The organism is Microbacterium sp. LWO12-1.2, assembly GCF_040675875.1.
GTDB lineage: Bacteria > Actinomycetota > Actinomycetes > Actinomycetales > Microbacteriaceae > Microbacterium.
Map to the genome: position 1 here is coordinate 1,463,628 of NZ_JBEGII010000001.1, position 55,401 is coordinate 1,519,028.

The following is a 55,401-nucleotide window of genomic DNA, read 5'->3' on the forward strand; positions in this document are numbered from 1 at the left end:
GCGTGGATGCGCAGGCCGCGCGTCCAGACCGTCTTCGCCTCCGCGCAACGCGCTCTCGAGAACCGCAGCGCGGTGCTGATCCTGGGCGCCAGGTACATCCCGGTCGGACGCGTGGCTGTGAACATGTCAGCCGGTGCCCTCGGGTTCGCCTGGCGTCGCTTCCTGCCGCTCAGTCTGATCGGCGGCCTCAGCTGGAGCATCTTCAGCCTGGCGATCGGGCTGCTCGCCGGATCGTGGATCAAGGGACAACCGTTGCTGAGCGCAGCGCTCGGTATCGCGATCGCCCTGCTCGTCGGACTGGTGATCGACCGGATCGCGGCCGCTCGGCGCCGCCGCGTCACCGCTCCTCAACTGGCAGGATGACAGACATGGCCCGTCGCCGACCGCGCGCAGCGCGCACCCCGTGGATCACGCGACGCACCGCTGCCCTCCTGGCACTGTGTGCGGCGACGATCGCGCTGTTCGCGACCCTCGTTCCTCTGCAGACGACGCTCTCGGGCACTCCGCTGGCGCTCTCCTTCATCCTGGGAGCCGCCGTCTGCGCCGCACCGCTGGTCTCGCTGACGCGGCCGCGGACGGCGCTCGTGATGTTCAGCGCCGCCGCCTTCCTCCTGCCCTTGACCGTCGATTCCGCTCGCGCGATCTCCACGCCCTGGCCGTGGTCGGTGTCCGCTCTGCTGACGTTCGTCCTGTTCGTCGGGGTCATGACGTTCATCCACGGTGCGCGGCTGGGGGCCTACACGCTCATCATCGGCGTGCTCTCCTCACTCATCGCCCCCTTGCTGCGCCCTGACATGGTGGCGACACCCGGCTCGTCCGCCAGCGCCACCGCAGTGCTGATCGTGACGTCGTCCGTCGCCGTGGCGATGTACCTCATCGCCACATTGGCCGCTGGCCGTCTCCGCCTCGGCGCGGAGCTGACGCGCGAGCGCGAGCACAGCGCTCTCGAGGAGTCCCGCCGCGCCCTCGTCGAGGAGCGCACGCGCATCGCGCGCGAACTGCACAACGTGGTCGCGCACAGCATGTCGGTGATCCAGGTGCAGGCATCGACAGCGCGCTATCGGCTCCCCGAGATCGGTGATGTGGCCGCATCCGAGTTCGACGACATCGCTGCCACGGCGCGCACGTCGCTTGCCGAGATGCGTCGGATGCTCGGTGTGCTGCGCACCGAGGACCAGACCGCAGAGCTCGCGCCGCAGCACGGGATCGACGACATCCCGACTCTCGTCGACAGCATCCGACGGGCAGGCGTCGATGTCGGGCTCGCGATCGAAGGCGGGCAGGCAGCCGCCTCTGCCGGTGCCGCCGTCCAGATCGCCGCCTACCGGATCGTGCAGGAGGCACTGAGCAATGCGGTCCGCCACTCCCCCGGCGCGCGCGTCACGGTGCGCGTGCATGCCGATCCGGGCGCGGTACGCATCCGCGTGCACAATGTCGCGGCGCCTGAGACGCCGAACGACCCGAGCGGCGGCTACGGTCTGCGCGGGATGCGCGAGCGCGCCGAGCTCCTCGGCGGCAGCCTTCGCGCGGGGCCCGACGATGACGGATCCTGGACCGTCGACGCCGTCCTTCCTCTGACATCGGATCCCTCGGGGTCCGTCCCCGAACATCCGAGCGCCGTGCTGCGCGCCACCGACAGGGAGACCACGTGACGATCAGCGTCCTCATCGCCGATGACCAGGCCATGGTGCGCGCGGGTTTCGCGGCGCTCCTCGACGCCCACGAGGGGATCCACGTCGTCGGCCAGGCCGCGACCGGCGCGGAGGCGGTGACGGTCTCGGCGCGCGTCGACCCCGACGTGATCCTGATGGATGTGCGGATGCCGGAACTCGACGGGATCGAGGCGACCCGCCGCATCCTCGGCCCCTCATACCCGGCAGCGCACGTGCCGCGGATCCTGATGCTCACGACCTTCGACATCGACGACTACGTCTACGACGCCCTCGCCGCCGGTGCGAGCGGCTTCCTGCTCAAGGACGCGCTGCCGGAGGAGCTCGTGCACGCGGTGCGCGTCGTCGCTGCAGGGGATGCGCTCCTGGCCCCGAGCGTCACCCGGCGGATGATCGAGCAGTTCGCGGGCCGGCGCCCCCAGGGAAGCCGATCGACCACGGCACTGGCCGACTTGACCGATCGCGAACGCGAGGTACTGGTGCTGATCGGGCGCGGCCGATCCAACACCGAGATCGCCGCCGATCTGTTCATCGCAGAGCAGACCGTGAAGACGCATGTCGGCAAGGTGCTCGCCAAGCTGCAGCTCCGCGATCGCGTGCACGCGGTCATCCTCGCCTACGACACGGGGCTGGTCGAACCGTCATCCTGACTCCCTCCGCGGTAGGGGGTCGAGACAGCACCCGAGGGTGATGTCTCGACCGTTACCGGCTCCATAGTCTCCGGGGACACCGTTCCCCAGGAGGACTCATGACCATCGCCCCGGCGCCGCTCACCGCCGCTCCGTCACAGCCGCCGCGGGGACTCCGCGACACCGGCATCGACTTCGTCCGCGCGCTCTGCGTGATCGGCGTCGTGCTCCTGCACGCGATCATGGTCGGTGTCACCGTGACCGACGCAGGCCCGATCTTCGCCAACGCGAGCGAGGGGTCCGGCTGGATCACGCCGCTCAGCTGGGCGCTGCAGGTCATGCCCCTGTTCTTCGTGATCGGAGGGTTCTCCGGCCTCATCGCCTACCGCCGCGTGCGCACACGCGGCGGTAGCGCGCGTTCGTTCGTCGCCGCGCGTCTGCATCGACTGCTCAGACCTGCCGTGGTCACGATCGGCGTGGTGGCACTCGCACTCGCGGTGCTCACCGTGCTGGGCGTCCCCGCCGATCTGCTCGCGGTCGCGGGTTTCCGGTACGGGCAGCCGCTCTGGTTCCTCGCCGTCTTCCTGATGTGCCAGGCCCTGCTCCCCGCCCTCACCGCCGCGCATGAGCGTGCACCTTTCCTCACGATCGGCCTGCTCGTCTCGGCCGCGATCGCCGTCGATGGTCTTCGCGCGATCGTCGGCGTCGATGCCCTGGGCTTCCTGAATCTCGCTTTCGTCTGGATGGCGCTCCAGCAGCTCGGCTTCTTCCTCGCCGACGGCCGGATCGATGCACTGTCGCGGCGCACACGCGCGGCCGCGGGACTCCTCGCGTTGGGGGTCCTCATCCTCACGTTCGTCACGGGCATGTACTCCCCTGACCTCATCGCGAACATCAACCCGCCGACGGCAGCCCTGCTCCTGGTCGGCGTCGTGCACACCAGTGCGCTGTCGCTCTCGCGTGAGCGTCTGGAGCGGATCAGCCGGCTCCCCGCCGCGGCGGCGTTCACCGCGTTCGTGACCCCGCGGACGATGAGCATCTACCTGTGGCACATGCCCGTGCTGCTCGTGATGGCCGGCCTCACCGCCGTGTTCGCATTGCAGGGCGGCTTCGCCCTCCCCGCGCTCGGCAGTCTGGACTGGTGGGCCGCACGACCGCTCTGGCTGGCTCTCGCGCTGACACTGACCGCCCTCGTCGCCGTGGTCACCACACGATTCGAGAGCCTTCCCGCGCCCGCCTGCTCCACGTCCTCACCCCGTGTGGCGGGAGCGGTGTTCCTGGGACTGCTGGGGGTCCTGATCCTGCTCGTCCTCGGCACCTCTCTCGCGACGGCGGCGATCGCGCTCGCCCTGATGCTGATGGCGCTGCGGCTGGCACGACCGCGCTCCTCGTCCGCGACGCCTCAGCGGGTCGTCACCTGATCGCTGCGCGGATGAACGCGTCAGCTGAGTCCGCGGGCGACCAGCGCATCGCTCACGTCGTCGGCGTGACGGAGTGCGCGAACGAGCAGCGGAACAGCCGCGCGAACCCCCAGGCGCACGCCGCGGGCGCGCTGCGCGTCACGCACTTGATCGGCGAACCCCGCGACCACCGGGATCATCGTGATGGTCAGCGAGAGGGTCATGGCCACGGTGTCCGGGTCGACTCCGAGCCGTCGCAAGGGGCGGAGCACCCGGTGCAGGGTTTCGAGAAGGGCTGCCATCCGCGTGGTCAGTGTCAGGAGGCTCGCGAGGAGCAGTAGAGCGATCACGCGCCCCGTGCTGATCCACGCCACGAGCGGCGAGATGAACACCGCGAGAGCAGCTCCGAGCACCACGACCAGCCAGCGGATGCGCCAGAGCTCGGTACCGATCACCCGCACGGTGAAGCCGGCCACCAGGTAGAGCGCACAGACGAGGAGCAGGACGGCCCCGATGCTCGCTGCGGTGTGCGGGACGATCGAGAGCAGCAGCGCTGTGACCGCCAACACCATCAGCTTGAGACCGGTGGGCGCGCAATGCACGACGCTGCGTCCAGGGCGATACAGCTGGATCATGCGCAGTCGCGGCGATAGGCGTCGATCACCTCGGAGGGCGCCCCCTGACGCACCAGCCGCCCTGCCTCGAACAGCAGCGCGACATCGCAGCGGGCGGCGAGCTCGAGGTCGTGCGTCACGAGCACGACCTGCGCCGGCTGAGCCAGGAGCAGATCCCCCACCCGCCGCGCGTTGGCGAGGTCGAGCAGCGTCGTGGGTTCGTCGGCCACCACGACGTCAGGTTCGGTGATCAGCACGGATGCCAGTGCGAGCATCTGCTTCTGCCCACCGGAGAGGCTCGATGCCGGAGCATCCGCGTGCGCGCCCAGCCCGTGCTCTGCCAAGGCCGCTGCGACCTTCGAGGCCGCCTCGTCCTTCGGCCGCCCGCGCAGAGACAGAGCGAGGTCCTCGGCGGGAGTGGGCATCAGGATCTGCGCCTCGGGATTGGTGAAGACGAACCCCACCCGCCGACGCACTTCGGAGCGGTCGCGCACGCTGTCGAGTCCATGCACGCGCACCTGACCGGTGGTCGGCGCCGTGAGCCCGTTGAGGAGGCGGGCGAATGTCGATTTCCCCGAACCGTTCGCCCCGATCACCGCGATACGGCGCGCGGCGAGATCGACGGACACGTCGGTGAGGATCGCGCGTCCGTCGATCTCGACACTCACCCGTTCGACCGACACCGACGTCTCCCGTTCGATCTCAGCCGGCATGGGCTGACGGCTGCGCGGCGAACGACCGCACCCCGAACGCCGGCGGGTAGGCACGACGCAGAGCGAGGGTGAGTGCCGTCGCGGCAGCCGCCTTGAGCAGATCACCGGGGAGGAACGCCAGGCTGGACAGCGCGGTCGGACCGAGATCCACCCCGAGCACGAGCGCCTGCACGGGGATGCCGAAGAGATAGACCACGACGATGCCGCCGATCACCGTGCCGAGCGCCGTGCGCCACCAGGTGATCCGCCCTCCGTGCACGATCAGACCGATCACGAGCGCTCCGGCGACCCACCCGAGCATGTAGCCGGCGGTGGGTCCGACGAAGACGCCGAGTCCACCCCGTCCGCCTGCCAGCACCGGAAGCCCGACGGCTGCCAGCACGAGCACGACGAGCACGGCCAGAGGCCCTCGCTTGGGCCCGAGCACGGCTCCGGCGAGCATCACGCCGAGAGTCTGCGCCGTGATCGGCACTCCGCCGGGGAGCGGCACGGTCACCATCCCGAATACGACGATGAGCGCCGCGAAGATGGCGATACGTCCCAGATCACGACCGATGTCGGTGCGGTTCTCTGCCATGGTTCTTCCTCTCGTCAAGCTTCCTGAACGGTGTTCACGTGAACGGCGTTCAGTATAGTGAGAGCATGAGCCCCTCGTACAACTCGACGAGGCACGACCGCGACGGCGTCGCCCGTGTCGCACTGGCGCTTCTCGACGAAGTCGGACTCGCCGATCTCTCGATGCGCCGTATCGCGGCGCGTCTCGACGTGCAGCCGAGCGCGCTCTACTGGCATTTCGCCAGCAAGCAGGCGCTCCTGGCCGAACTCGCTGACAGGATCACCGCCGGCACCCCGCACGAGGACGCCTCCGTGCTCGACACGGCGCGGGGCATCCGCGACGCCCTGTTCGCGTACCGGGATGGTGCAGAGCTCGTGCTGAGCACCTACGCCCTTCGCCTCGGCTCCTCCGCAGCCCAGACCGCCGTGCATGATGCCCTGGTCGCAGGCGGTGCCGACTCTCCGCAGGAGCGTGCCGCCGCGATCATGCACTTCATCCTCGGCCACGCCACGCTCGTGCAGCAGCGCATGCACGCCGACAGCTACGGCGCCGTGCTCTCTGGCGACGCGGCCAGCGCTGTGGACGATGTGACCGCCGGCCTCGACCGCGTATTCGATCTCGGCGTGACCGCACTCGCCGGCGCCCTCAGGAGCTCTGCTGCTCCGCTGCGTGACCCAATCTGAGTCCTGGAACGGACGCGAGGAACACCAGCGCGATGCAGAAGGCGAAGACCACGCCGAACGCACCGACGCCGCCACCGAGCGTCGCCACACCGAGACCCGCGATCGCGATCGCGACAGCCGAGCCCGTCGCATCTGAGATCGACAGCGCGGAGGAATTGAAGCCTTGATCGTCCGGCCCCGAGTACGCCAGCGTCAGCACGGTCAGGCGCGGGTACAGCAGCCCCATCCCGCCACCGCCGAGAGCCCATCCGAGAATCACGAGCAGCGGCGAGATCCCCCACAGCGATGTGATCAGAACGCAGACGATCGCCGCCATCAGCAGGCTCAGGCTGATCAGTGTGATGCGGCGGTTGCCGAGCCGTTCGCCGTAGCGCCCCTGCAGCGCGGAAGCACCCGCCCACGCGAACGCCGCGAGCATCAGAGCGATCCCTGCCCAGGTGGCCGTGAAGTCGAACCGCTTCATCAGCAGATACGGGATGTACGCCTCGGCGGCGAAGAACGCACCCGCCACCAGGCCACGCATCAGCACGACGCTCGGAAGCCCCCGACCGGCACGCAGGGTCCCCTTCGGCACGAGCGGAAGCAAGGCGATGGCGATCACCACGACCGCAGCGATCGCGACCGGCCACCCCACGGGCGGCACCATATCGGCGGAGAAGCCGATGAGAACCGCGAATACGGCCACCACGCCGGCCAGCAACAGGCGCATCGCCACGGCGCGCCGATCCTGTGGCACCCCGTGACCCAGGTCGACGCCCCGCAAGCGGGCAGCGATCGTGAGGAACGCGGCGGCGGTCAGCACTGCGACTCCGAGGAAGGCCCAGCGCCAGTCCAGGAACTCGGCGACGGCACCGGCGAGGAACGGTCCGATCATCGACGGGACCACCCACGCGGCCGCGAACGCCGCGAACACCCGTCCGTGCAGATGCGGCGGATAGAGTCGCGCGACGACGACGTAGAGCGCGACCGTCTGGCCTCCGGCACCGAGTCCCTGCACGAGACGCCCGGCGAGGAACTGATGCATCGTCACGGCGAACCCGGAGATGACCAGACCGATCAGGAACAGCGAGACCGCAAAGTAGAGAGCACCACGCGGCCCGCGCGCGTCCGACCAGACGCCGGCGGCGACCATGCCGATCACGCTGGTGGCCAGCGTGCCCGCGAAGGCCACGGCGTACAGAGACTGTCCGTCCAGCGCCTCGCTGACAATCGGCATCACGGTCGTGACGGCGAGCGACTCGATCGCGGCGAGGAAGATGAGCGCGACCGCGCCGAGAGTTACCCAACGGCGCTCACGGTCCCAGATCGACGCCTCGGCCTGCACCTCGGTCATCGCGCCACGAGAGCGGCGATGCGCTCGATGGCCTCGGTGATGATGTCGGGGCTGGTGCCGAAGTTGAGACGCACGTACCCCTTGCCTTCCTCGCCGAACGCCGGCCCGTATTGCAGGGCGACCTTGGATTCGCGCAGGATGCGCCGGGCAGGATTGTCGCCCCAGCCGAGTCCGGACAGATCGATCCACGCGAGGTAGCCGGCGTCCGGTATCCGGTAGCGCGCACCGGGAAGATGCTGCGCCAGAAGACGATCGAGCAGCACGCGGTTCTCATCGAGCGTATGCAGCAGCCCGTCGAGCCAGAGGTCGCTCTCCTCGGAGAACGCCGCCACAGCGGCCAGCAGCCCGAACTGTCCGGTGCGCCACTCCACCTCGACGGGCATCGCACGCACCACGGCGGTGGTCGCGTCGTCCGCCGTCACCATGAGCGCGCACTTGAGGCCGGCGAGGTTGAACGCCTTGCTGGCGCTGACGACGGCGTAGCCGACGCGCTGTGCAGCATCGTTCACCGAGAGGAACGGCGTGAAACCTGTCCCCGGTTGAGCGAGCGGAGCATGGATCTCGTCCGAGACCACGCTCGCTCCGAACTCGTCGGCCAGTTCAGCAATCGCCGCAAGAGTCGAACGGTCGTGAACGGTCCCGGTCGGGTTGTGCGGATTACAGAGCAGGATGGCCGTCGCGCCGCCGGTGAAGGCCGCGCGGATGCCGTCGAGGTCGAGCTCCCAGCCCGCCCCCGTGTCACGCAGAGAGACGCGTTCGATCGCCGCGCCCGCCTCCTCGACGAGGTCGTAGAACGGCGGATACACGGGTGGCGTCACCACGACCCGCTCCCCCGGTCGCGTCACGCGGCGCAGGATCTCGACGATCCCCATGCTGACATCAGCCGTGCTGCGGGTGCGCGACGGGTCGACCTGCCATCCGAAACGGCGCCGCGCGAACGACGCGTACGCCTCGGCGAGCGGGGTGCGAGACGCCACATAGCCCGTGTCACCGGTCTCGACGGCACGATGAAGCGCTTCCGTGATCGTGGGAGCAAGTGGGAAGTCGGTCTCGGCCACGAACAGCGGAAGCACGTCTGCGGGATATTCCCGCCACTTCTCACTGGTGCGCTCGCGCAGCTCGGCGAGAGGCAGAGCCGTGACGCGCAGCATCCTCAGATCGCGAAGCCGAGCGCGCGCATCATGTCGCGTCCGTCATCGGTGATCTTCTCTGGACCCCACGGCGGCATCCAGACCCAGTTGATCCGGAACCGGTCGACGACGCTGTCCAGCGCCTGCGCCGTCTGGTCCTCGAGCACGTCCGTCAGCGGGCAGCCCGCACTGGTCAGCGTCATGTGGATGACGAGAGCATCGTTCTCGTCATCCCAGGCGAGATCGTAGATGAGGCCGAGGTCGACGACATTGATCCCCAGTTCGGGGTCCATGACGTCTTTCAGAGCCTCTGTGACCTCGTCATACTTCTGGTCCGTGAGCGTCGCGGTCATGCAGTCAGCCTACGCCTCGAGCGGGGCTGCGGGGTCGAGGAAACGGTCGTATCCTTCGTCCTCGAGCCGATCGGCGAGCTCCGGGCCGCCCTCTTCCACGATCTTGCCGGCGACGACCACGTGCACGAAGTCGGGGCGGATGTAGCGGAGGATACGGGTGTAGTGGGTGATCAGCAGCACGCCGAGTCCCGTCGACTCCTTCGCGCGGTTGACACCCTCGGAGACGATCTTGAGCGCGTCGACGTCGAGACCCGAGTCGGTCTCATCGAGGATCGCGAACTTCGGCTTGAGCACCTCGAGCTGAAGGATCTCGTGGCGCTTCTTCTCGCCGCCGGAGAAGCCCTCGTTGACGTTGCGCTGCGCGAACTTCGGGTCCATGCGCAGGTTCGCCATGGCCGACTTGACATCCTTGGTCCAGCCACGGATGGCCGGCGCTTCGCCGTCGAGTGCCGTCTTCGCGGTACGCAGGAAGTTGGTGACGGTGACTCCGGGGATCTCGACCGGGTACTGCATCGCGAGGAAGAGTCCCGCGCGTGCCCGCTCGTCGACCGTCATCTCCAGCACGTCGGCGCCGTCGAACGTGATGGAACCGCTCGTCACGGTGTACTTGGGGTGGCCGGCGATCGTGTACGCCAGCGTCGACTTGCCTGAGCCGTTGGGGCCCATGATCGCATGGGTCTCACCCGTGTTCATGGTGAGGGTGATTCCGTTGAGGATCGGGGTGGTCCCCGACTCGGTCTCGACCGTCACGTACAGGTCGCGGATCTCGAGAACAGACATTCAGACTTCCTTAATCACGGTCGGGTCGATGAGCACGTCGTCGCCGTCGATCACGACGACGTAGACCGGGACGGGCTCATAAGCGGGGAGATTCTGGGGAACGCCGGTGAGCAGCGAGAACGCGGAGCCGTGGGCCCAGCACTCGACCGTGTCACCTTCGACGAAGCCCTCGGAGAGGGAGATCTCTCCATGGGTGCAGGTGTCGCCGATGGCGTGCACGACACCATCGCCGTCCTTGATGACGGTGATCGCCACTCCGCCCGGGTCGACACGCAGCGGCGTGTCCTGCTCGAGTTCGGAGAGGCCGCAGACGCGCTCGGCGGTCATGCATCCACCGCCGCGAGTTCGGTCTCGATCGCGTCGAGCAGCTCCGTCTCCAGAGCCGGGATGCCGAGTCGCTGCACGATGTCGGTGAGGAATCCGAGCACGACGAGGCGACGTGCCTCCTCTTCGCTGATGCCCCTGGCCTGCAGGTAGAACAGCTGCTCATCATCGAAACGACCGGTCGCGCTCGCGTGGCCGGCGCCGAGGATGTCACCCGTCTCGATCTCGAGGTTCGGGATCGAGTCAGCGCGCGCGCCCTCGGTGAGCACGAGGTTGCGGTTCGCCTCGTAGGAATCGGTGCCGGTGGCGTTCTGCCCGATGAGGACGTCGCCGATCCAGACGCTGTGCGCGCCCTGTCCTTGCAGCGCACCCTTGTAGAGCACGTCACCCTTGGTGCGCGGGCCCTTGTGGTGCAGGTAGACCTGGCTCTCGAGGTGCTGTCCGGCGTCCGCGTAGGACAGCCCGTACAGGTAGCCCTCGGAACCCGCGCCCGCGAGCTCGACGTTGGGGTTCACACGCACGACACCGCCGCCGAAGCTGACCACGAAGTGCTTGAGAGTCGCATCGGCGTCGACACGGGCCTGGTGGGCCGACGTGTGGACAGCGTCATCCTGCCACTGCTGGAGGCTGATGACGGTGAGCTTCGAACCGGGACGCGCGATGATCTCGAGGTTCTGCGTGTACTGGGCGCTGCCGGTGTGCTGCAGAACCACGGTCGCGACGCTGTGCTCGAGCGCCTCGATCACGATGTGGGCGTCGGCGCGGCGGTCGGCGCCGAGTCCCTCGACGGCGAGGAAGATCGGCTCTGCGACCTCTTCCTCGCGCGGGATGCGCACGTGCAGCGCCTCATGGGCCCCCTGCCACGCCACGGCGGCGGTGATGTCTTCCGCGAGGAAGACCTCTCCACGCGGGGCGGTCCCGACGGCAAGAGGTGCTGCGAAGTACCGCTCGCCCGACTGGATGTCGTAGCTCACACCGTCATTGGTCTCGGCGACCTCGAACAGCGAGGCGAGCTGAGCGACAGGAGTGTGCTTCCAGTTGACCTCACGCCCGGTGGGCGCTCCGAAGTCGGACGGCTCGAAGGAGTGCGGTCGCTCCGAGCGGGTCTGCACGGGCACGAAACCTGCGCTGGCCACCTGGGCCGCCGGGTCGACGTGGGCGCTCGTAAGGTGCGACGCCGTCGGCGTCGTCGTCTGGGCCGTCATCTAGCCGACACTTCCATTCATCGTCAGAGGGACGGTCATCCCACACTGCCTTCCATACCCATTTCGATGAGCTTGTTGAGCTCCATCGCATACTCCATCGGCAGTTCCCGCGCGATCGGCTCGATGAAGCCGCGCACGATCATCGCCATCGCCTCGTCCTCGGGCATGCCGCGGGACTGCAGGTAGAACAGCTGCTCCTCGCTGACCTTCGAGACCGTGGCCTCGTGGCCGAGCTGCACGTCGTCGACACGGATGTCGATCGCCGGGTACGTGTCGGAGCGGGACTTGGTGTCGACCAGCAGCGCATCGCAGCGCACGGTGTTCGCCGAGTGGTGTGCCGCTGCGTCGACGCGCACCTCGCCGCGGTAACCCGCACGTCCACCGCCACGGGCGATCGACTTCGAGATGATCGAGGACTGCGTGTACGGCGCCATGTGGATCATCTTCGCGCCGGCGTCCTGGTGCTGCCCTGGTCCGGCGAAGGCGACCGAGAGGGTCTCGCCCTTGGCATGCTCGCCCATCAGGTAGATCGACGGGTACTTCATCGTCACCTTGGAGCCGATGTTGCCGTCGACCCACTCCATCGTGGCGCCCTCATGGGCGACGGCACGCTTGGTGACGAGGTTGTAGACGTTGTTCGACCAGTTCTGGATCGTCGTGTAGCGCACGCGGGCGTTCTTCTTCACGATGATCTCGACCACGGCCGAGTGCAGGGAGTCCGACTTGTAGATCGGAGCCGTGCAGCCCTCGATGTAGTGGACGTAGCTGTCCTCATCGGCGATGATCAGGGTCCGCTCGAACTGGCCCATGTTCTCGGTGTTGATGCGGAAGTACGCCTGCAGCGGGATCTCGACGTGCACGCCCTTGGGGACATAGACGAACGATCCGCCCGACCAGACGGCCGTGTTGAGCGCGGCGAACTTGTTGTCGCCGGCGGGGATCACGGTGCCGAAGTACTCTTCGAAGATCTCCGGGTGCTCACGCAGAGCGGTGTCGGTGTCCATGAAGATGACACCCTGCTCCTCCAGGTCCTCGCGGATCTGGTGGTAGACGACCTCGGACTCGTACTGAGCAGCCACGCCGGCCACGAGGCGCTGACGCTCGGCCTCGGGGATGCCGAGGCGCTCGTAGGTCTCGCGGATCTCCGCGGGAAGGTCTTCCCACGACTGCGCCTGCTTCTCCGTCGAGCGCACGAAGTACTTGATGTTGTCGAAGTCGATCTCGCTGAGATCGGCACCCCACGTGGGCATCGGTTTGCGGCCGAAGAGCTGATAGCCCTTCAGGCGCGTCTTCAGCATCCACTCGGGTTCGTTCTTGAGTGCAGAGATGCCACGGACCACCTCTTCGGAGATCCCTCGCTTCGCAATGGCACCGGCCGCATCGGCGTCGTGCCACCCGAATTCGTACACCCCCAGGCTTTCCAGCTCTGGGCGGTCGATCAGCACATCCGACATCACACTCTCCTTATTGGGCCTCAACGGTGTCATCCGCCCCGACACACCGGATCCCCCGTCGAATCGGCGGGGAGCGGGTGCCGCTGGTGGGCCCTCATCACCGGCGCAGACATCGCGCCTAAACTGTTGACGATGCTTCAGCGCGGTAAGCGCTCATCACAACAATTCGATTCTACAGGTTCCGCCTGGTGGCCGGGCCGTGCTCGCGATGCCACCCGCGGTCCGGAGGACTAATGCCCGAGACGACGATCCCCTCCGCCACGAGTACCGAGGGGCAGGACACCGCAGCAGCGCGCCCCGCATTGTGGGGACGCGCACTCCGGGTTCTCGCGTGGCTGTCGTTCCTCAGCGAGACGATCATCATCGGAACCGGCGGAGCCGTGCGCCTCACCGGGTCCGGACTCGGATGCTCGGACTGGCCGCTCTGCACACCGGAATCACTCGTCCCGATCCTCGAGGTCCAGGGGATCCACGGACTCATCGAGTTCGGGAACCGCCTCATGACGGGCGTGGTCGGCATCATCGCCCTCGCCGTGGTGCTGCTCGTGCTCCACACCATCAGCGGTCGACGCTCGCTCATCCGGGCGCTCTGGTTCGCTGTCGGTGGGATCGTCGCCGCGGGCGTGGCGTTCGCGATCGCTGTCCCGCTCCACATCCCGGCCTCCCCGATCGCCCTGGGCGTGCTCCTTCTCGCGGTCATCGCCGCGGCGGTGCACTCGGTGCGCACGACCCCCGCACGTCGTGACCTGGTCCTGCTCGCCTGGATCACGCTGATCGGCGTAGTGGCGCAGGCCCTCGTCGGCGGCATCACGGTACTCACCGGCCTGAATCCGTTCATCGTCGGCTTCCACTACACCTCCTCGCTGCTCCTGGTGTGCGTCACCGCCGCCTTCCTGGTGCGGCTGTACGAGGCACCAGGCCCACGCGAACGCGCCGTGCCCACTTGGTTCACCATCCTCACCCACGTCACGGGCCTCGCGCTCGCGGTGACCATCGTCTTCGGCGTCCTCACGACCGGCTCCGGCCCGCACTCCGGTGATGCGGACGTGCTGCGTCACGGCTTCGACGCCACGATCCTCGCGCACGTGCACTCCTGGCCCGGGTACATCCTGGCCGCGCTGGTCCTCACGCTCACGATCGCGGCATGGGCGCTGCACCTTCCCCCGCGCCGTTGGCTGCTGGTCCTGGTGCTCGCGATCCTGGTACAGGTCGGCGTCGGCATCTGGCAGGCCAGGGAAGGTCTGCCGCCGCTCCTGGTCGGCATCCACATGGTGCTCGCCTCACTCTCGGCAGCGACCTACACCGTCGTCGTGCTGCACCTGAAGCGCCCGGTCTCCGAGAAGGACTGACCGGAAGCCACCTTCGGACGGCGCACAGTCGATCCATAGGCGGCGCATCGCGGACTCATCAGCGCGTAGGCGATGGTGGTCGACATGAACAAGTCACTGACACGCAGCATCGGCTTCTGGCTCCTTCTCGTCCTCTCCGTGGCTTCCGCGGCTGTGGGCGGGTGGATCATCTCCGGCCATATCGGCACGATGACGAGCACGCTGACCGACGGCACCGCGACCGGCGTCGAGGTCTACGTCGGTCAGTCCCTGGTGGTCGTGGGCGCCGCGCTGCTCGGCGCCGGCGTACTGGGAATCCTTCTCGCCGTCGCTCTCACCGCCGTGCGCGCACTCATCCCGACCGCCGCGCCGGTCGTCGTCGAACCGATCGATTGGACCGCCGAGCCCGACAGCACGATCGAAGAGACCCCCGCGGCATCCACGGAGGCATCGAGCATCGACGATGCTTCCGACGCCGCGCCGGCAGTCGGCACCGCCCCGGAGACAGCACCGACACGCTGACCCAGAAGCTCATACAGAGAAGGAGGGGGCGCCGGATGACGGCACCCCCTCCTTCTGCGTGTGCAGTTCGGATCAGAACGGGAGCAGCGGATCGACCGCGACAGCGACGAAGATCAGCGTGAGGTAGGTGATCGACGCGTGGAAGACGCGCATCGGACGCGGCTCTGTTCCGCGGACCGCCCGGTTGTAGAGACGGTGGGACTCGTAGATGAACCAGCCGCCGAAAACCAGCGCGGAGACCGTGTACACCAATCCCATGTTCGCGATCGGCACCAGCAGGAGCGAGCAGGCCACCGTGGCCCACGCGTACAGGATGACCTGAAGACCGACCTGAGAGGCGTTGCGGGTGACGCCGAGCATCGGCACGTCGACGTCTTCGTAGTCGTCGCGGTACTTCATCGACAGCGGCCAGTAGTGCGGCGGCGTCCACAGGAAGATCAGCAGGAACAGGATGAACGCCGGCCAGTCGAGAGACTCGGTGACCGCGGCCCATCCGATGAGCACCGGGAAGCACCCGGCGATCCCGCCCCACACGATGTTCTGCTCGGTGCGGCGCTTGAGGATCATCGTGTAGATGACGACGTAGAAGAAGATCGCGGCCGCGGAGAGCGTCGCGGCCAGCCAGTTGGTCGTGAACCACAGCCACACCGTCGACACGACGGCGAGCGTCCAGGAGAAGATCAGCGCGCCGCGCGGAGTGATCTCACCCGTCACGAGCGGACGGTTCTCGGTGCGGTGCATGTGCGCGTCGATGTCGCGGTCGAGATACATGTTGAACGACGCAGCAGATCCCGCGCTCAGCGATCCACCGATCACCGTGGCCAGGACCAGCCACATATCGGGCAGACCGCCCTGCGCGAGGAACATCACCGGCACGGTCGAGACCAGCAGGAGTTCCAGGACGCGGGGCTTCGTGAGGGCGACGTAGGCCTTCACCGTACGACCGAGGGACTGCGTCCCCACGGTCTGATCAGACATCGTCGAGATCTCGATCGCCTCCTCCACACGCGTCATGACAACCCTTCCAGTCTAGGGCACCCGACTCGCCGCTCGATCTCCGCGCCCATGCGCCCCCGACGTAAGACAGCGTCAGACGGAATGGGCACACCGCTATGCTGAAAACACTCGCGCCTGGCGCTGTGATCCCCTTCTTCCATGAGGCGGTTGCGCCTGGGCAGATGCGGATGCGCCAGGGAATAACGGCGCCCTTGAAACTGTCGGAAAGGGCATGGACGTGTCGGAATTGCAGTGGGAAGAAATCGATCGGCGCGCGGTGGACACCGCACGAATCCTGGCGGCGGACGCCGTGGAGAAGGTCGGTAACGGCCACCCCGGCACCGCCATGAGCCTCGCGCCGGCCGCGTACCTGCTGTACCAGCGGGTACTCCGTCACGACCCGACGGATACCGACTGGCTCGGCCGTGACCGCTTCATCCTCTCGGTGGGCCACTCCTCGCTCACCCAGTACGTCGAGCTCTACCTCGGCGGTTTCGGTCTCGAGCTCGACGACCTGAAGGCGCTGCGTACATGGGGATCGCTCACCCCCGGGCACCCGGAGTACGGCCACACCAAGGGTGTGGAGATCACCACCGGCCCGCTGGGCCAGGGACTCGCCTCCGCGGTGGGCTTCGCCTACGCCGCCCGCTACGAGCGCGGCCTGTTCGACCCCGAGGCGGCGGCAGGCACCAGCCCGTTCGACCACTTCGTCTACGTGATCGCCGGCGATGGCGACCTGCAGGAGGGCGTCACCAGCGAGGCGTCGTCGCTCGCGGGTCACCAGCAGCTGGGCAACCTCATCGCCATCTACGACTCCAACCAGATCTCGATCGAGGACGACACCAACGTCGCCTTCACCGAGGATGTCGCGAAGCGCTACGAGTCCTACGGCTGGCAGGTGCAGACCGTCGACTGGAAGAAGACCGGAGAGTACGTCGAAGACGTCGCCGAGCTGTACGCCGCGATCGAGGCCGCCAAGGGCGAGACCTCCCGGCCGTCGCTCATCATCCTCAAGACCATCATCGGCTGGCCTTCACCCGGCAAGCAGAACTCCGGCAAGATCCACGGATCCGCCCTCGGTGCGGACGAGCTCGCTGCGACGAAGAAGGTGCTCGGCTTCGACCCCGAGCAGCACTTCGCCGTCGCCGACGACGTGATCGCACACACCCGCGGCCTCGCCGCACGGGCTGCCGAGGCTCGCGCCGAGTGGCAGACCGCGTTCGACGCCTGGGCTGCAGCGAACCCCGAGCGCAAGGAACTGCTCGACCGCCTCGAGTCCGGTGAGCTGCCCAGCGACATCTCGTCGGCGCTCCCGGTGTTCGAGGCCGGGAAGGACGTCTCGACCCGCGCCGCATCGGGTCAGGTCATCAACGCTCTCGCCGCCCAGCTCCCCGAGTTGTGGGGCGGATCGGCCGACCTCGCCGAGTCGAACCTCACCACGATCAAGGGCGCCCCGTCCTTCATCCCGTCGGAGTGGTCCACGCACGAGTGGTCGGGCACCCCGTACGGCCGCGTGCTGCACTTCGGCATCCGCGAGCACGCCATGGGCGCCATCGTGAACGGCATCGTCCTGCACGGCAAGACCCGTGCATTCGGCGGCACCTTCCTGATCTTCAGCGACTACATGCGTCCGGCCGTCCGTCTCGCCGCGCTCATGAACGTGCCCAGCGTGTTCGTCTGGACGCACGACTCCGTCGCCCTCGGTGAGGACGGCCCGACGCACCAGCCGATCGAGCAGATCGCGACTCTGCGCGCCATCCCGAACCTCGCCGTCGTCCGCCCCGCTGACGCGAACGAGACCTCGGAGGCCTGGCTCGAGATCCTGCGCCGCCAGGAGGGTCCGGCCGGCATCGCCTTGACCCGTCAGAACATCCCGGTGTTCGAGCGCGGTGACGGCGCAGCCGAGGGCGAGACCTTCGCCGCCGCATCGAACGTCGCCAAGGGCGCGTACGTGCTCGCCGAGGCGGCAGGTGGCACGCCGGACGTGATCATCATCGCCACCGGCTCCGAGGTGCAGCTGGCAGTCGCCGCCCGTGCCGCACTGGCCGAGGAGGGCATCGGCGTCCGCGTCGTCTCCGCTCCCTCGCTGGAGTGGTTCGATGAGCAGGACGAGGCCTACCGTGAAAGCGTGCTCCCGGCTTCCGTCACCGCCCGCGTGTCGGTCGAGGCCGGTTCCGTGCTCTCGTGGCGCGGCATCGTCGGCGACCGCGGTCGTTCGGTCGGCATCGACCACTTCGGCGCCTCCGCCGACTACAAGACCCTGTTCGAGAAGTTCGGCATCACCACCGAGGCCGTCATCGCGGCCGCTCGCGAGACCATCGCAGCCAACAGCACCAAGGAGAACGCATGAGCACCCCCACCGCACAGCTCGCCGCCGCCGGCGTCAGCATCTGGCTCGACGACCTCTCCCGCACGCGCATCTCGTCGGGCAACCTCGCCGACCTGATCGCCTCGCGCAACGTCGTGGGAGTCACCACGAACCCGACGATCTTCGCGAACGCGATCACCGACAAGAACGACACGTCGTACGACGCCCAGGTCACCGAGCTCGCCGCGACCGGCGCGACCGCGGAAGAGGCGGTCTTCGCCGCCACCACGCAGGACGTCGCCGCCGCACTCGACGTGTTCCGCCCCGTATGGGAAGCGTCGAACCACGTGGACGGCCGCGTCTCGATCGAGGTCTCCCCCGACCTCGCGCATGACACCGACGGCACGGTCGCCCAGGCCAAGCAGCTCTGGGCCAAGGTCGACCGCCCCAACCTGCTCGTGAAGATCCCCGCCACCAAGGCGGGCCTTCCGGCCATCACCGAGGCCATCGCCACCGGGATCAGCGTCAACGTCACGCTGATCTTCAGCCTGGAGCGCTACGCCGAGGTCATCGACGCCTACATCGCCGGACTCGAGCGCGCACACAGTGCGGACTTCGACCTGTCGAGCATCCACTCCGTCGCCTCGTTCTTCGTGTCGCGCGTCGACACCGAGACCGACAAGCGACTGACCGCCATCGGCACCGACGAGGCCGCCGCGCTGAAGAGCAAGGCCGGACTCGCCAACGCACGCCTCGCCTACGAGCTGTTCGAGCAGAAGTTCGCCGAGAAGCGGGCACAGGACCTCATCAAGCTCGGCGCGAACCTGCAGCGTCCGCTGTGGGCCTCGACCGGCGTCAAGGACCCGAACCTGCCCGACACGCTCTACGTGACCGAGCTCGTCGCCGAGGGCGTCGTGAACACGATGCCCGAGAAGACGCTCGAGGCCACGTTCGACCACGGTGTCGTCAGCGGTGACACGATCACCGGCGGCTACGCCGAGGCTCACCAGGTCTTCGCAGACCTGGCCGCTGTCGGTGTCGACTTCGCCGACGTCACCCAGGTGCTCGAGGACGAGGGCGTCGCGAAGTTCATCGACTCCTGGCACGACCTGCTCGCTCAGGTCTCCGAGGGCCTGGAGGCCCAGCGATGACGTTCTCGATCCACGCATCCGGCGCACCGCGCGTCGCGATCGAGGAGACGGTCCCCGGGCTGGTGCGCGACCTCGTCGCGTCACGGATCACGGGCGGCGACAACACCCTCTGGGGTGCTGACGCCGAAGCCGAGGCAGCCGTCCGCCTGGGCTGGGTCGAGGCCGTGTCGATCTCCCGCCCGCTGGTCGCCGAGATCAGCGCCCTCCGAGATGAACTGAATGCCAAGGGCATCACCCGCGTCGTGTTGGCAGGGATGGGCGGATCGTCGCTCGCACCCGAGGTCATCGCGCAGACTGCCGGTGTCCCGCTCACGATCCTCGACTCGACCGCTCCCGGTCAGGTGCTCGCCGCACTCGACCAGGGTCTCGGCGATACCGTGCTCGTCGTCTCGTCGAAGTCGGGTTCCACGGTCGAGACCGACTCGCAGCGTCGCACGTTCGAGGCCGCGTTCCGCGACCTGGGCATCGACCCTGTCGAGCGCATCGTGGTCGTCACCGACCCGGGCTCCCCGCTCGACTCCTCGGCACGCGAGGCCGGCTACCGCGTCTTCAACGCGGACCCGAACGTGGGCGGACGCTATTCGGCGCTCACCGCCTTCGGTCTGGTCCCGTCCGGGCTCGCCGGCGTCGACATCGACGAGCTGCTGAACGAAGCAGAGGCTTCGCTGCTCGAGGTCGCCGTCGACTCTGCCGAGAACCCCGCTCTGCGCCTGGCCGCGGCGATCGCCGCGACCACGCCGCGTCGCGACAAGCTCGGCCTGATCACGGACGGCACCCACATCAAGGGTCTGCCGGACTGGATCGAGCAGCTCATCGCAGAGTCCACGGGCAAGGACGGCACCGGCATCCTGCCCGTCGTGCTGCTCCCGGTCTCGCCCGAGCTGGAGACGCACCCTGCCGACCTGCAGATCGTGCGATTGGTCGACGACGCGAACGAGTTCCACCTGCGCGAGCGTCATGAAGGCGAGATCCTCGTCAGCGGTACCCTCGGCGCCCAGCTCGTCGTGTGGGAGTACGCCACTGCAATCGCCGGGCACCTGCTGGGCATCAACCCGTTCGACCAGCCCGACGTCGAGTCCGCGAAGATCGCCGCCCGCGGTCTGCTGGACGCCCGCCCCGAGCCGACGGCTCCTGCATTCACGCAGGACGGCGTCGAGGTCCGCGTCTCCGACCCCGCACTGGCTGTCTCCGGCACTGTCGAAGGCGTGCTCGACGCGCTCTGGGCTCAGCTCGCGGATGACGGCTACGTGTCGATCCAGGCCTACGTGAACCGGCTCGACGTGCCGCAGCTCCAGGGCCTCCGCGAGCTCGTCGCCGCAGACTCCGGCCGACCGACCACCTTCGGGTGGGGACCGCGGTTCCTGCACTCGACGGGTCAGTACCACAAGGGCGGACCGGCCCAGGGCGTGTTCCTTCAGATCCTGGAGCGCACCGACGTCGATCTCGAGATCCCCGAGCGCCCGTTCACGTTCGGACAGCTCATCGAGGCACAGGCTGCCGGCGACGCCGCAGTGCTGGCCGAGCACGGCCGTCCGGTCGTATCGCTGACGATCACCGATTCGTCCGCCGACGTGCTCACCCTCTTCGAAGCCGCTCAGAAGTAGACAGCAGGAGAATCCCCCACCGATGTCTGTTCCCATCTCGCGCGGGCAGAACCCGCTGCGCGACCCCGACGATCGCCGTCTCAACCGGATCGCGGGGCCCAGCGCTCTCGTGATCTTCGGCGTGACCGGCGATCTCTCGCGCAAGAAGCTCATGCCCGCGGTCTACGACCTCGCCAACCGCGGCCTGCTCCCCCCGGGGTTCGCGCTCGTCGGGTTCGCCCGACGTGACTGGGCGGACCAGGACTTCGCCCAGGTCGTGTACGACGCGGTCAAGCAGCACGCACGTACCCCGTTCCGCGAGGAGACGTGGGCGCAGCTGCTGCAGGGCATCCGCTTCGTGTCGGGCGAGTTCGACAACCCCGACTCGTTCCGCAAGCTGCGAGAGACGATCGATCAGCTCGACATCGAGCGGGGAACCATGGGCAACCACGCGTTCTACCTCTCGATCCCGCCGAAGGACTTCCCGCTCGTCGCGAAGCAGCTCAAGGATTCGGGACTGGTCGGCGAGAACAGCGACGACGACGAGCGCTGGCGGCGCGTGGTCATCGAGAAGCCGTTCGGACACGACCTGGAGTCGGCGCGAGCGTTGAATGCGGCTCTGGAGGTCGCGTTCCCGGCGGACTCGATCTTCCGCATCGACCACTACCTCGGCAAGGAGACGGTGCAGAACATCCTGGCTCTGCGCTTCGCCAACGAGCTGTACGAGCCGATCTGGAACCGCAACTACGTCGACCACGTGCAGATCACCATGGCCGAGGACATCGGTGTGGGCGGACGCGCGGGCTACTACGACGGCATCGGCGCAGCGCGCGACGTGATCCAGAACCACCTGCTGCAGCTGCTCGCGCTCACCGCGATGGAGGAGCCGATCAGCCTCTCCGCCGAGCACCTGCGTGCCGAGAAGGAGAAGGTGCTCGCGGCCGTCCATGTGCCGGAGGACCTCTCGCTCGCCACCGCCCGCGGACAGTACGACGGCGGATGGCAGGGCGGAGAGAAGGTCACCGGTTTCCTGGCCGAGGAGGGCATGAACCCCGAGTCGACCACCGAGACCTACGCCGCGATCAAGCTCGAGATCGACACGCGTCGTTGGGCTGACGTGCCGTTCTACCTGCGCACCGGAAAGCGCCTCGGTCGCCGTGTGACCGAGATCGCCGTGGTCTTCAAGCGCGCCCCGCAGCACCTGTTCGGTCGCGGGAACGCGTCAGAGCTCGGTCAGAACGCCCTGGTGATCCGCGTGCAGCCCGATGAGGGCGTCACGATCCGCTTCGGCTCCAAGGTGCCGGGCAGCGGATCGAACGTGCGCGATGTCACGATGGACTTCGGCTACGGCCACGCGTTCACCGAGGCGAGCCCCGAGGCGTACGAGCGTCTCATCCTCGACGTCCTGCTGGGCGATCCGCCGCTGTTCCCGCGGCACGAGGAGGTCGAGCTCTCCTGGAAGATTCTCGACCCGGTGGAGGAGTACTGGGCAGCCGAGGGCGGCCCTGTGGAGCAGTATGCGCCCGGCTCGTGGGGACCGGCCTCGGCCGACGCCCTGTTGGCCCGCGACGGACGAGTATGGAGACGACCGTGATCATCGACCTTCCCGACACGACGGTCAGCCAGGTCGCCAAGCAGCTGGTGAAGGTGCGCGAGGAGGGCGGCGCGGTCGCACTCGGACGCGTGCTGACCCTCGTCATCTCGGCGCGCAACGGTGTGGCCGAGGCTGCCATCGATGCCGCCAACGACGCCTCTCGCGAGCACCCGATGCGCGTGATCGTCATCACGACCGGTGACGGCGATTCCCGACTCGACGCGCAGATCCGCGTCGGTGGCGACGCCGGAGCCAGCGAGGTCGTGGTCCTCCGCGCGTTCGGCGATGCCGCGAGCAACGAGGAGAGCCTGATCACCGGCCTGCTCCTGCCCGATGCTCCTGTCGTCGCCTGGTGGCCGGAAGCGGCCCCCGTGAACCCTGCGCAGTCCCCGCTCGGCAAGATCGCGCAGCGACGCATCACGGATGCCGCGACCGCGAGCGATGTGCGCGACCGCCTCGCCCTCCTCGGCGAGACCCACGCCCCCGGAGACACGGATCTCGCCTGGACGCGCCTGACACACTGGCGCGAGCAGCTCGCCGCCGTGCTCGATCAGCCGCCCTACGAGGAGATCACCGGCGTCGAGGTTCGCGGTGCCGCCGCATCGCCCTCGACCGCGCTGCTGGCCGCGTGGCTGCAGATGGCCCTCGAGGTTCCCGTGAGCTGGTCGTACGAGGACCCGTCGCATTGGGAAGAAGGCATCAAGTCGGTGCGTCTGACCCGTGCATCCGGAGACATCCTGCTGGAGCGACCGACGCCCGGTGTGGCGGTTCTCACGCAGCCCGGTCAGCCGAACCATGACCTGCACCTGCCGCGCCGCACCCTGCGCGAGTGCCTCGCGGAGGAGCTGCGCCGACTGGACCCCGACGTCCTGTACGGTCGAGTCATCACCGAGGGCTGGGAGAAGCTGGGTCCGCCCGAGACAGGAGAATGATGTCGTCGCAGACACCGTCCGCAGAGAAGCGGGTCGTGGTCGAACCCACGCCCGCTGCCCTCGCCACGAGCGTGGCCGAACGATTCCTGACGCGGGTGCGTGCGCGCACCCGCAACGGTCGGATCGCCCACATCGCCCTGACCGGCGGCTCTATGGGCGGCGCGGTGCTGCGCGCGACCGCGGAGCATCCGCGGTGCGCATCGATCGACTGGTCGCTCGTGCATTTCTGGTGGGGCGATGAGCGGTTCGTCCCCCGCGACGATCCCGACCGCAACTCGCTGCAGTCGCGCCAGGCGCTTCTCGATCACATCCCGGTCCCTCCGGAGAACGTGCACGAGGTCGCGGGCCCCGACTCCGGGCTCACCCTCGATGAGTCGGCCGCGGCCTACGCCGCAGAGCTGGCGCGCTTCGGCACCCCTGAGCACGCGTGGCCGTCCTTCGCGGTGTGCTTCCTCGGCGTCGGACCGGATGGACACATCGCCTCGCTCTTCCCGGATCGCGATGAGGTCACGGTCACGGATGCTGCCGCGCTTCCGGTGCGCGACTCCCCCAAGCCGCCACCCGAGCGGGTCACGCTGACGCGCCCGGTCCTCAATTCCTCGAAGCGCGTGTGGCTCGTGATGACCGGAGCCGACAAGGCGTCCGCGCTCGGTCTGGCACTCGCCGGTGCGAGCTACACGAGCGTGCCCGCCGCGGGAGCCAAGGGTCGCAAGCGCACCGTGTTCTTCGTCGACGAAGCGGCCGCTGCCGAGGTCTCCCCCGATCTGATCGATCCGGCTTACTGAGTCCTGATCGCCGCTTCGACGGGTGTCCGCGCCCGGCTACGGTGCGTTCGGCGAGCCCGGGAGCGGGTCGCCGGGATGAGCGGAATCACTCGGCGGCGTCGCTGCTGCGCCTCCGGAAGGCGCGCTGCCTCGGGTGATGCCCAACTCCTGGCTGTCGCTGAGCACCTGCGGGTGGTACCGGGCGAGACCGATGACACCCCAGACAGCGATCGCCCCGGCGACGCCGAAGATCACGAGCACCCACGGCGGGGCGGCCGAGGCCTCGCCGAGGATCACCATTCCGATGAGCACCGCGATGAGCGGGTCCACGACGGTGAGTCCGGCGATCACGAGGTCAGGCGGTCCCGAGCTGTAGGCGGTCTGCACGAAGTACGCGCCGACGGCCGAGGCGGCGACCAGCGCCAGGACGCAGATCGCCGTGATCCACTCGAAGTCGCCCGCCTCGATGCGCTTGATGACGACCTTGGCGAGCGTCGCGACGAAACCGTAGAGGATGCCGGCGCCGATGACGTAGAAGAGGGCGCGCATACGATGCCGGAGTATCAACCAGCAGGCACCGAGGATGATGATCACCACGAGCAGGATCGCCAGGATGACGAACAGCTCTCGATCGGTGATGTCCTGCTCGGTGGCGAAGATCGCCGCGAAGAAGACGAAGAGGAAGATGCCTCCCACGCAGCAGACGATCGCCGTGATCGACTGTCTGGTCGGGGAATGACCGGAGATGCGCGCGTTGAGCAGCGTCGTGATCACGAGCGCGATCGCGCCGAGCGGCTGCACGACGATGAGCGGAGCCTTCACCAGTGCGGCGAGCTGACACACGATCGCGAGCCCGAGCATCAACGTTCCGAGGATCCACGACGGGCGTGTGAGCAGCCCCTTGAGCTGGGTGACACTGAGCCCGGAGGTGCCCGTCGACCCGCTGAGCCGCTCGACCTTCTCCACGCCGCGGTGCTGATACTGGGCACCCAGCGACATGAAGACCGCACCGGCCAGCGCCAGCGGGATACCGAGCAGCAGCCCGGGGTTCTGGAACGCGCCGACGAGCTGGTCGCCGACGTCTTCCACCGCGTTCATCCATACCCCTGCGCTCACACTAAGACACTACCCGGCCCACCCCGCGCACTAGGGTTGTGACGTGGCTGTACTTCCGATTCGCATAATGGGCGACCCCGTTCTGCACTCCCCCGCCTCCCGTGTCGACGAGATAACGGACGACGTCCGCACGCTCGTCGCCGACATGTTCGAGACCATGGACAAGGCGCCGGGCGTCGGTCTCGCGGCCCCGCAGGTCGGCGTGGCACTCCGCATCTACACATACTCGTACGTCGATGACGACGATCAGCCGTGGCGCGGTGTGCTCATCAATCCCGAGCTCTGGATGACCCCGCTCGAGCCCGGCGACCCCGATCCCGATCTGGAGTCCGAAGGCTGCCTGTCCTTCCCCGGGGAGCGATTCCCCCTGCGCCGTTCAGAGCGGGTTCGCGTCACCGCCACCGATCTCGACGGACAACCGGTCTCGATCGAGGTCGACGGCTGGCGGGCGCGCATCATGCAGCACGAGTTCGACCACCTCGACGGCATCCTCTACGTCGATCGCCTCTCGGACGGCGATTGGAAGACCGTTCAGAAGATCTCTCGCAAGCGTGGATGGGGACGACCGGGTTCGAGTTGGATGCCCGGAGTCGACGACCTCGAAGGCTGACACCGGCGGTGCGAAGACCGGGACCGCTCCCAGCCGACGCACAGCACTTTTCGAGTTGCATCACAGACTCCCTGACGGCTAGCGTTTTCGACGCGGGTGTCTGTCATGCCCGCACATGGGACTCTGGAGGGGAACAATCATGATGAAACTGCGCAAGCGACGCGCTCTGGTGCTGGCCGGCTCGGCTCTGGCACTCACGGTCGCCCTGAGCGGCTGTAGCGCCATCAACAGCTTCATCGGCGGCGGCACCGCCGACGCCGACCGCGACGAAGAGACCGGACAGGTCACCGAGAGCGCGAACATCGGCATCTTCGCCCTCAAGGTCGGCGACTGCAAGCTGGAGAGCCCGAGCGGCCTGCTCGAGGACGCCGACGTCGTGCCGTGCACGGAGGAACACGACGAAGAGGTCTATCACGAGATCACGATGCCTGACGGCGAGTTCTCGGAAGAGGACGTCGACGCCGCTGGCCAGGAGTGCGTCGGAGACGCATTCACCAACTTCGTCGGCATCACGTGGGAAGAGTCGACCCTGGACGTCTACCCGATCAACCCGACCAAGGACACTTGGGAGCAGCTGAACGACCGTGTCGTCCAGTGCGTCATCTCGGACCCGGCCGGCCCGCTCACCGTGTCGCTCAAGGGCGCTGCGCGCTGATCTGAAGATCGTCACCGAGAAGGCCCCGTCGTTCACTCGGCGGGGCCTTCTCGCGCACCAGGCGAACCTGTGTGTAGGCGAACGCCGGCTAGCGCAGGCGCCCCCGCGGTCGTGGGAACGGGATCAGCCACCAGAGCGGACTGCGCAGTGGCTTCGGATCCAGCGACAGCCAGACGCGGCGATCGAAGACGAACCGCCGCACGTGGAATCCGCTCTCGAGCCCGCAGACGACCGGCACCAGCGGTAGCAGCATCGCGGGATCTCCGCGTTCGAAACCCCCGGGCGAGCTGATGACCATCGCCATCGAGACGGCGGCCGGAACGAGCGCGGCACCGACAACCCCCCAGAGAGCGGCCGCCCACAGCGACAGCCGAGGCGCGACTCGGTCGCGACTGTCGTCGGCATCTGACCCGAGCACCGGTTCCGAGGAGCGGTCTACCACCGCGCCAGTCTTTCATGGTGCGACTGCCGGATCGCACGCGCATCAGCACAGACTGCCCGCGCGCCGCAGCCATCCGATGCGGGGCAAAAGGGAAGGGCCCGGAACTCAGAGGAGTTCCGGGCCCTTATTGGCTCCCCGGCTTGGACTCGAACCAAGAACCTGCCGGTTAACAGCCGGCTGCTCTGCCAATTGAGCTACCGAGGAATGTGCTCCGCTGCGCGGGCAACTCGACAAGCTTAGCAAACTCCGCGCGCTACTCGTGACACGAGAGACGCTTCTCGGTCCCTCGGGCGTGTCGCGTTCAGTGCTGCGAATCCGCCTCGGCGTTCGGCACCCAGAGCAGGTCCTTGCCGACGCCTCGCGCGACCACATGACCGCTGCGCAGCATGAGCGTCTCGGCGTTGAGTTCCCGGATGAAGTCGGCATCGTTCGTGACGAGCAGCGCCGCCATCCCCTGCTCCTTGCGCCGCCTCGTGATGGCGTCGAAGACGACAGGACGCACCTCGAGATCGAGGTTGGCGAGAGGCTCGTCGGCGATCAGCACCTGGGGCTCGAGGATGAAGGAGCGAGCGATCGCGACGCGCTGCCGCATGCCCGCGCTGAGCTCGTAGGGGAACTTCGCCGCCGTGCCGAGTGGAAGATGGAGTTCGTCGAGGAGCGTGGCCACACGGATCGACAACGCCTTCGAATTCACGCGCTTCTCGCGGATGAGGATCGGCTCGGCGATCACCTCGTTCACGGTGAGGCGCGGTGGCAGGTCGCCTCCGGCACCCTGCGGCACGAAACCCGTGCGATACGTGAGGATGCGGTGCTTGCGCCCAGGGCGTCGTACGTCCACTCCGCAGACGTGCGCGCTGCCGCCGACCACCCGCACGGAAGGGTCGGTGGAACCTGCGAGAGCAGCCACCAGCGTCGACTTCCCCGAACCGGTGGGACCGGCGACGCAGATCAGGTTCCCCGGAGCGAGCGAGAACGTCACTCCGTCGACCGCACGCGTCGGCAGCCCGTGCCCGATACGGTCGATGACCAGATCGGAGCACTCGATCGCATTCTGGGATTCCGGTCGTCGAGGCATGACTCCATCCTGCCGTGCCGCTGGAGGCGAGCCGGGTTACGACTCGGCGAACCGCTGACGCTCTGCGTCGATGTCCCGCAACCGCATGCGCAGCGCCCGCCCGCCGTCGGAATCAGCAGGCACGCGCTGCACGGCGCCGAGCATCTCCTGCTTCTCATGCTCGAGCTGGCGCAGGATGAGGCGTCGGGCGAGATCGGCGACGGTCGCCACCGCGCGCTCCTCGTCACGCGCGGGGAACGGCGTCATCAGCAACTCGCCACCGAGCGATCGGTAGGGTTCTCGCACGTTGTTGACGGCTTCGGTGACCCACCCCGCCCTGGTGCGATCGGGTGCGGCCGCCACGGCCTCACGCACCGCATCCAGTCCCGCCGTACGGAACGGTGTGCTGAGGGCCCGGTTGAGCAGCGCCTGGTCCACCTGGTGCCCGTACTGCAGGGCGCCCATCAGGGCATCGCGTTCCACCGCGACATCGGGTGATCGGGGCAGGCTCGCCAGAGTGACAGGTGCGATCCCCGGTGCCCCGGACACCGGATCGGTCGGCACCTGCTGCTCCCTGTGCGCAGGAGCTGCAGTCGCACCCCCGCGCGAAGAGCGCTCGACCTCGTTGTGCACTTCTGTCGGGTCCATCCCGAGACGCCGTGCGAGCACGCGTTCGTATCCAGGGCGCAGCAGTCGGTCGCGGATCTCGGCGACGATCGGTGCGGCTCCGCGCAGCGCACCGACGCGCCCCTCCACCGTCGACAGATCGAAGCCGGCAAGCTTGCGGTCCATCGCGAACTCGAACATGGGGACCTTGGTGTCCATCAGGCCGCGCACAGCCGCATCCCCGCGCTGCAGGCGCAGGTCGCAGGGATCGAGGCTGTCAGGGGCGACCGCGACGAATGTCTGCGCGTTGAAGCGGTCGTCCTCGGTGAACGCACGCAGTGCGGCCTTCTGGCCGGCCTCATCGCCGTCGAAGGTGAACACGACCTCGCCGGAGGCGTTGTCGTCGCCCATCACGCGCCGCAGCACCTTGATGTGCTCGGTGCCGAACGCCGTGCCACAGGTCGCCACCGCGGTCGTGAGGCCGGCCAGGTGGCACGCCATCACGTCGGTGTACCCCTCGACCACCACGACCCGACGGGGGTCTCCGCGGGCGATGTCGCGCTTGGCGAGATCGAGTCCGTAGAGCACCTGGGCCTTCTTGTAGATCGGGGTCTCCGGGGTGTTCAGATACTTCGGACCCTGGTCGTCGTCGAAGAGCTTGCGCGCCCCGAACCCGATCGTCTGGCCGGACACGTCGCGGATCGGCCACACGAGCCGCCCACGGAAGCGGTCGTACACGCCGCGCTGTCCCGTGGAGACGAGCCCTGCGGTACTGAGCTCCTCGCGCGTGAACCCCTGCGCGGTGAGGGCCTTCAGCATCCCGTCCCATCCGCGGGGCGCGAAGCCGACACCGAAGTGGGCCGCCGCGCCGGCGTCGAACCCGCGCTCGCCCAGGAAGCGGCGTCCTGCCTCGGCGTCCGGCGACAGCAGCTGTGCACGGAAGAACTCCGCAGCAGCCGTGTTCGCGGCATACAGCCGACTCCGTCCGCTCGTCTCGGGGGCCGCACCGCCGTCTTCGTAGTGCAGGGTGTAGCCGATGCGGCCGGCCAGACGCTCCACCGCCTCGGTGAAGCTGACGTGGTCCATCTCCCGCAGGAACGAGTACACATCGCCGGACTCACCGCAGCCGAAGCAGTGGTAGTACCCGACCTGCTGGCGCACATGGAAGCTCGGGCTCTTCTCGTCATGGAACGGGCACAGGCCCTTGAGTGATCCGACGCCGGCCGACTTCAGCGCGACGCGTTCGCCCACGATGTCGGCGATGTTCGTGCGCGCCTTGACCTCGTCGACGTCGGCTTGACGGATGCGCGGCATCAGACGGCCCCTTCGGCGATGGCCTGCCTCTCGGCGCCGCCTCGCAGTGCGGGACGAGTGTGACGTGCGTTGCGCGGCGTCCAGATCCCGACCTCGGCAGGGTCGATCTCGCCGACCAGCCGGTTATGCCAGTCGATCGCGCTCTGATCGGTGAGGCTCGCGATCTGATCGACGATGACGCGGGAGCGCTCGTCGTCGCTGTCCGCGGCGAGGAAGTCGGCGGCGAACGCCGGCTCGAGCACATCGGCGCCTGCGGACCACAGGGCGTCGGTCGACCAGAGCACGTCGGCGAGTCGCTTCAGCACGCGCCGCTGCTCCTTGTACACGCCCTTTCGGGCATCGATCGTGACGATCGCCTGGCCCATGATGCCCTTGAGCACCGCGATCTCGACCTCGATCACGCGCGGCACGACCACGTGCGCGTTGTAGCGCACCAGCGCCGGCCCCGCGTAGGCGTCACGAGTCGCCGAGACCGCTGCTTTCGCGAAGCGTCCGATCAGGTCGCTCGTGAGGTTCTTCAGACGGGCGAGATCCTGGCGGGAACGGTCGAACGAGCCGAGCCACATGGACTGCGTGGCCAGCCGGTAGAGCGCATCGGCGAGTTCATCGCGTGTGAAGTCGTAGCCGACCCACTGCTGGATGCGTCCGAGGAGCGCTTCGTGCTGGCGGGGGTCGGAGAGCTGCGCCACATCGACGTATCCGTTGACGATCGCATCCTCGAAGTCGTGCACGGAGTAGGCGATGTCGTCGGAGAGGTCCATGATCTCCGCCTCGATGCAACGCAGACGCCCCGGGGCACCCTCGCGCATCCACCGGAACACGGCCTCGTCCTCGGGGTAGACGCCGAACTTCAAGCGCCCACCGGGGTCAGGCACAGGGCTGTCGACGGTCCACGGGTACTTGCACGTCGCGTCGAGGCTCGCACGCGTGAGGTTGAGCCCGACGGAGTGATCATTCTCGTCGAGGACCTTCGCCTCGAGACGTGTGAGGATGCGCAGCGACTGGGCGTTGCCCTCGAAGCCGCCGATGTTCTCGGCCCATTCGTTCAACGCCCGCTCGCCGTTGTGCCCGAACGGCGGGTGACCGAGGTCGTGACTCAGGCACGCGGTGTCGACGACGTCAGCGGAGACGCCGAGCGCCGTGGCGAGCTCTCGCCCGACCTGGGCTACCTCGAGCGAATGGGTCAGCCGGTTGCGTGCGAAGTCGGCGGTGCTGGCAGGGCTCAGCACCTGCGTCTTGGCCGCGAGTCGGCGCAGTGCGGCAGAGTGCAGCACTCGCGCCCGGTCCCTGGCGAAATCATTACGCTCCGAGCGGTGGGTCTCCGCGACGAAACGCTCGGCGTCGCGCGGGTCGTAACCGTCGGCGCGCGTGCGCGCCGAACCGGTCGAAGGGTCAACCGCCACTGTTCTCGATCTCCGCTCCACGCATCATCTCCGAGGTCGAGGCCGCGATCTCGCGCGACTCCAGCCATTTGTCCGGCAGTGCCGTGCGCTTGGCGTGCCCCGCGCGGCCGCGCTGCCCCTCGGCGTCAGCCCCGGGATAGGGGGCGGAGTGGTCGAGACGGGCGAGCAGCTCGTCGATCTCGGCGAGGCTGGATGACGTGGCGAGTCCGGTGCGGATGTCTCCACCGACCGGATAGCCCTTGAAGTACCACGACACGTGCTTGCGGATGTCGCGGCAACCGCGATCCTCGTCCTCGAAGAACTCGACGAGGAGTTCCGCGTGCCGCTTGAAGGCGTCGGCCACGAAGCCGAGTGTCGCATCGACCGTCTTGCCTTCGCCGCCGAACGCCGTGGCCAGCTCGCCGAAGAGCCAGGGGCGACCGAGGCATCCGCGACCCACGACGACGCCGTCGCAATCGGTCTGCTCCATCATGCGCACGGCGTCGTCCGCCGACCAGATGTCTCCGTTGCCGAGCACCGGGATGCTGGTGACAGCCTGCTTGAGTTCGCCGATCGCGTTCCAGTCGGCGTGCCCGGAGTAGTACTCGCCTGCCGTGCGCGCATGCAGCGCGATGGCGGCCACTCCGGCGTCCTCGGCAGCGCGCCCTGCGTCGAGGAAGGTGAGGTGGTCACGATCGATGCCCTTGCGCATCTTGACTGTGAGGGGGATGTCTCCCGCGGCCTTCACTGCCTGCGTGACGATGTCGGAGAACAGCGAGCTCTTCCAGGGAAGCGCAGCTCCCCCGCCCTTACGGGTGACCTTCGGCACCGGGCACCCGAAGTTGAGGTCGATGTGATCGGCGTGGTCTTCGGCCACGATGATGCGCACCGCGTCGGCGATCGTCTTCGGGTCGACGCCGTAGAGCTGGATCGAGCGCGGCGTCTCGGACTCGTGGTGGCGGATCAGCCGCATGGTCGTCTCGTTGCGCTCGACGAGCGCGCGCGAGGTGATCATCTCGCTGACGTAGAGACCGGCGCCGTACTCACGGCACAGACGACGGAAAGCGGTGTTCGTGATCCCCGCCATGGGCGCGAGGACGACCGGCACGTCGAGGTCGATGGGACCGATGCGAAGCGTGCGCGGGGAAGCGGTGGCGAGAGTCATGTCCCCTCCATTCTCCCAGACGCGGAGCCCATGGAGCCCCATCGACCTAAGCTGTGAAGTATGACCGATTCTGCGCTCCGTTCGATCCCGTTCACCGACGCCCAGGGCAATGAGAAGACCCTGGATGACCTCGGTGCCGATGTCGTCCTGGTGGTGAACGTCGCCTCGAAGTGCGGGCTCACCCCGCAGTACGAGCAGCTCGAAGAGCTCCAGCGCCTGTACGGCGACCGCGGCTTCTCTGTCGTCGGATTCCCGTGCAACCAGTTCTTCGGCCAGGAGCCCGGCTCCGTCGAGCAGATCCTCGAGTTCTGCTCCACCACCTACGGGGTGAGCTTCCCCGTCAATGACAAGGTGAAGGTCAACGGCAAGAACGCGTCCGACCTCTACAAGGCGCTCAAGGAGGCTCCGGATGCCGGCGGCAAGGCCGGTCGCGTGGAGTGGAACTTCGAGAAGTTCCTGGTGCTCCCCGACGGTGAGGTGCTCCGCTTCCGCCCGAAGCAGAAGCCGAACGACCCGGAGATCGTCGGCGCGATCGAAGCCGCGCTCACCCGCTAGGCCGCTGTACATACACGAAGCCCCTTCCGACTCATCAAGAAGTCGGGAGGGGCTTCGTGTATGCGGGCCGGTGCTCAGACGACGGCGGATTCCTCAGTGGCCTCATCGCGCTTGGCCCAGAGGTCGCGCAGCACGCTCTCGAAGGCGGCGGGCGGCTGCGCGCCACTGATGCCGTACTGACCGTCGATCACGAAGAACGGCACGCCCTGGATCCCGTAGGCACGCGCCTGGTCCTGATCCTGACGCACGTCCGGCAGGTGACGGGCGGACTCCAGAGCCTCGCGCGCGGCGTCGGCGTCGAGACCGACCTCGGCCGCGAGCTCGACGAGGTCGTCGATGCGACCGACGTGCTTGCCCTCGGTGAAGTAGGCGGACATCAGCCGCTCCTCCATCTCGTGCTGCAGACCCTCGGCCTTCGCGAAGTGCAGGAGCTCGTGGGCCTTGACCGTGTTGGTGTGCTGCAGCAGGTCGAAGCGGTACTCGAGGCCGGCGTTCTTGGCCACACCCGTGACGTTGGAGAGCATCTGCTCGACCTGGTCGCGCGGCATGCCCTTGTGCCCGGCGAGGAAGTCGATCTCGTCGCCGTCGAAGTCGACAGGGGTGTCGGGGGAAAGCTCGAAGGAGTGGAACGTCACCGTCACTTCCGGGGCGTCATCGTCGCCGGCGACGGCTTCGAGGCCCTTCTCGAGGTTGCGCTTGCCGATGTAGCACCACGGGCAGGCGATGTCGGACCAGATGTCGATGGAGATAGGTTCGCTCACATCTTCATCCAACCCCATGCACCTATGAGCTATTCCGTCGCTCCCTCACGCGGATAGGATTCTCGGATGCTCTCCGCCTCCGATCCCCTGCCGCAGCAGCCGGAGCGCATCCTCGTGGCCGGCGTGACGGGCTCGGGCAAGACGACGCTCGCGGGTCGCATCGGGGCGATGTGGGGACTGCGCCACGTCGAGATCGACGGACTGTTCCACGGGCCGAACTGGACACCGCGCCCCGAGTTCCTCGATGACGTGCGCGCTTTCGCTGCTGAGGACCGCTGGATCACGGAGTGGCAGTACACCAGCAAGGGAACGGACGAGATCCTCACCCCCCGCGCACACCTCGTGGTCTGGCTCGACTACCCGTATCGTGTCGTGCGCTCCCGTCTCGTGGGCCGCACGCTGCGCAGAAGCATCCTGCGCACTCGCATGTGGAACGGCAATGTCGAGAAGCCCATCTGGCGGATGTGGTCAGGAGAGCCGGACGAGAACATCCTGGCGTGGCAGACCAAGACGCTCCACAAGTGGGAGGAGCGGATGCCGGAGTACGCCGAGCGCTTCCCGCACCTCACGATCGTTCGCCTGCGCCATCCACGTGAGACGGAGCGCTGGCTGCGTGTTCAGGCGGAGGCGTCCGGGGTGTCGATCGCCCCGCCGAAGCGGCGGTCGCGCGACAGGTAGACACCGATCGCCCGCCACAGCTCCTCACGGGAGAAGTCCGGCCAGAGGGTGTCGAGGAACACCATCTCGGCATACGCCGACTCCCACAGCAGGAAGTTCGAGGTGCGCTGCTCCCCCGAGCTGCGCAGGAACAGGTCGACATCCGGCATGTCGGGCACATACAGATGCCGGCGGATCATCTTCTCGCTGATCGCGTTGGGCTTCACACGTCCGGCGGCGACGTCCGCGGCGATGGATCGCATCGCGTCGACGATCTCGATTCGACCGCCGTAGTTCACGCACATCGTGAGCGTCAGGGTGTCGTTGCCGCGGGTGAGCTGCTCCGCATACTGCAGTTCCTTGATGACGCTGCCCCACAGCCGCGGCTTGCGCCCAGCCCAGCGCACGCGCACGCCCCACTCGTTGAGCTGGTCGCGTCGACGGTGCAGCACATCGCGGTTGTACCCCATGAGGAAGCGCACCTCCTCGGGAGAGCGCGCCCAGTTCTCGGTCGAGAAGGCGTATACCGAGAGGTGCTTCACTCCGGCCTGGATCGCACCGGCGACCACGTCGAGCAGCACTTCCTCGCCGGCCTTGTGGCCTTCGACACGGTTGAGGCCGCGCCGATTGGCCCACCGTCCATTTCCGTCCATCACGATCGCCACGTGCTCGGGCACGGCGGGGAACGTCGGCGGGTACACACCCGTCCAGTCGAGGGGACGGTACGCCACGGCGTCCTTGTGCGTGAACGGCTTGGGACTCACCGTGCTCCTTCTCGAGGGATGTCCGACACATGGGCGAGCGAGCGGATGCCGCGCTCCAGGTGCCATTGAGCGTACGCGGCGACCAGACCCGATGCGGCGGCGGTGTCGGAGTGCGGGGCGGCATCGATGACGTCCCACTCCCCCCGCATCAGCGAGCGGAGCAGCGACAGGGTCTTCTCAGCCACCCGAGGGCTGCCGGCGGGCGCGCAGTCGGCGCAGATGAGTCCGCCCAACTGCGCGACGAAGGTCGTGTGCGGACCGGGCGCGGCACAGCGGGCGCAGTCCTCGAGCGACGGCGCCCAGCCCGACAGCGCCATGACCCGCAGCAGATACGAATCGAGGATGCTGCGCGGCACGTGTTCGCCGCGCGAGAGCGCCCGCAGCCCACCCACGAGCAGCAGGTACTGGTCGGAGGTCGCTTCGGAATCGCTGAGCCGATCGGCGGTCTCGACCATCGCGTTCGCCGCGGTGTAGCGCTCATAGTGCGCCGCGATCTCGGAGCCGTAGGCGCCGAGGGACTCCGCCTGCTGCACGATGTCGAGCGAGCGCCCCTGGTACAGCTGAACGTCGGCGACCATGAACGGTTCCAGCCGGGAACCGAACTTCGACGAGGTGCGGCGCACCCCCTTCGCGACGGCACGCAGCTTGCCGTGGCGCCGAGAGAGCATGATGACGATGCGATCCGCCTCACCGAGCTTGTGAGTGCGCAGGATCACCGCTTCGTCTCGGTAGGTGGGCACCGTTCGATTATCCTCCGTGCGCGACAATAGAGGCGTGACCGAACCGCTCTTCATCATTCCGCTCTGGGCGGATCTGCTCGGCGTCGGCCTGGGCGGCGTGCAAGGAGCGATGTTCGCCTCGGGATTCCAGGGGCAGCGACGGCTCGACTGGCTGGGCGTGGCGATCATCGGCATCATGATCGGCATGGGCGGCGGGCTCATCCGCGACATCCTGCTCGGTCAGACGCCCGCGACCCTGCAGAGCAACTGGTACCTCTTGACGGCGACGGGCGCTGCCCTGCTCGGGATGCTGTTGGCCGGGCTCTTCAACCGGCTGAACACCGTCATCGTCGTGCTCGACGCCGTGGTGATCGGGATGTTCGGGGCTTTCGGCACAGCCAAGGCCCTCGCCTTCGGCATCCCGCCGGTCCCCGCCGTCTTCATCGGCGTGTGCGCGGCGGTCGGCGGGGGTGTGCTGCGCGACATGCTGATGGGTCTGCCGACGTCGATCATGCACGTCGGCTCGCTCTATGCGGTGGCCGCGGGCGCCGGGTGCGCGTTCATCGCCATCGCGAACGCTCTGGCGATGCCCATCACCCTGGCGGCGATCATCGGCATCATCGTGACGGCCGTGATCCGGGTGCTCGCGGTCAGCTTCGACGTGTCGCTGCCGGAACAGCGCCGCCTGTACCGCCGCAAGGTCGCCGCCGAGACCGGCGCGATCGCGATCGTCAAGCCCGGCATCGACCTCTAGCCTCTGCTCCCGAGCCTGGGTCCCTGAGCCTCTGCTCCCGAGCCTGGGCCCCTGAGTCTCTGCTCCCGAGCCTGGGCCCCTGAGCCTGTCGAAGGGGCGACACATGCTTCGACAGGCTCAGCGACCCACAATGCTCAGACGGCCGCCAGCTCCTGCTGACGCGTGCGGATCGACCGGTTCACGCCTGACACGATCGCCTTGAGCGACGCGGTCGAGATGTCACCGTCGATGCCGACGCCCCACAGACGCTGGTCAGCGACCTGCAGCTCGACGTAGGCCGCGGCCTGCGCGTCACCGCCGGCGCTGAGAGCGTGCTCGACATAGTCGTAGACCGTGATGTCGAAGCCCTGCGCGCGCAGCACCTCGACGAAGGCCGCGACCGGACCGTTGCCCTTGCCGGTGACCGAGACCTGCTGGTCGTCGTCGCGCAGCACGACATCGAGCACGACCTCGCCCGACATGTCGCTGCGGGTCTGCGTGGCGAGCAGCTCGAAGCGGCCCCACTTGGCCGCGGTGTCGGCGGCGGGCAGGTACTCGTCGTTGAAGATCGACCAGATCTGGTCGCTCGTTACCTCGCCGCCCTCGGCATCCGTCTTCGCCTGCACGACGCCCGAGAACTCGATCTGCAGCTTGCGGGGCAGGTCGATCGCGTGGTCAGCCTTCAGCAGGTAGGCGACGCCGCCCTTGCCGGACTGCGAGTTGACGCGGATGACGGCCTCGTAGGAACGCCCCAGGTCCTTCGGATCGATGGGCAGATACGGCACGGCCCACTCGATGTCCTCGACCGTGACGCCCTCTGCCTCGGCGCGCACGGCCATGGCCTCGAAGCCCTTCTTGATCGCGTCCTGGTGCGATCCGCTGAACGCCGTGAACACCAGGTCTCCCGCCCAGGGGCTGCGCTCGGGCACGGGCAGCTGGTTGCAGTACTCGACCGTACGCTTGACCTGGTCGATGTCGCTGAAGTCGATCTGCGGGTCGATGCCCTGCGTGAACAGGTTGATGCCCAGCGCGACGATGTCGACGTTGCCGGTGCGCTCACCGTTGCCGAACAGGCAGCCTTCGATGCGGTCTGCGCCGGCCATGTAGCCGAGCTCTGCCGCGGCGATCGCGGTGCCGCGGTCGTTGTGCGGGTGCAGCGACAGGATGACGTTCTCGCGGTGGGCGAGGTGGCGGCTCATCCACTCGATCGAGTCGGCGTAGACGTTCGGCGACGCCATCTCGACGGTCGCCGGCAGGTTGATGATGACCTTGCGGTCAGGGGTGGGCTCGAAGACCTCGATCACCTGGTTGCAGATGTCGACGGCGAACTCGAGCTCGGTGCCGGTGTAGCTCTCCGGCGAGTACTCGTAGTAGACCTTCGTGTCGGGAATGGTCTTCTCGAACTTGCGGCACAGCCGAGCGCCCTCGAGCGCGATGTCGATGATGCCCTGCTTGTCGGTGCGGAACACTACCTCGCGCTGCAGCACGCTCGTGGAGTTGTAGAGGTGCACGATGGCCTGCTTGGCGCCGGCGATCGACTCGTAGGTGCGGGCGATGAGGTGCTCGCGCGCCTGGGTTAGCACCTGGATGGTGACGTCGTCCGGGATCAGGTTCTCTTCGATGAGCTGACGGACGAAGTCGAAGTCGGTCTGGCTCGCCGACGGGAAGCCGACCTCGATCTCCTTGTAGCCCATGCTGACGAGCAACTCGAACATGACGCGCTTGCGCTCAGGCGACATCGGGTCGATCAGTGCCTGGTTGCCGTCGCGGAGATCGACCGCGCACCAGCGGGGCGCCTCAGTGATGCGGGCATCGGGCCACGTGCGGTCAGGCAGGTGGACGTTGATCTGCTCGTGGAACGGCCGGTACTTGTGGATCGGCATCGCGGACGGGCGCTGAGTGTTCTGCATGATGGGGCTTCTTCTCTTCGTCAGGGTAAACGGGCCAACACAAGCGCCGCGACGAGGAAGGCCCTAGCTTTAGGACTCGTCGCGGCAGCTAAGAAGAAGCAGTCCGCCGAAAGGCATGTGGTCATGGTAGCAGGGATGCCGAAACCGATTCGACGATGTTGAGACGATCGACGTGAGCCCGACACTCTCAGTCATGAGTACATCGCAGCGTCGCCTGGCCCTCGCCTCGGCATCCCTCGCCGGTCTTCTCGCGCTCAGCGCGTGCGCAACGGGGCCGGGGGGCTCCCCCGCGCCGACCAGCACGACGGTCGCGTCCGATCAGCTCCTGGAGACGGCGCAGCCCGGTCTCCCGAAGGGGCGGGTGATCGGAATGGGTACCGTGATCGACGCAGCCGGCGACGTGCAGCTCTGCATGGCAGCGATCATGGAGTCGTACCCACCGCAGTGCTATGGCGTGCCGATCGACAGCTGGACATGGGATGACGTGGACGGGAGTGAGACAGCGGGTGAGACCACGTGGGGCGACTACGCAGTGTACGCCACGTACGACGGCGAGCGACTCACAAAGGCCGACCCTCCGATCATGCTCGCCCTGTACGACACCGTCGCTCCGGAGGATCCCACGGGCGGTGTCGACGGCAAGACCGACGAGGCCGAACTCACGACGATCCAGGACGACATCGCGGGCCGTCTCGGCCCAGACGCGCTGAGTGTGTGGAGCGACCGGGGCTATGTCTGGCTGCAGGTCGTGTGGGACGAAGGAACGATCCAGGATGCCGCGGACGCCGAGTTCGGCGACGACGTCGTGGTGGTGACATCGGCGCTGCGCGAGATCGACTAACCTACGGGATCAGCGCGATCTTGCCGCCGGGGTGACCGGTCGCGAGGAAGCGGTGGGCTTCGGGCGCCTGCCCCAGCGGATACGTCCGCGCCACGGGCACGAGGAGGTCGCCGTTCTGCGCGAGGGCCGTCAACTCACCCCGCACCTCATCGCGGAACTTCGCGCTGGCCGGCATCGAGCCGGCGATCGCGAGGATGCCGTCGCCCGATGCTCGGCCGAAGGCGGCGATCGTGACGATGCACCCTCGATCCTCAACGAGCTGGAGCGATGCGTCGATGGCTTCGTCGGTGCCGGCAGCGTCGAGGGCCGCTGCGATCGGGGCGCCGGCGGCCTCACGCACCCGGTCGATCAGCCCGCCACCGTAGCGGACGGGGATTCCGCCGAAACGACGGACCTCGTCGAAGCGCTCCTCGCTGGCCGTACCGATCACACGGATGCCGCGGAGGCGCGCCTGCTGCAGCACACTGACGCCCACCGCGCCTGACGCGCCGTGAAGCAGGATCGTCTCCCCCGGCGCGGCGCCGACGACGGACAGCATCTCGGCCGCCGTGGTGCCGGCCAGCAGGAGGTTCGCCGCCTCCGGATGTGTGAGAGTCGCGGGTTTCGCGAATGCCTTCGCGGCAGGAACCTTGATGTCGGTCGCGTACCCGCCGTAGATGCGGAAGGCGATGACCTCGTCGCCGATCGCCGCAGCGCCGGAGCCGATGCGCGTGTTCGGCCCGATGGCCGTGATCTCGCCCGAGATCTCGTACCCGATCGGCACGGGGAACTCGAGGCCTGCCCGTGGGGCTGCGACGTGCTTGGCGTCGGCCGGGTTCACGCCGGCTGCATGGACGCGGATCGTGACTTCGCCCTCGGCCGGGGCAGCGACGACGTACTCCTCGAAGGACCAGGCCTCCGGCGGACCTGCCATCGTGGCGATCCAGTGCTGTGCCATGGTCGCGCCTCCTGTGAAGATCGGTGCGTCCATCATCGCGCGTAAGCGAATGGAGAGGACGATGACGTTCCGCTTTCGACAGAACGCCACCGTCCAGACTTCCCCTCGCGTGCCCCCCGGATTCGAGGGTGAAGCCCTTCGCCTCTGCCCCGCTGATCCTTACCCCCGGTAGGGAACCGGCGTGGCCAGTTGCGATCCACCCGGTCGCCGGGGACGAGGGCAATCGTTTCCTCGGCGACCGGGTGGCTCACTAAAACGCTAGGCCGTCGACCCCTCCCAGAGCAAAGTCCAACGCATGGAATAACTCGTTTGTCAGGTATTCGCGTCTCGCGCAATGGGCCCTCACACCGGTGTCATCTGGCGGCGAGGGGGCGTCGGCGAGAGGTCTCCTCATCCGGTCATCCGCGGCGCAGGACGCGCCGCCTCCACGGCCCGTCGCGCCTCGGCCGCTGCTTCACCGTCGCCGAGCCCGAGCTCCACCTCGAGCTTCTTCCGCGCCCTGCTCAGGGTCTTCCACACAGAGGCCTGCGAGCAGCGGAGCAACTCGGCGATCTCCCCTGCCGCGAGTTGATCCCAGTACGCGAGCATCACGATGCGACGCTCCCGCTGCGTCAGCACCGTAGCGACCGCCTGGCGCACCGCCAGGTTGTCAAGCATGTCGTCATCGCTCGGCGCCGCATACACGGCGTGCACCGTGTCCATCGCGCGCGCCCGTGCGCGGCGGCTGCGCTCGCGATCCTTCAGCTTGTTATCGGCGGCCCTGATCAGCCAGATCAGTCCGAGCGGCTTGGCGACATCAAGTTTGCGCCAGGCCAGCAGGAAGACGTCGGACACGATCTCCGCCACTTCCGAGTCGTCTTCGACCACGCACTCCACGTGGCGTTGCACGGGCGCCCAGAGCGTGTCGTAGATCCCTTTGAAGACAGCTTCCCGCTCGCCGTTGCGCGCCTCCGACCGGCCGTTCATCCGACCAGCCCCTCGAGGTCCCAGAGCTGATAGCCCATGATCGCTCCCGCCGGGAGCAGCTCGTCGCCCGTGACCACATTCCGCTCGAGGCCCACAATGCGCCCGGTGTCGCCCGAGACGAAGAGCACGTCGCTGACCGCACCATCGGGAGAAAGTACACGCAGGCCGGTGACCGGTCGCCCGAGACGATCATTCGTCACCGGAACGACCTCGACATCCCCCGCCTCCTCGAGGATGCTCAAGAGCGCGCCGTGCTGTGCGTTCGTCAGAGTCCATTGACCGAACAGCGTCGTGATCGCGGTCACCACCTCGAAGGCCGAGGCATCTCGCGGCATCTGCAGAGCTTCGAGCGCCGCCCGCATCGCTGCCGAGGACTCACCCGGGGGGTCGGTCAGCGGAGTGAGGAACTCGCCGGGCAACATCGGGAACTCCTCGGTGGTGCCCGCCGTGGGGACTTGCGACTGCGAGTACCACTCGGCGTCGGCAGGGTCCTGTTCCGGGCTGTTCACGATGACAACGTGACCGGATCCGTCGGCCTCCCAGGAGATCGTCGACAGCTGCGTGAAGACGCGAAGCTCCCCAGTGCCCGCGTTGACCGAGAAGTTCCAGGATGCGGTCCTGACGAAACGCTTCGGCTCGGTGGGGCCGGCGGACGCCGAAAGATCCGCGCTGGCCTCTTCCACGACACTCGCCACGGTCGGCGACGGCGCGGAAGATGACAGTGCTGCTCCCGCGCGCGCCGTCGTCTGCGGCATCATCACGAAGGCTGCGACGATCGCGGATGCCGTGACGAGTGCCAAGCCCGACGCCCACCCGATCGCGATCGTTCGCCGCCGCCGCCGCGGCGGGTCCGTGCGCATGATGCGGTCGCGAGCGAGCAGGGAGGCCGCGCTCGGCGTCGCATCGGCAGCGGTGCGCGCAGGGCTCGCTGCGCGCAGCATTGACTCCAGAGACGAGTTCTCCGGCACGAGGTTCTCCACTATCGCTTCACTGACATCGGACCCCGCATCATCTCTGCGTGGCACACGGACGGTGTCTGACTTCAGTCAGTTCCCGAATCGACCGCTCAGAAGTTGCAGCGGATGTTCGTCACCGTTCCTGAGGTGTTCTGATAAGTGCCCGCGCTGATCGTCGCGAGCACGGTCGTTCCGTTGCGCGGCTGGGCGGTTCCGGACGACCGTGCGTTCGCCACGGACTTGACGGTGAAGTTCGAGGGGATGCTGTGGATCCCGCACGTCCCGAAGCTCAGGGCGCTGCCATCGGCGAAGTAGGCGTTGAAGGCGCAGATCTTCCCCGTTGCGCACCCTCCGACCGCACGCGCCGCTACGTCTGATGCCCTCGGAACGGTCATCTCCATGTCGAGCTCCGGCCATACCGCGTGATTGCTGTCGATCAGAATGCCGCCGGGGACGGCGTCGAGCATCTCGGCGATCTGGGGATCCGGGTCGCCGACCGGCTCCGCGGCGTTCGCCACGGCCGGTACGGAACCGATCGCGAACACCGCCGCGACCAGGAGGGTGAGCATCACGCGTGCGCGCTTCATCGGATCACTTCACTTTCCACGTCCCACATCCGGTACGAGATGATCGCTCCCACCGGAAAGACTTCGTCTGCCTTGATAGCGGTCCGCTCGACTCCGACGATCCGTCCGGTCTCGAGCGACACGAGCACGACGTCCTTGGCTCCCCCATCGGGAGCGAGGAACTGGATACCCGCCACAGGTCGGCCGAGTCGGTCCGTCGAGTCACCGAGCGCCACTCCTTCGCCGGTCGCCTCGAGAAGCGAGAGGACCTCCCGGTGCTGCGCGTTGGTCAGCGTCCACATGTCGAACGTCGAGGTGAGCGCCGCTTCGATGTCGAAGGCGGTCGGCTCTGCAGGCATTCCGAACGCGGAGAGCAGGGCGAGGACATCGTCGCGCGAATCGCCGGGGATCTCGCTCCAGGGCGGCTCGAAATCTCCGGGCGCCATGATCAGGTCCGATACGACATCGCCGCTGCTGCTCACCTCGGCGCTGTTGTTCGCCACCGCATCCGTGGGGTCGTAGGGGACGCCACGGACGATGGTCATTCGTCCGGAACCGTCCGGATTCCACGTGAGCTCGGAGAGCTGCGGGGTGACCTGTGTGTTCTCGTCGACCACGTCGACGGAGAACCCCCACGACGCGGCGTGCACAAGGCGCAGAGGAGTGGCGGGGCCTGCGACAGCGACGAGATCCTCCTCCGCCGTCTCAACGATCTCGGCGATCGTGGAGGAACCCTCGAAGGCGAGTGGTGTCGGGGTGCCGGCGGAGGCCGTCTCCTGCGGCAGGAGCATCGCAACGGCGAAGATTGCCGAGGCACCGACGGCGATCGCACCAGACGCCCATCCCACCGCGCGGGAGTGAGTCCGTCGCGTCGAGCGACTCTTGCGCAGAATACGGTCACGGGTTGCGAGCGCCCGAGCGTCGGGGGCCGCGTCGCGCGGGGTACGCGCCGGATCGGCCTCCATCAGCGCTCGTTCGAGCACAGCCCCGTCACCCCTCACGCTCACTCGCCCCCTCCAGGCCCAGCGCATCCCGCATTCGCTTCTCTGCGCGGCGCAACATCGTCCGCACACTGCGACGCGGATACCGAAGCAGCTCCGAGATCTCCCCCTCGGTGAGCCCGTCCCAGTATGCCAGCATGATGATACGCCGTTGACGCGTGGTGAGGACACCCAAAGCACGCAGCACGCTGTCACGATCCGGCATCTGATCGGCCGCGAGATCGACCGTGCCCGCCTCCTCGGAGGTGCCGGCCATGCCGTGGTGCATCGCATCGAGAACAGCCGATCTGCTCGTCGCACGGCCCGACCGGGCGCGCAGCTCGCGATCGGCTGCACGGAACAACCAGACTCTGCCCATCGGCCTGGCGACATCCAACCGCGTCCACGCTTCGAGGAACACCGCGGAGACGATCTCGGTGACTTCGTCGTCATCCGCGACGACACCCTCGACGTGGTGCCGCAGGGCGGCCCAGTGGGCGTCGAACACTCGTGTGAAGACCTGATCCTGCAGCGAGTTCGGGTCTGCGCTGCGATCGGTCATCCCGGTGAGGTCGGCGGCCTCCCCGCCGCCGTCGATCCGTCTCTCGGGCTCATGTCAGAATCCGAGCCTGCCCAGCTGCTTCGGGTCGCGCTGCCACTCCTTGGCGACCTTCACGTGCAGTCCGAGGAACACACGGGTTCCGAGGAGCTCCTCGATCCCGCCGCGCGCGCGGGCACCGACGTCGCGCAGCCGCTTGCCCTTGTGGCCGATGATGATCGCCTTCTGGCTGTCGCGCTCGACGACGATCTGCGCATGCACATCGGTGAGGTCGCTGTCCTCGCGTCGAGAGACCTCGTCGACGATCACGGCGATCGAGTGCGGCAGTTCATCGCGGACGCCCTCGAGCGCCGCCTCCCGGATCATCTCGGCGATCCGATCCTCCTGCGACTCATCGGTCGTGATGCCCTCTTCGTACAGGGGCGGGCCCTTCGGCATCAGGCTCAGCAGCTCATCGGCGAGCACCTCGAGCTGATCGCGGGTGAGCGCCGACAGCGGCACCACCGCCGCCCAGTCCTCGCGGAGCGCATCGACTTCGAGCAGTCGCTCGGTGATGTCGTCTCGCCCCGCCGCATCGGTCTTGGTGACGATCGCGACCTTCTTGGCTCGCGGATACCCGTCCAGCGAGGCCACGATACGACGGTCCCCCGGCCCGACCTTCTCGGTCGCCGGCACACAGAATCCGATCACGTCGACGTCACCGAGCACCTGGTCGACGAGGTCGTTGAGACGCTCGCCGAGCAACGTGCGGGGCTTGTGGATGCCCGGAGTGTCGACGATCACGAGCTGCCCCTCCGGGCGGTTCACGATCCCGCGGATCGCGCGCCGCGTCGTCTGCGGCTTCTCGCTGGTGATCGCGATCTTCTCTCCCACCAGCGCATTGGTCAGTGTGGACTTGCCCACATTCGGGCGCCCGACGAAGGTCACGAACCCACTTCGCGTCTGCTCAGTCATCGCGTCGCTCTCCCTCATCCTCTGTCGATTCCGCATCGACGGCTGCTCGTTCGACGAACACCGTCGCAATTCCCCGTCCACGCCCGCGCGAGGCACCTCCGGTGAGCACCAGACCGTGGACCGTCGCTGTCGCACCGGGCTGCGGAACCTGCCCGAGAGCCTTGCCGAGCAGTCCGCCGATCGAGTCGACGTCTTCATCCTCGAGCTCGAGTCCGAAGAGGTCGCCCACGTCCTCCAGCGAGAGCCGGGCACTCACGCGGTATCGTCCGTCACCGAGTTCGACGAACTCAGCGGATACCTGATCGTACTCGTCCGAGATCTCTCCCACGAGCTCCTCGATCAGATCCTCGAGGGTCACCAGTCCCGAGATCCCGCCGTGCTCGTCGATCACGAGGCACACATGCACCGCGTCGCGCTTCATCTGCTGCAGCAATGTCTCGGCGCGCATCGACTCGGGAACGAATGTCGCAGGTCGGGAGATCGGCCGGATGGATGCCGTGCGCCACGCGTTCTCATCGCGGAATGCGAACTGCACCAGATCCTTGAGATACAGCACGCCCACCACGTCATCGGCATCATCATCGACGACCGGCATGCGCGAGACGCCCCGGTTCAGGAACAGCGCCATGGCCTCGCTCGTCGACGCGGTGGCGTCGACCGTCACCATCTCCGTGCGAGGAACCATCACGGCGCGCACGAACTGGTCGGTGAAGTCGAACACCGAATGGATCAGGTCGCGGTCGTCCGCCTCGATGAGGTCGTTGGATGCCGCCTCATCGACCATGCTGAGCAGTTGCTCCTCCGAGCTGAACGAGCTGCGACCGGCCCCTGGGGTGACCCGGTTGCCGAGGGCGACCAGGCCCTGCGCGATCGGTCCGAGGAAGATCCGCAGTCCTCTGACGACCGGGGCGTTCGCGCGCAGCAGCCCATCGGCGTGGTCGCGTCCGAAGGTGCGGGGGCTCGCACCGACCAGCACGAAGCTGATGCCGGTCATCAGCACGGCGGCAGCGAGCATCGCCCACCAGATGTTGTCGAACAGGAACATGAACGCGACGGTCACGAGCACGGCGGCCGCGGTCTCCGCCAGCACGCGGATGAACGCGACGGCGTTGACGTGGGCATCCGGGTCAGCGGCGATGCGCGCCAGCTGGCGAGCGTTGCGCCCTTCGCTGCCCATCTCCTCGAGGTCTGACCGCGACGAGACACCGAATGCCGCGTCGATGGCGGCCATGAGACCACCGAAGGCGACGAGCAGGACGGCGCCGGCGAGGAGGAAGGCCGCTGTCATCGTCGGCGTTCAGACGCAGCGAAGCCTTCGATGAGCTGCTTCTGGAGTCCGAACATCTCACGCTCCTCGTCGGGCTCGGCGTGATCGAACCCGAGGAGGTGCAGCAGCCCGTGGGTGGTGAGCAGGATCAGCTCGTCCATCAGCGTGTGCTTCGCCGCCTGGGCCTGCGTCTCCGCGACTTGCGGGCAGAGCACGATGTCGCCGAGCAGACCGGGTGCCGTGGGACGATCCTCGGTGCCCGGGCGCAGCTCGTCCATCGGGAAGCTGAGCACATCGGTGGGCCCGGGCTCATCCATCCACTGCACGTGCAGTGCTTCCATGGCGCCCTCGTCGACGAGCACGATCGCGACCTCGGCGTCGGGGCTGACATGCAGCTGCGCGAGGTTGTAGTCGGTCAGCCGCTGCAGCACGGTCTCGTCGACGTCGATGGCCGACTCGTTGTTGATCTCGATCATGAGAGTCCTCGTTTCGGCGCACGGTCGCGCGGTCCTGGTCGCTGGGCGCCGCGGCGGTCCCGAGAATCCGGTCCCTGAGCCTGTCGAAGGGCCGCCGCCTGCTCGCGCTCGAAGCGCTGCGCTGTGCGCTTCTCGTCGTACTCGCTGTACGCATCCACGATGCGCCCGACGAGAGAGTGCCGCACGACGTCGTCGCTCGTGAGTCGCGAGAAATGGATGTCGTCGATGCCGTCCAGGACACGCGTCACGAGCCGCAGCCCCGACGATCCCTGTGGCAGGTCGACCTGGGTGATGTCACCGGTGACGACCATCCGCGTGCCGAAGCCCAACCGCGTCAGGAACATCTTCATCTGCTCGGGGGTGGTGTTCTGCGCTTCGTCGAGCACCACGAACGAGTCGTTCAGGGTGCGTCCGCGCATGTAGGCGAGCGGAGCGACCTCGATCGTCCCCGACGCCATCAGGCGCGGCACGATCTCGGGGTCCATCATCTCGTTCAGCGCGTCGTAGAGCGGGCGCAGATACGGGTCGATCTTGTCGGTCAGTGTGCCGGGCAGGAAGCCCAGGCGCTCCCCCGCCTCGACGGCGGGACGCGTCAGGATGATGCGCGTGACCTCTTTGCGCTGCAGCGCCTGCACGGCCTTCGCCATCGCGAGATAGGTCTTGCCCGTACCTGCGGGACCGATGCCGAACACGATCGTGTTCTCCTCGATCGCGTCGACGTACTCCTTCTGACCCAGCGTCTTGGGACGGATCACCTTGCCACGGGTCGAGAGGATCGCCTCGCCCAGCACCTCGCTCGGACGCGGTCCGCCGTCGCGTCGCAGCAGCCGCGCCGAGTTCGTCACGTCGCTCGGTGCCAGATCATGTCCGGCCTTCGTCATCGCCAGCAGTTCGTCGACGAGCTTCTTCGCGTTCGCGACCTCCGAGACGCCGCCGCTGAGCGTGATCTCGTTGCCGCGCACCAGCACCTGCACGTCGCGATGCTCCTTCTCGAGCATCCGCAGCAGGCGGTCCTGCGGTCCGAGCAGCTGCACCATGGCCACGCCATCCGCGTAGATCTTCTCGACGGCCTCCGGCTCGCGCCCTCTCAGGCTGCGCTCCACCGGTTCGTGATTGTCAGGCACCGACGCTCTTCTCGGTCAAGCCGCCACCCAGAACGTGGGCGTGGACGTGGAAAACGGTCTGTCCGGCGTTCGCACCGGTGTTGAACACCAGGCGGAAGTCGCCATCGGAGGTGTGCTGCTCCGCCAGCTGCTTCGCGAAGGCGATGAGCTCGGCGAGGAGCCCGGCGTCACCGGCTGCGAGTTCGGTCACATCGCGGTAGTCGGCGGTCTTCGGGATCACGAGGAGATGCACGGGCGCCTGCGGCGCGATGTCGCGCACGGCGAACAGCCGATCGGTCTCACCGATGATCTCGGCAGGGATCTCCCCGGTCAGGATGCGCGTGAAGATCGAGGGTTCCGTCATGGGATCAAGTCTACTGACCGCTGTGTGCAGCGTGCGTGGCGTCGCTCACCAACGGCCGAGCGCCACCGACAGCACCGCGATCGCCGCGGGCCCCGCTGTGGAGGTGCGCAGCACGGTATCGCCGAGCAGCGCACGCTCGGCTCCGGCGTCCGTGAGACGGGTCAACTCCTCTGGGGCGATGCCGCCCTCCGGCCCCACCACCAGCACGAGGTCGCGACCGTCGGAGACGATCTCGGACAGCCTTCCGGTCGCGGTCGGATCCATCAGCAGCACGCGTTGCGTCGCGGCCCTCTCCGCGAGCTGCGCTGTCGTGACGGGCGCAGCGACCTCAGGAACCCAGGCACGATGGGCCTGCTTCGCGGCCTCTCGCACGATCGATGCCCAGCGTTCACGACCCTTCACCGCTTTGGCGCCTTCCCAGCGGGAGATGCTCCGGCTCGCTTGCCAGGGCACGATCTCGTCGACGCCGAGTTCACACGCCGCCTGCACCGCCAATTCGTCGCGGTCGCCCTTGGCGAGAGCCTGGACGAGCACGATGCGCGGGGTCGGGGCCGGATGCTCCGCACGCTCCGAGATCCGCACGTCGACCTGCGCCGGAGACACCCCCTCGGCGACACCGGAGAGCCAGACTCCCTCACCGTCACCGATCGTGATCGCTTCTCCGACCCGCAGCCGACGCACGACCGCGGCATGCTTCGCCTCGGCGCCGGTCAGCGACACGATGTCTCCGACGGCAGCGTCCGACGCCGACTCGAGCAGGAAGTGCAGGGCCATCAGTCAGTGCTGTCCGCGGAACCGGTCGCGCAGCTTCGAGAACAGTCCCTGCTGGAACTGGGCGAGCTGCGGGCCCGGGGCCTTCGCCTTCTTCGCGAAGTCCTCGATCAGCGCGCGCTGCGCCGAGTCGAGCTTCGTCGGCGTCACGACCTGCACGCCCACGCGGAGGTCGCCGCGCTGGGTGCCGCGGAGCGGAGTGATCCCACGCCCTTTGATCGTCAGCACGTCTCCGGACTGCACACCGGGGCGGATCTCGAGGTCCACCTCGCCGTCCAGCCCTTGGATCGCGGTCTCGGTGCCGAGGATCGCGTCGGTCATCGACACCTCGAGCGTCGCGAGCAGGTCATCGCCGTCACGGCTGAACGCGGCGTGCGGGTTCACGGTGACCTCGACGTACAGATCCCCGTTGGGGCCGCCGGCCTTGCCGACCTCACCCGAACCGGGGAGCTGCAGGCGCAGACCGGTCTCGACGCCGGCCGGGATGTCGAGCGACACGGTGCGCCGCGAGCGGACACGCCCCTGGCCGCCACAGGTTCCACACGGGTACGGGATCGTGGTGCCGTAGCCCTCGCATGTACCGCAGGGCTGCGAGGTGACGACATTGCCGAGCAGACTGCGCACCTGGCGCTGCACGTGGCCGGAGCCGCCGCAGATGTCGCAGGTGACGGGCGATGTGCCCTCTTGGCAGCACGAACCCTGACAGGTCTCACACAGCACGGCCGTGTCGACGTCGATGTCACGGTGGGCGCCGAACACGACGTCGCCGAGGTCGAGCGTCACGCGCACGAGGGCATCCTGGCCGCGCTCACGACGCGAGCGCGGCCGTCCGCCGCGTCCGCCGCCCTGTGCGGCTCCGAAGAACGTCTCGAAGATGTCGCCGAAGCCGCCGAACCCTCCGAAGTTCCCGGCCGCACCGTCTCCGCCGCCCATGTCGTAGCGACGGCGCGACTCGTCGTCGCTGAGCACGTCGTACGCGTGGGTGACGAGCTTGAACTGCTCTGCGGCGTCCTCCCCCGGATTCACATCCGGGTGCAGCTGCCGTGCCAGGCGTCGGTACGCCTTCTTGATCTCATCGATGGAAGCGTCCCGGGACACCCCGAGAACCTCATAGTGGTCCGCCACAATCGCCTTTCTGCGTGTGTCTGTCGTCTGGGAGCCGCGTGTCAGCGACTCGCCTCGTCCTCATCGAGCATCCGCGTCAGATAACGGGCGACCGCCCGCGCTGCCGCGAGATTGCTCGGATAATCCATGCGCGTCGGTCCCATCACACCGACACGAGCCATCCCGCTGGGGGCGGCGTAGTTGCTCGCGACGATCGACGCCTCACCGAGACCGAACGGCGCATTCTCCGTGCCGATGCTGGCCGCGAGGCCGTGCTCGTCGGTCACCATCTCGCTCATCAGCCGCAACAGGGTCACCTGCTCCTCGATCGCCTCGAGCAGCGGATGGATGCTGCCGCGGAAGTCCTGCTCACGGCGGGCGAGCGTGGCCGCGCCTGCCATGACGAGCTTCTCCTGACGGAACTCGCCCAGCTCGTCGATCACGATCGCGGCGAGCGTGCGCAATGCCGCATCGTTCGGGGTGTCGACGGTGGCGAGAAGGTTCTGCAGGCGGTCTGCGGCGTCACTCACGGCACGACCGGTGATCAATGCGGACAGCCGCGCGCGCAGCAGAGCCAGGTCCGCCTCGTCGACCTCGACCGGAAGCGGGGCCATCCGCTGCGAGACACCGCCGGCGTCGGTCACGAGAACGATCAGGAGCCTGTTGGGCGCCAACGCGACGAGTTCGAGGTGCGTGAGGTGCGCACGGGCGAAGGAGGGGTACTGGGCCAGCGCCACCTGGCCGGTGAGCTGGGTGAGCACACGCACGGTGCGCGCCATCAGATCGTCGAGATCGGAGGGCTCGGCGAGGAACGACTCGATCGCTGAACGCTGCGCCGCTGACATCGGTCGGAGCTGGGCGAGATGGTTGACGAAGACGCGATAGCCCTTGTCCGTCGGCACCCGGCCTGAAGAGGTGTGCGGAGCGGTGATCAGCTCCTCGTCCTCGAGAAGAGCCATGTCGTTGCGGATCGTGGCCGCGGACACCCCGAACGAATGCCTGTCGACGATCGAGCGACTGCCGACGGGTTCATGGGTCTCGACGTAGTCCTGCACGATCGCGCGGAGAACCTGGAGTCCTCGCTCTGTGACCATCGACTTCTCCTTCCGCTGGCACTCGGATACTCAGAGTGCCAATTCTACCGGTGCGCGGAGCATTCCGCCCGTCTCACCCGTCGAGTCTCTCGTGCGCCGCTCCTTCGAGGCGGTTCGCGACCAGCGCGGCACGCAGCTGTGCGGCGCCTTCCGGCATCGTCGCCTCCATCCCGGTGAGCGTCAGGACGCGTCCGAGGCGGTAGTCCACGGTGTTCGGGTGCACGTGGAGCGCCGCCGCCGCCGCACGCCGATCGCCGCCGGATGCGAGGTACGCGTCGACCGTCTGCAGGAGTTCATCGCTCACGCCGTCGATCCGCCGGGCGAGCATTGCCCTTCCTGGCCCAGGTCGCGCGCTCTGGTACTCCAGAAGCAGGTCGCTCAGCGTGTGGACCGCACCTTCGCCACGGATCGCGAGAGCGATCTCGAGCAGTTCCTCCGCCACGAGGAGTGCGTCGGCGATCTCCGACACCCCCGCTTCCATCCATGCGCCTGTGCAGTGGGACCCGAATCCCGCGTGCAGGGCGCGCCGCAGGTCACCGACGGTGTCGCCTCCCTCACGCAGTGGCACGAGGGCCGTCCCACCGGCGGCCCCGAGGACGGCCAGCACCTCGCCGCGGGCCACGGAGTCGATCGCCGATCGGAGTCGCTGCGTCTCCCGTCGGGCGACGACGTCACCGGGCGAGGATTCCTCGGTTCGACGGAGCCGGACGACGAGGATGCCGTATCGCGACGCGAGGGTTCGGCCCGAGCGGTGCGCCTCGCCTTCGGCATCACCTCCCTGGGTGAGAGCGGTGAAGATCGCGAAACGGGCGTCTCTCTCGCCCAGTCGGGACACGGTCCAGGTCTGTTCGAAGTCTGCGGCGAGCGCGGAGGTGATCCGCTCCAGGTGCAGGAACAGCAGTCGGGCGCATTCGGCGAGCGCGGGAGCATCCGTCTCCTCCGCGGCGGCGCGCAATCGATCCCAGATGACCGCCACACCGCGGTGGTAGGCGGCGACGACGGAGGCGAAGGACGACCCCTCCTCGAATCGTCGTACCGCAGATGCCCGCAGCAGTTCGTCGTCGTGCGGTCGCCCTGTCAATGAGTCGGCAGCGGCCTGCAGACTGTGCTCGACTGCCCAGCGGATGTCGGCGGCGTGAGAGGCGTCGCCCGTTCCGTGCTGTTCCGGGTTGGTGGGTGCGATGGCGGCGATGATCCGATCGATGATCTCGCGGTTCCCGAGCAGGAGGTCGCGCACGCTCGTTCCCCCGAGCGCGAGGTCGGTGGTTGTCATAGATCACAAACTAGTCTCCCGAAACTCCGGACGGAGACCACTACTGGCGGATGGAACATGTGATCGAACATGAAAAGACGTCCCCTCCGTACCTGAAAGGTCGATGATGACCACTGTTTCCGCCCCCGCCTCGACGAAGAGCGATGTGCGCGCTGTCGAGAAGATCGGCTACTTCGCCGCGAACTTCGGCAACATCATCCTGAGCACGGTGATCAGCTCTTTCCTGCTGATCTATCTGACTGATCACGTCGGCATCAACGCCGCGGCCGTCGGCACGCTCCTCCTCGTCGCGCGTCTGGTCGACGGTGCGACGGACCCCATCATGGGGTACCTCGTCGACCATCTCCCCCGTACCTCCTGGGGCAGGTTCCGCAGCTATCTGCTCATCGGGGGCGCGGTCGGAGCCGTGGCGTTCGTCGCACTGTTCCTCGCCCCCGGTTTCGTGGGTGCGTCGCTGGTCGCCGCCTGGATCACGTACTTGATCTGGGGTCTGGCTTTCGACCTGATGGACATCCCCCTGAACGCGCTGCTCCCGGCGATGAGTGCCTCCCCCCGATCGCGCGGACAGCTCGCCGCGATCAAGGGCACGACCTACTTGATCGGCACCCTCGTGGTGATCGGCGTCTCCCTGCCGGTGGTCGCTCTCCTCGGCGGCGGTGCACTGGGCTGGCAGGTGTACGTCGTCATCATCGCCGCCGTCTCCTTCGCCCTCACTGCCACCGGTGCGCTTCTGGTGCGGGAGCGGGTGGCGCCGTCCACCGCGGAGCCCTACCGCTTCTCGGATGCGAAGGCGCTCTTCCTCTCCAGTCGCGCCGTTCCCGTGCTGCTCGTGTCGAAGCTCGCCACGAGTGCCGCCAACGCCGCGCTGATGGCCGGCATCCCGTTCTTCTTCACCTACTACGCCGGAAGCGCGGGGCTCGTCAGTGCCGTCGCCCTGGTGATGGTCGTGCCGATGATGCTCGGCAGCATCTCCGGTCCCCTGCTCGGGCAGCGCATCGGCTTCAAGCCCGTGTACCTGAGCAGCCTTGTGGTCGCGGGGCTGGGCATCGGGTCTATCCTGCTGCTCCCCGGCCTGGAGGGCCCCGCCTACCTGATCTGCTTCGGTGTGGCCGGACTCGGATTCGGCGGGGCGGTGGCACTGAACTATGCGATGCTCGCCGAGCTCACCGACTTCGTGGAACTCAAGGGCGGATTCCGCACGGAGGGCACTCTCGCCTCGATCGGCTCCTTCGCGGCGAAGGCAGGGTCGGGCATCGGCGGGGCACTGATCGCCTATGTGCTCGCGTTCTCCGGCTACGTCGCCGGAGCGGAGCAGTCCCCCGAGGCACTGGCCGGCATCGCACTGGCTCAGGGCGGTGTCCCGGCAGCGCTGGTCGTCATCGGCGGCCTGGTCTTCCTCGCCTATCCCATCACCCGCACGGTCGCGGCAGAGACGCGCGCCGCCCTGAACGAGAGGAACGGCGTTCGATGACCGCCCACTGGCCCGCGGCCCACCCGCCCCGACGATGGCAGGGAGAGTGGATCTGGACCGCTCGGTCGGGGCTCCTGGCTCCTGGCCCGGCAGAGCCGATCGGCGCCCATGATCCGCGACAGTTCGATCAGCGCATCCTCCTGCGCCGTGAGTTCTCGCTCGAGGTGGCTCCCCGCGTGGCCACACTGTTCGCGACCGCCGACGCGCGCTACGTCGCATTTGTGAACGGAGAACGCGTCGGCGCAGGGCCAGGCCGCCATGATTCCGACTCGTTGACCTACGACGAATGGGACATCGCGCCTCTCCTTCGCCACGGTCGCAACGTGATCACGGCGATGGCGCGCTTCTACGGCGATGCGAATCCGTGGTGGGCTCCGTCTCGGGCGTCTCACACCATGGGCGGCGGCGCCTTCGCCGCAGAGCTGGAGATCGACGGGAATGTGGTCGTCGCGACAGACGAGAGCTGGCTCGTGACCGACTGCGATGCCTGGACCATCGCACGCCCACAGGGGTTGCTCGCGTCGCAGCCCGCCGAGCTGTTCGATGCGCGCCGGTTCGATGCGGCGTGGACGATGCCGGACGCCGACGTCGAATCGTGGGAGCCGGCGCGGGTGATCGGCGAGCAGTCCGTCATCGGTCCGCGCGGGCGCACCACTCCGGGCGGGGAACCCTACGGCGTGCTCCTGCCCTCACGGCGCCCGCAGACGACAGGTGCCAGGGTGGACCTCCCGAGGTCCGCACTCACCCGCAGCGGATCGTCGCTGGCCGCCGAATCGACGACCACGCTGGTCGACGTTCTCGCTGCCGACATCAGCGCCGGAGCCATCACGGTCATCGACGCTGGACGCATCGTGAGCGGTCGTCTGCGGCTGACCTTCTCCGGTGCGGCAGGAGACATCGTGCGCGGCGGGCTCCTGGAAGCGGTGGGCACTGCCGCGTTCGAGAGCGCCGCGCCGCTGCAGATCGTGCTGAAGGACGGCGAGACCGTGTTCGAGCCCTTCGACACCGTGGGTGGGCGCTACCTCGTCCTCACCGCCTCGTCCGACTCCGGGGAACTGCCTCAGCTTCTTCGTGCGGAGGTGCACGAAGCGCACCGCCCGCGGCAGGGCGCGCACTTCGCGTGCAGCGATCAGGAACTGCAGCGGATTGTCGACGTCTCGCTGCGCACGGTCGATCTGAGCGCCGTCGACGCGTACATCGACTGCCCCACCCGGGAGCAACGCGCCTGGACCGGTGACTCGATCGTGCACCAGA

At 67.7% G+C, this 55,401-nt stretch carries 57 protein-coding genes and 1 tRNA gene (2 of these 58 running past the window's edge); 21 read left to right on the top strand and 37 right to left on the bottom strand.

Annotation, left to right across the window (positions count from 1 at the left end; genetic code table 11):
* The 4 genes from MRBLWO12_RS06970 to MRBLWO12_RS06985 all read left to right on the top strand — a co-directional run.
* Positions 1–363, top strand: partial view of a DedA family protein gene (locus MRBLWO12_RS06970; protein ID WP_363553984.1) — the 3' portion only. The gene continues 255 nt to the left of window position 1, outside the view; 363 of the gene's 618 nt are visible here — the last part of the coding sequence; the start codon falls outside the window, past its left edge; its stop codon occupies positions 361–363.
* Positions 360–1,652: a sensor histidine kinase gene (locus MRBLWO12_RS06975; protein ID WP_363553986.1), complete on the top strand. Its 1,293-nt coding sequence runs from the start codon at positions 360–362 to the stop codon at positions 1,650–1,652. Before MRBLWO12_RS06970 ends, MRBLWO12_RS06975 begins: the two co-directional genes overlap by 4 nt.
* Positions 1,649–2,320, top strand: coding sequence for a response regulator transcription factor (locus tag MRBLWO12_RS06980; protein WP_363553988.1), 672 nt, complete (start codon positions 1,649–1,651; stop codon positions 2,318–2,320). Before MRBLWO12_RS06975 ends, MRBLWO12_RS06980 begins: the two co-directional genes overlap by 4 nt.
* A 98-nt stretch (positions 2,321–2,418) precedes the next feature.
* A complete protein-coding gene (locus MRBLWO12_RS06985) occupies positions 2,419–3,720 on the top strand; it encodes an acyltransferase family protein (RefSeq protein ID WP_363553990.1) in 1,302 nt (433 codons plus the stop codon).
* Between the two features lie 20 nt (positions 3,721–3,740).
* Here MRBLWO12_RS06985 and MRBLWO12_RS06990 read toward each other — a convergent pair whose 3' ends face one another.
* From MRBLWO12_RS06990 to MRBLWO12_RS07000, 3 genes are read right to left on the bottom strand one after another with little or no spacing between them, the layout of a single operon-like run.
* Positions 3,741–4,334, bottom strand: coding sequence for an energy-coupling factor transporter transmembrane component T family protein (locus MRBLWO12_RS06990; RefSeq protein ID WP_363553992.1), 594 nt, complete (start codon positions 4,332–4,334; stop codon positions 3,741–3,743).
* On the bottom strand, positions 4,331–5,026 hold the full coding sequence (locus tag MRBLWO12_RS06995; protein ID WP_363553994.1) for an energy-coupling factor ABC transporter ATP-binding protein: 696 nt from the start codon (positions 5,024–5,026) through the stop codon (positions 4,331–4,333). Before MRBLWO12_RS06995 ends, MRBLWO12_RS06990 begins: the two co-directional genes overlap by 4 nt.
* Positions 5,016–5,603, bottom strand: coding sequence for a biotin transporter BioY (locus MRBLWO12_RS07000; protein ID WP_363553996.1), 588 nt, complete (start codon positions 5,601–5,603; stop codon positions 5,016–5,018). The genes MRBLWO12_RS06995 and MRBLWO12_RS07000 overlap by 11 nt, the downstream gene beginning before the upstream one ends.
* Positions 5,604–5,668: 65 nt before the next feature.
* On the opposite strand from MRBLWO12_RS07000, the gene MRBLWO12_RS07005 reads away from it, so the two are divergent.
* Positions 5,669–6,265, top strand: coding sequence for a TetR family transcriptional regulator (locus MRBLWO12_RS07005; protein ID WP_363553998.1), 597 nt, complete (start codon positions 5,669–5,671; stop codon positions 6,263–6,265).
* On the opposite strand, the gene MRBLWO12_RS07010 is transcribed toward MRBLWO12_RS07005, so the two are convergent.
* Genes MRBLWO12_RS07010 through sufB form a run of 7 tightly spaced genes read right to left on the bottom strand, consistent with a single transcriptional unit; the run spans position 6,228 to position 12,844 of the window.
* Positions 6,228–7,598 carry an MFS transporter gene (locus MRBLWO12_RS07010; RefSeq protein WP_363554000.1) on the bottom strand — a complete coding sequence of 457 codons (1,371 nt, stop codon included), beginning with the start codon at positions 7,596–7,598 and terminating at the stop codon, positions 6,228–6,230. The genes MRBLWO12_RS07005 and MRBLWO12_RS07010 overlap by 38 nt on opposite strands.
* On the bottom strand, positions 7,595–8,749 hold the full coding sequence (locus MRBLWO12_RS07015) for a MalY/PatB family protein (protein WP_363554002.1): 1,155 nt from the start codon (positions 8,747–8,749) through the stop codon (positions 7,595–7,597). The genes MRBLWO12_RS07010 and MRBLWO12_RS07015 overlap by 4 nt, the downstream gene beginning before the upstream one ends.
* A gap of 2 nt (positions 8,750–8,751) precedes the next feature.
* Complete coding sequence (locus MRBLWO12_RS07020) at positions 8,752–9,081, bottom strand: metal-sulfur cluster assembly factor (RefSeq protein ID WP_045280093.1); 330 nt, start codon at positions 9,079–9,081, stop codon at positions 8,752–8,754.
* Positions 9,082–9,090: 9 nt separating this feature from the next.
* Positions 9,091–9,861, bottom strand: a complete 771-nt coding sequence (gene sufC, locus MRBLWO12_RS07025; protein ID WP_247630307.1) for a Fe-S cluster assembly ATPase SufC — start codon at positions 9,859–9,861, stop codon at positions 9,091–9,093.
* Positions 9,862–10,188 carry a Rieske 2Fe-2S domain-containing protein gene (locus tag MRBLWO12_RS07030; RefSeq protein ID WP_363554005.1) on the bottom strand — a complete coding sequence of 109 codons (327 nt, stop codon included), beginning with the start codon at positions 10,186–10,188 and terminating at the stop codon, positions 9,862–9,864.
* A complete protein-coding gene (gene sufD / locus MRBLWO12_RS07035) occupies positions 10,185–11,390 on the bottom strand; it encodes a Fe-S cluster assembly protein SufD (RefSeq protein ID WP_363554007.1) in 1,206 nt (401 codons plus the stop codon). Before sufD ends, MRBLWO12_RS07030 begins: the two co-directional genes overlap by 4 nt.
* Before the next feature lie 35 nt (positions 11,391–11,425).
* Entirely contained in the window at positions 11,426–12,844 is a 1,419-nt protein-coding gene (sufB, locus tag MRBLWO12_RS07040) for a Fe-S cluster assembly protein SufB (protein ID WP_363554009.1), read from the bottom strand.
* A gap of 233 nt (positions 12,845–13,077) precedes the next feature.
* Between sufB and MRBLWO12_RS07045 the strand changes: the two genes are divergently transcribed.
* Positions 13,078–14,193: a COX15/CtaA family protein gene (locus tag MRBLWO12_RS07045; protein WP_363554011.1), complete on the top strand. Its 1,116-nt coding sequence runs from the start codon at positions 13,078–13,080 to the stop codon at positions 14,191–14,193.
* 84 nt (positions 14,194–14,277) lie between these two features.
* On the top strand, positions 14,278–14,694 hold the full coding sequence (locus tag MRBLWO12_RS07050; RefSeq protein ID WP_363554013.1) for a hypothetical protein: 417 nt from the start codon (positions 14,278–14,280) through the stop codon (positions 14,692–14,694).
* Positions 14,695–14,766: 72 nt separating this feature from the next.
* Here the strand turns inward: MRBLWO12_RS07050 and MRBLWO12_RS07055 are convergent, their stop codons facing one another.
* Complete coding sequence (locus MRBLWO12_RS07055; RefSeq protein WP_363558550.1) at positions 14,767–15,672, bottom strand: heme o synthase; 906 nt, start codon at positions 15,670–15,672, stop codon at positions 14,767–14,769.
* 250 nt (positions 15,673–15,922) lie between these two features.
* Between MRBLWO12_RS07055 and tkt the strand changes: the two genes are divergently transcribed.
* The 6 genes from tkt to pgl are packed head-to-tail and all read left to right on the top strand — an operon-like array spanning position 15,923 to position 24,043.
* Positions 15,923–18,040, top strand: a complete 2,118-nt coding sequence (gene tkt / locus MRBLWO12_RS07060) for a transketolase (RefSeq protein ID WP_414685454.1) — start codon at positions 15,923–15,925, stop codon at positions 18,038–18,040.
* A complete protein-coding gene (gene tal, locus MRBLWO12_RS07065) occupies positions 18,037–19,149 on the top strand; it encodes a transaldolase (protein WP_363554017.1) in 1,113 nt (370 codons plus the stop codon). Before tkt ends, tal begins: the two co-directional genes overlap by 4 nt.
* Positions 19,146–20,753 (top strand): glucose-6-phosphate isomerase, encoded by a 1,608-nt coding sequence (locus tag MRBLWO12_RS07070; RefSeq protein WP_363554019.1) that lies wholly within the window; start codon positions 19,146–19,148, stop codon positions 20,751–20,753. Before tal ends, MRBLWO12_RS07070 begins: the two co-directional genes overlap by 4 nt.
* 22 nt (positions 20,754–20,775) lie before the next feature.
* Positions 20,776–22,326, top strand: a complete 1,551-nt coding sequence (gene zwf / locus MRBLWO12_RS07075) for a glucose-6-phosphate dehydrogenase (RefSeq protein WP_363554021.1) — start codon at positions 20,776–20,778, stop codon at positions 22,324–22,326.
* Positions 22,323–23,258, top strand: a complete 936-nt coding sequence (locus MRBLWO12_RS07080) for a glucose-6-phosphate dehydrogenase assembly protein OpcA (RefSeq protein WP_363558552.1) — start codon at positions 22,323–22,325, stop codon at positions 23,256–23,258. The genes zwf and MRBLWO12_RS07080 overlap by 4 nt, the downstream gene beginning before the upstream one ends.
* Positions 23,258–24,043 (top strand): 6-phosphogluconolactonase, encoded by a 786-nt coding sequence (gene pgl, locus MRBLWO12_RS07085; protein ID WP_363554023.1) that lies wholly within the window; start codon positions 23,258–23,260, stop codon positions 24,041–24,043. The genes MRBLWO12_RS07080 and pgl overlap by 1 nt, the downstream gene beginning before the upstream one ends.
* 36 nt (positions 24,044–24,079) lie before the next feature.
* On the opposite strand, the gene MRBLWO12_RS07090 is transcribed toward pgl, so the two are convergent.
* Positions 24,080–25,120, bottom strand: a complete 1,041-nt coding sequence (locus tag MRBLWO12_RS07090; RefSeq protein ID WP_363554025.1) for a DMT family transporter — start codon at positions 25,118–25,120, stop codon at positions 24,080–24,082.
* A 61-nt stretch (positions 25,121–25,181) separates the two neighbouring features.
* Between MRBLWO12_RS07090 and def the strand changes: the two genes are divergently transcribed.
* Both def and MRBLWO12_RS07100 read left to right on the top strand, forming a co-directional pair.
* Positions 25,182–25,748 carry a peptide deformylase gene (gene def, locus MRBLWO12_RS07095; RefSeq protein ID WP_363554027.1) on the top strand — a complete coding sequence of 189 codons (567 nt, stop codon included), beginning with the start codon at positions 25,182–25,184 and terminating at the stop codon, positions 25,746–25,748.
* A gap of 139 nt (positions 25,749–25,887) precedes the next feature.
* The gene (locus MRBLWO12_RS07100) at positions 25,888–26,403 is read left to right on the top strand and encodes a septum formation family protein (protein WP_363554029.1); all 516 of its coding nucleotides are present in this window, start codon (positions 25,888–25,890) and stop codon (positions 26,401–26,403) included.
* Positions 26,404–26,491: 88 nt separating this feature from the next.
* Here MRBLWO12_RS07100 and MRBLWO12_RS07105 read toward each other — a convergent pair whose 3' ends face one another.
* From MRBLWO12_RS07105 to dusB, 6 genes are all read right to left on the bottom strand, one after another.
* On the bottom strand, positions 26,492–26,845 hold the full coding sequence (locus MRBLWO12_RS07105; RefSeq protein ID WP_363554031.1) for a hypothetical protein: 354 nt from the start codon (positions 26,843–26,845) through the stop codon (positions 26,492–26,494).
* A gap of 128 nt (positions 26,846–26,973) precedes the next feature.
* Positions 26,974–27,049, bottom strand: a tRNA-Asn gene (locus MRBLWO12_RS07110).
* 97 nt (positions 27,050–27,146) lie between these two features.
* Positions 27,147–27,920, bottom strand: a complete 774-nt coding sequence (locus tag MRBLWO12_RS07115) for an ATP-binding cassette domain-containing protein (RefSeq protein WP_363554033.1) — start codon at positions 27,918–27,920, stop codon at positions 27,147–27,149.
* Between the two features lie 36 nt (positions 27,921–27,956).
* Complete coding sequence (dnaG, locus tag MRBLWO12_RS07120) at positions 27,957–29,819, bottom strand: DNA primase (protein ID WP_363554035.1); 1,863 nt, start codon at positions 29,817–29,819, stop codon at positions 27,957–27,959.
* Positions 29,819–31,222: a deoxyguanosinetriphosphate triphosphohydrolase gene (locus tag MRBLWO12_RS07125; protein WP_363554037.1), complete on the bottom strand. Its 1,404-nt coding sequence runs from the start codon at positions 31,220–31,222 to the stop codon at positions 29,819–29,821. Before MRBLWO12_RS07125 ends, dnaG begins: the two co-directional genes overlap by 1 nt.
* Positions 31,212–32,366: a tRNA dihydrouridine synthase DusB gene (dusB, locus tag MRBLWO12_RS07130; RefSeq protein WP_363554039.1), complete on the bottom strand. Its 1,155-nt coding sequence runs from the start codon at positions 32,364–32,366 to the stop codon at positions 31,212–31,214. Before dusB ends, MRBLWO12_RS07125 begins: the two co-directional genes overlap by 11 nt.
* A 60-nt stretch (positions 32,367–32,426) precedes the next feature.
* Here dusB and MRBLWO12_RS07135 point away from each other — a divergent pair, with 60 nt between their 5' ends.
* Positions 32,427–32,921, top strand: a complete 495-nt coding sequence (locus MRBLWO12_RS07135; protein ID WP_363554041.1) for a glutathione peroxidase — start codon at positions 32,427–32,429, stop codon at positions 32,919–32,921.
* A gap of 74 nt (positions 32,922–32,995) precedes the next feature.
* On the opposite strand, the gene MRBLWO12_RS07140 is transcribed toward MRBLWO12_RS07135, so the two are convergent.
* Complete coding sequence (locus MRBLWO12_RS07140) at positions 32,996–33,682, bottom strand: DsbA family oxidoreductase (RefSeq protein ID WP_363554043.1); 687 nt, start codon at positions 33,680–33,682, stop codon at positions 32,996–32,998.
* Between the two features lie 66 nt (positions 33,683–33,748).
* Between MRBLWO12_RS07140 and MRBLWO12_RS07145 the strand changes: the two genes are divergently transcribed.
* Positions 33,749–34,360, top strand: a complete 612-nt coding sequence (locus MRBLWO12_RS07145; RefSeq protein WP_363554045.1) for an AAA family ATPase — start codon at positions 33,749–33,751, stop codon at positions 34,358–34,360.
* Here the strand turns inward: MRBLWO12_RS07145 and MRBLWO12_RS07150 are convergent.
* On the bottom strand, positions 34,300–35,103 hold the full coding sequence (locus MRBLWO12_RS07150; protein WP_363554047.1) for an isoprenyl transferase: 804 nt from the start codon (positions 35,101–35,103) through the stop codon (positions 34,300–34,302). The two genes, MRBLWO12_RS07145 and MRBLWO12_RS07150, sit on opposite strands and share 61 nt — an antisense overlap.
* Positions 35,100–35,843, bottom strand: a complete 744-nt coding sequence (recO, locus tag MRBLWO12_RS07155; protein WP_363554049.1) for a DNA repair protein RecO — start codon at positions 35,841–35,843, stop codon at positions 35,100–35,102. The genes MRBLWO12_RS07150 and recO overlap by 4 nt, the downstream gene beginning before the upstream one ends.
* Before the next feature lie 34 nt (positions 35,844–35,877).
* On the opposite strand from recO, the gene MRBLWO12_RS07160 reads away from it, so the two are divergent.
* A complete protein-coding gene (locus MRBLWO12_RS07160) occupies positions 35,878–36,576 on the top strand; it encodes a trimeric intracellular cation channel family protein (RefSeq protein WP_363554051.1) in 699 nt (232 codons plus the stop codon).
* Positions 36,577–36,710: 134 nt separating this feature from the next.
* Here MRBLWO12_RS07160 and leuA read toward each other — a convergent pair whose 3' ends face one another.
* Positions 36,711–38,465: a 2-isopropylmalate synthase gene (gene leuA / locus MRBLWO12_RS07165; RefSeq protein WP_363554052.1), complete on the bottom strand. Its 1,755-nt coding sequence runs from the start codon at positions 38,463–38,465 to the stop codon at positions 36,711–36,713.
* Positions 38,466–38,658: 193 nt separating this feature from the next.
* Between leuA and MRBLWO12_RS07170 the strand changes: the two genes are divergently transcribed.
* Positions 38,659–39,306: a hypothetical protein gene (locus MRBLWO12_RS07170; RefSeq protein WP_363554054.1), complete on the top strand. Its 648-nt coding sequence runs from the start codon at positions 38,659–38,661 to the stop codon at positions 39,304–39,306.
* A gap of 1 nt (position 39,307) precedes the next feature.
* Here the strand turns inward: MRBLWO12_RS07170 and MRBLWO12_RS07175 are convergent, their stop codons facing one another.
* From MRBLWO12_RS07175 to MRBLWO12_RS07245, 15 genes are all read right to left on the bottom strand, one after another.
* The gene (locus tag MRBLWO12_RS07175) at positions 39,308–40,243 is read right to left on the bottom strand and encodes a quinone oxidoreductase family protein (protein ID WP_363554056.1); all 936 of its coding nucleotides are present in this window, start codon (positions 40,241–40,243) and stop codon (positions 39,308–39,310) included.
* Between the two features lie 390 nt (positions 40,244–40,633).
* Positions 40,634–41,209 (bottom strand): RNA polymerase sigma factor, encoded by a 576-nt coding sequence (locus tag MRBLWO12_RS07180; protein ID WP_363554058.1) that lies wholly within the window; start codon positions 41,207–41,209, stop codon positions 40,634–40,636.
* Positions 41,206–42,177 carry a hypothetical protein gene (locus MRBLWO12_RS07185; RefSeq protein ID WP_363554060.1) on the bottom strand — a complete coding sequence of 324 codons (972 nt, stop codon included), beginning with the start codon at positions 42,175–42,177 and terminating at the stop codon, positions 41,206–41,208. The genes MRBLWO12_RS07180 and MRBLWO12_RS07185 overlap by 4 nt, the downstream gene beginning before the upstream one ends.
* 98 nt (positions 42,178–42,275) lie before the next feature.
* Positions 42,276–42,752: a hypothetical protein gene (locus MRBLWO12_RS07190; RefSeq protein WP_363554062.1), complete on the bottom strand. Its 477-nt coding sequence runs from the start codon at positions 42,750–42,752 to the stop codon at positions 42,276–42,278.
* Entirely contained in the window at positions 42,749–43,738 is a 990-nt protein-coding gene (locus MRBLWO12_RS07195) for a hypothetical protein (RefSeq protein WP_363554064.1), read from the bottom strand. Before MRBLWO12_RS07195 ends, MRBLWO12_RS07190 begins: the two co-directional genes overlap by 4 nt.
* Positions 43,722–44,273 carry an RNA polymerase sigma factor gene (locus tag MRBLWO12_RS07200; protein WP_363554066.1) on the bottom strand — a complete coding sequence of 184 codons (552 nt, stop codon included), beginning with the start codon at positions 44,271–44,273 and terminating at the stop codon, positions 43,722–43,724. The genes MRBLWO12_RS07195 and MRBLWO12_RS07200 overlap by 17 nt, the downstream gene beginning before the upstream one ends.
* A 54-nt stretch (positions 44,274–44,327) precedes the next feature.
* Positions 44,328–45,224 (bottom strand): GTPase Era, encoded by an 897-nt coding sequence (gene era / locus MRBLWO12_RS07205; RefSeq protein WP_363554068.1) that lies wholly within the window; start codon positions 45,222–45,224, stop codon positions 44,328–44,330.
* Positions 45,217–46,512, bottom strand: coding sequence for a hemolysin family protein (locus MRBLWO12_RS07210; protein WP_363554070.1), 1,296 nt, complete (start codon positions 46,510–46,512; stop codon positions 45,217–45,219). Before MRBLWO12_RS07210 ends, era begins: the two co-directional genes overlap by 8 nt.
* The gene (ybeY, locus tag MRBLWO12_RS07215) at positions 46,509–46,967 is read right to left on the bottom strand and encodes an rRNA maturation RNase YbeY (RefSeq protein ID WP_247630340.1); all 459 of its coding nucleotides are present in this window, start codon (positions 46,965–46,967) and stop codon (positions 46,509–46,511) included. The genes MRBLWO12_RS07210 and ybeY overlap by 4 nt, the downstream gene beginning before the upstream one ends.
* On the bottom strand, positions 46,964–48,004 hold the full coding sequence (locus MRBLWO12_RS07220; RefSeq protein ID WP_363558554.1) for a PhoH family protein: 1,041 nt from the start codon (positions 48,002–48,004) through the stop codon (positions 46,964–46,966). Before MRBLWO12_RS07220 ends, ybeY begins: the two co-directional genes overlap by 4 nt.
* 79 nt (positions 48,005–48,083) lie before the next feature.
* Positions 48,084–48,434: an HIT domain-containing protein gene (locus MRBLWO12_RS07225; protein WP_363554072.1), complete on the bottom strand. Its 351-nt coding sequence runs from the start codon at positions 48,432–48,434 to the stop codon at positions 48,084–48,086.
* Between the two features lie 45 nt (positions 48,435–48,479).
* The gene (locus tag MRBLWO12_RS07230) at positions 48,480–49,208 is read right to left on the bottom strand and encodes a 16S rRNA (uracil(1498)-N(3))-methyltransferase (protein WP_363554074.1); all 729 of its coding nucleotides are present in this window, start codon (positions 49,206–49,208) and stop codon (positions 48,480–48,482) included.
* A gap of 3 nt (positions 49,209–49,211) precedes the next feature.
* Positions 49,212–50,330, bottom strand: a complete 1,119-nt coding sequence (dnaJ, locus tag MRBLWO12_RS07235) for a molecular chaperone DnaJ (RefSeq protein ID WP_363554076.1) — start codon at positions 50,328–50,330, stop codon at positions 49,212–49,214.
* Between the two features lie 41 nt (positions 50,331–50,371).
* A complete protein-coding gene (gene hrcA, locus MRBLWO12_RS07240) occupies positions 50,372–51,403 on the bottom strand; it encodes a heat-inducible transcriptional repressor HrcA (RefSeq protein ID WP_363554078.1) in 1,032 nt (343 codons plus the stop codon).
* A gap of 73 nt (positions 51,404–51,476) precedes the next feature.
* Positions 51,477–52,676 carry a PucR family transcriptional regulator gene (locus MRBLWO12_RS07245; protein WP_363554080.1) on the bottom strand — a complete coding sequence of 400 codons (1,200 nt, stop codon included), beginning with the start codon at positions 52,674–52,676 and terminating at the stop codon, positions 51,477–51,479.
* Between the two features lie 106 nt (positions 52,677–52,782).
* Between MRBLWO12_RS07245 and MRBLWO12_RS07250 the strand changes: the two genes are divergently transcribed.
* Positions 52,783–54,147, top strand: a complete 1,365-nt coding sequence (locus tag MRBLWO12_RS07250; protein WP_363554082.1) for an MFS transporter — start codon at positions 52,783–52,785, stop codon at positions 54,145–54,147.
* A protein-coding gene (locus tag MRBLWO12_RS07255) for an alpha-L-rhamnosidase N-terminal domain-containing protein (RefSeq protein ID WP_363554084.1) crosses the window boundary here: on the top strand, positions 54,144–55,401 show its 5' portion. The gene runs 1,163 nt beyond the window's last position; the window shows 1,258 of its 2,421 coding nt (coding positions 1–1,258); it begins with the start codon at positions 54,144–54,146; the stop codon falls past the right edge of the window. Before MRBLWO12_RS07250 ends, MRBLWO12_RS07255 begins: the two co-directional genes overlap by 4 nt.

Bases quoted from the DNA above. Each gene is read 5' to 3' on its own strand.
- MRBLWO12_RS07020 (WP_045280093.1), bottom strand. From the start codon at position 9,081: ATGACCGCGACGCTCACGGACCAGAAGTATGACGAGGTCACAGAGGCT.
- tkt (WP_414685454.1), top strand. From the start codon at position 15,923: ATGGACGTGTCGGAATTGCAGTGGGAAGAAATCGATCGGCGCGCGGTG.
- MRBLWO12_RS06995 (WP_363553994.1), bottom strand. From the start codon at position 5,026: ATGCCGGCTGAGATCGAACGGGAGACGTCGGTGTCGGTCGAACGGGTG.
- MRBLWO12_RS07055 (WP_363558550.1), bottom strand. From the start codon at position 15,672: ATGTCTGATCAGACCGTGGGGACGCAGTCCCTCGGTCGTACGGTGAAG.
- sufB (WP_363554009.1), bottom strand. From the start codon at position 12,844: ATGTCGGATGTGCTGATCGACCGCCCAGAGCTGGAAAGCCTGGGGGTG.
- pgl (WP_363554023.1), top strand. From the start codon at position 23,258: ATGTCGTCGCAGACACCGTCCGCAGAGAAGCGGGTCGTGGTCGAACCC.
- MRBLWO12_RS07200 (WP_363554066.1), bottom strand. From the start codon at position 44,273: ATGACCGATCGCAGCGCAGACCCGAACTCGCTGCAGGATCAGGTCTTC.
- MRBLWO12_RS07225 (WP_363554072.1), bottom strand. From the start codon at position 48,434: ATGACGGAACCCTCGATCTTCACGCGCATCCTGACCGGGGAGATCCCT.
- MRBLWO12_RS07245 (WP_363554080.1), bottom strand. From the start codon at position 52,676: ATGACAACCACCGACCTCGCGCTCGGGGGAACGAGCGTGCGCGACCTC.
- MRBLWO12_RS07135 (WP_363554041.1), top strand. From the start codon at position 32,427: ATGACCGATTCTGCGCTCCGTTCGATCCCGTTCACCGACGCCCAGGGC.
- zwf (WP_363554021.1), top strand. From the start codon at position 20,776: ATGTCTGTTCCCATCTCGCGCGGGCAGAACCCGCTGCGCGACCCCGAC.
- MRBLWO12_RS07070 (WP_363554019.1), top strand. From the start codon at position 19,146: ATGACGTTCTCGATCCACGCATCCGGCGCACCGCGCGTCGCGATCGAG.
- MRBLWO12_RS07010 (WP_363554000.1), bottom strand. From the start codon at position 7,598: ATGACCGAGGTGCAGGCCGAGGCGTCGATCTGGGACCGTGAGCGCCGT.
- MRBLWO12_RS07210 (WP_363554070.1), bottom strand. From the start codon at position 46,512: ATGACAGCGGCCTTCCTCCTCGCCGGCGCCGTCCTGCTCGTCGCCTTC.
- sufD (WP_363554007.1), bottom strand. From the start codon at position 11,390: ATGACGGCCCAGACGACGACGCCGACGGCGTCGCACCTTACGAGCGCC.
- MRBLWO12_RS07190 (WP_363554062.1), bottom strand. From the start codon at position 42,752: ATGAAGCGCGCACGCGTGATGCTCACCCTCCTGGTCGCGGCGGTGTTC.
- hrcA (WP_363554078.1), bottom strand. From the start codon at position 51,403: ATGGTCACAGAGCGAGGACTCCAGGTTCTCCGCGCGATCGTGCAGGAC.
- MRBLWO12_RS07175 (WP_363554056.1), bottom strand. From the start codon at position 40,243: ATGGCACAGCACTGGATCGCCACGATGGCAGGTCCGCCGGAGGCCTGG.
- MRBLWO12_RS07180 (WP_363554058.1), bottom strand. From the start codon at position 41,209: ATGAACGGCCGGTCGGAGGCGCGCAACGGCGAGCGGGAAGCTGTCTTC.
- tal (WP_363554017.1), top strand. From the start codon at position 18,037: ATGAGCACCCCCACCGCACAGCTCGCCGCCGCCGGCGTCAGCATCTGG.
- MRBLWO12_RS07145 (WP_363554045.1), top strand. From the start codon at position 33,749: ATGCTCTCCGCCTCCGATCCCCTGCCGCAGCAGCCGGAGCGCATCCTC.
- era (WP_363554068.1), bottom strand. From the start codon at position 45,224: ATGACTGAGCAGACGCGAAGTGGGTTCGTGACCTTCGTCGGGCGCCCG.
- MRBLWO12_RS07115 (WP_363554033.1), bottom strand. From the start codon at position 27,920: ATGCCTCGACGACCGGAATCCCAGAATGCGATCGAGTGCTCCGATCTG.
- MRBLWO12_RS07230 (WP_363554074.1), bottom strand. From the start codon at position 49,208: ATGGCCCTGCACTTCCTGCTCGAGTCGGCGTCGGACGCTGCCGTCGGA.
- MRBLWO12_RS07015 (WP_363554002.1), bottom strand. From the start codon at position 8,749: ATGCTGCGCGTCACGGCTCTGCCTCTCGCCGAGCTGCGCGAGCGCACC.
- MRBLWO12_RS07170 (WP_363554054.1), top strand. From the start codon at position 38,659: ATGAGTACATCGCAGCGTCGCCTGGCCCTCGCCTCGGCATCCCTCGCC.
- MRBLWO12_RS07100 (WP_363554029.1), top strand. From the start codon at position 25,888: ATGATGAAACTGCGCAAGCGACGCGCTCTGGTGCTGGCCGGCTCGGCT.
- MRBLWO12_RS06990 (WP_363553992.1), bottom strand. From the start codon at position 4,334: ATGATCCAGCTGTATCGCCCTGGACGCAGCGTCGTGCATTGCGCGCCC.
- dnaG (WP_363554035.1), bottom strand. From the start codon at position 29,819: ATGCCGCGCATCCGTCAAGCCGACGTCGACGAGGTCAAGGCGCGCACG.
- MRBLWO12_RS07045 (WP_363554011.1), top strand. From the start codon at position 13,078: ATGCCCGAGACGACGATCCCCTCCGCCACGAGTACCGAGGGGCAGGAC.
- MRBLWO12_RS07250 (WP_363554082.1), top strand. From the start codon at position 52,783: ATGACCACTGTTTCCGCCCCCGCCTCGACGAAGAGCGATGTGCGCGCT.
- MRBLWO12_RS07090 (WP_363554025.1), bottom strand. From the start codon at position 25,120: ATGAACGCGGTGGAAGACGTCGGCGACCAGCTCGTCGGCGCGTTCCAG.
- MRBLWO12_RS06985 (WP_363553990.1), top strand. From the start codon at position 2,419: ATGACCATCGCCCCGGCGCCGCTCACCGCCGCTCCGTCACAGCCGCCG.
- leuA (WP_363554052.1), bottom strand. From the start codon at position 38,465: ATGCAGAACACTCAGCGCCCGTCCGCGATGCCGATCCACAAGTACCGG.
- sufC (WP_247630307.1), bottom strand. From the start codon at position 9,861: ATGTCTGTTCTCGAGATCCGCGACCTGTACGTGACGGTCGAGACCGAG.
- MRBLWO12_RS06975 (WP_363553986.1), top strand. From the start codon at position 360: ATGACAGACATGGCCCGTCGCCGACCGCGCGCAGCGCGCACCCCGTGG.
- MRBLWO12_RS07000 (WP_363553996.1), bottom strand. From the start codon at position 5,603: ATGGCAGAGAACCGCACCGACATCGGTCGTGATCTGGGACGTATCGCC.
- MRBLWO12_RS07030 (WP_363554005.1), bottom strand. From the start codon at position 10,188: ATGACCGCCGAGCGCGTCTGCGGCCTCTCCGAACTCGAGCAGGACACG.
- MRBLWO12_RS07050 (WP_363554013.1), top strand. From the start codon at position 14,278: ATGAACAAGTCACTGACACGCAGCATCGGCTTCTGGCTCCTTCTCGTC.
- ybeY (WP_247630340.1), bottom strand. From the start codon at position 46,967: ATGATCGAGATCAACAACGAGTCGGCCATCGACGTCGACGAGACCGTG.
- dusB (WP_363554039.1), bottom strand. From the start codon at position 32,366: ATGACTCTCGCCACCGCTTCCCCGCGCACGCTTCGCATCGGTCCCATC.
- MRBLWO12_RS07220 (WP_363558554.1), bottom strand. From the start codon at position 48,004: ATGGTGCAGCTGCTCGGACCGCAGGACCGCCTGCTGCGGATGCTCGAG.
- MRBLWO12_RS07005 (WP_363553998.1), top strand. From the start codon at position 5,669: ATGAGCCCCTCGTACAACTCGACGAGGCACGACCGCGACGGCGTCGCC.